General features: G+C 72.9%; 38 protein-coding genes and 3 pseudogenes. 22 read left to right on the top strand and 19 right to left on the bottom strand.

The annotated features are described in order from the left end of the window. Positions 1-160: 160 nt before the first annotated feature. The gene (locus ABZT17_RS36050; RefSeq protein WP_356355447.1) at positions 161-676 is read left to right on the top strand and encodes a hypothetical protein; all 516 of its coding nucleotides are present in this window, start codon (positions 161-163) and stop codon (positions 674-676) included. Next, the gene (locus tag ABZT17_RS36045; protein WP_356355445.1) at positions 664-1,377 is read left to right on the top strand and encodes a cupredoxin family copper-binding protein; all 714 of its coding nucleotides are present in this window, start codon (positions 664-666) and stop codon (positions 1,375-1,377) included. Before ABZT17_RS36050 ends, ABZT17_RS36045 begins: the two co-directional genes overlap by 13 nt. A 2-nt stretch (positions 1,378-1,379) precedes the next feature. On the opposite strand, the gene ABZT17_RS36040 is transcribed toward ABZT17_RS36045, so the two are convergent. After that, complete coding sequence (locus ABZT17_RS36040; RefSeq protein ID WP_356355443.1) at positions 1,380-1,781, bottom strand: hypothetical protein; 402 nt, start codon at positions 1,779-1,781, stop codon at positions 1,380-1,382. A gap of 186 nt (positions 1,782-1,967) precedes the next feature. Here ABZT17_RS36040 and ABZT17_RS36035 point away from each other — a divergent pair, with 186 nt between their 5' ends. Further along, positions 1,968-2,405 (top strand): Fur family transcriptional regulator, encoded by a 438-nt coding sequence (locus ABZT17_RS36035; RefSeq protein ID WP_356355441.1) that lies wholly within the window; start codon positions 1,968-1,970, stop codon positions 2,403-2,405. Positions 2,406-2,429: 24 nt separating this feature from the next. Further along, positions 2,430-4,625 (top strand): catalase/peroxidase HPI, encoded by a 2,196-nt coding sequence (gene katG / locus ABZT17_RS36030; RefSeq protein ID WP_356355439.1) that lies wholly within the window; start codon positions 2,430-2,432, stop codon positions 4,623-4,625. Between the two features lie 9 nt (positions 4,626-4,634). Here the strand turns inward: katG and ABZT17_RS36025 are convergent, their stop codons facing one another. From ABZT17_RS36025 to ABZT17_RS36000, 6 genes are all read right to left on the bottom strand, one after another. Then, positions 4,635-5,411, bottom strand: a complete 777-nt coding sequence (locus ABZT17_RS36025; RefSeq protein ID WP_356355437.1) for a restriction endonuclease — start codon at positions 5,409-5,411, stop codon at positions 4,635-4,637. Between the two features lie 129 nt (positions 5,412-5,540). Beyond that, the gene (locus ABZT17_RS36020) at positions 5,541-6,935 is read right to left on the bottom strand and encodes an alpha/beta hydrolase (protein ID WP_356355435.1); all 1,395 of its coding nucleotides are present in this window, start codon (positions 6,933-6,935) and stop codon (positions 5,541-5,543) included. A gap of 132 nt (positions 6,936-7,067) precedes the next feature. After that, on the bottom strand, positions 7,068-7,751 hold the full coding sequence (locus ABZT17_RS36015) for a response regulator transcription factor (RefSeq protein ID WP_356355433.1): 684 nt from the start codon (positions 7,749-7,751) through the stop codon (positions 7,068-7,070). Beyond that, positions 7,748-9,019, bottom strand: a complete 1,272-nt coding sequence (locus ABZT17_RS36010; protein ID WP_356355449.1) for a sensor histidine kinase — start codon at positions 9,017-9,019, stop codon at positions 7,748-7,750. Before ABZT17_RS36010 ends, ABZT17_RS36015 begins: the two co-directional genes overlap by 4 nt. Before the next feature lie 87 nt (positions 9,020-9,106). Then, on the bottom strand, positions 9,107-11,335 hold the full coding sequence (locus tag ABZT17_RS36005; RefSeq protein WP_356355431.1) for an MMPL family transporter: 2,229 nt from the start codon (positions 11,333-11,335) through the stop codon (positions 9,107-9,109). Positions 11,336-11,536: 201 nt separating this feature from the next. After that, positions 11,537-12,811 (bottom strand): MFS transporter, encoded by a 1,275-nt coding sequence (locus ABZT17_RS36000; protein WP_356355430.1) that lies wholly within the window; start codon positions 12,809-12,811, stop codon positions 11,537-11,539. A 152-nt stretch (positions 12,812-12,963) separates the two neighbouring features. Here ABZT17_RS36000 and ABZT17_RS35995 point away from each other — a divergent pair, with 152 nt between their 5' ends. Continuing rightward, positions 12,964-15,609 carry a glycosyl hydrolase gene (locus ABZT17_RS35995; RefSeq protein WP_356355428.1) on the top strand — a complete coding sequence of 882 codons (2,646 nt, stop codon included), beginning with the start codon at positions 12,964-12,966 and terminating at the stop codon, positions 15,607-15,609. 48 nt (positions 15,610-15,657) lie between these two features. Here ABZT17_RS35995 and ABZT17_RS35990 read toward each other — a convergent pair whose 3' ends face one another. Beyond that, positions 15,658-15,903: an acetyl-CoA synthetase gene (locus tag ABZT17_RS35990; RefSeq protein ID WP_356355426.1), complete on the bottom strand. Its 246-nt coding sequence runs from the start codon at positions 15,901-15,903 to the stop codon at positions 15,658-15,660. A 61-nt stretch (positions 15,904-15,964) separates the two neighbouring features. Between ABZT17_RS35990 and ABZT17_RS35985 the strand changes: the two genes are divergently transcribed. Then, positions 15,965-16,318, top strand: a complete 354-nt coding sequence (locus ABZT17_RS35985; RefSeq protein ID WP_356355424.1) for a hypothetical protein — start codon at positions 15,965-15,967, stop codon at positions 16,316-16,318. 52 nt (positions 16,319-16,370) lie between these two features. Next, on the top strand, positions 16,371-17,372 hold the full coding sequence (locus ABZT17_RS35980; protein WP_356355422.1) for an NAD-dependent epimerase/dehydratase family protein: 1,002 nt from the start codon (positions 16,371-16,373) through the stop codon (positions 17,370-17,372). Between the two features lie 31 nt (positions 17,373-17,403). Here ABZT17_RS35980 and ABZT17_RS35975 read toward each other — a convergent pair whose 3' ends face one another. Together ABZT17_RS35975 and ABZT17_RS35970 are read right to left on the bottom strand one after the other, a co-directional pair. Then, complete coding sequence (locus ABZT17_RS35975) at positions 17,404-18,516, bottom strand: HAMP domain-containing sensor histidine kinase (protein ID WP_356355420.1); 1,113 nt, start codon at positions 18,514-18,516, stop codon at positions 17,404-17,406. A 2-nt stretch (positions 18,517-18,518) separates the two neighbouring features. Beyond that, positions 18,519-19,271, bottom strand: a complete 753-nt coding sequence (locus ABZT17_RS35970) for a response regulator transcription factor (RefSeq protein ID WP_356355418.1) — start codon at positions 19,269-19,271, stop codon at positions 18,519-18,521. A gap of 115 nt (positions 19,272-19,386) precedes the next feature. Between ABZT17_RS35970 and ABZT17_RS35965 the strand changes: the two genes are divergently transcribed. Genes ABZT17_RS35965 through ABZT17_RS35955 form a run of 3 tightly spaced genes read left to right on the top strand, consistent with a single transcriptional unit; the run spans position 19,387 to position 21,466 of the window. Further along, positions 19,387-20,100: a glycosyltransferase family 2 protein gene (locus ABZT17_RS35965; RefSeq protein WP_356355416.1), complete on the top strand. Its 714-nt coding sequence runs from the start codon at positions 19,387-19,389 to the stop codon at positions 20,098-20,100. Further along, complete coding sequence (locus ABZT17_RS35960; protein WP_356355414.1) at positions 20,097-20,720, top strand: DUF2064 domain-containing protein; 624 nt, start codon at positions 20,097-20,099, stop codon at positions 20,718-20,720. Before ABZT17_RS35965 ends, ABZT17_RS35960 begins: the two co-directional genes overlap by 4 nt. After that, on the top strand, positions 20,717-21,466 hold the full coding sequence (locus ABZT17_RS35955) for a class I SAM-dependent methyltransferase (protein ID WP_356355412.1): 750 nt from the start codon (positions 20,717-20,719) through the stop codon (positions 21,464-21,466). Before ABZT17_RS35960 ends, ABZT17_RS35955 begins: the two co-directional genes overlap by 4 nt. 316 nt (positions 21,467-21,782) lie before the next feature. Here the strand turns inward: ABZT17_RS35955 and ABZT17_RS35950 are convergent, their stop codons facing one another. Then, a complete protein-coding gene (locus ABZT17_RS35950; protein ID WP_356355410.1) occupies positions 21,783-23,057 on the bottom strand; it encodes a molybdopterin-dependent oxidoreductase in 1,275 nt (424 codons plus the stop codon). 113 nt (positions 23,058-23,170) lie between these two features. Between ABZT17_RS35950 and ABZT17_RS35945 the strand changes: the two genes are divergently transcribed. After that, positions 23,171-24,514 carry a hypothetical protein gene (locus ABZT17_RS35945; RefSeq protein WP_356355408.1) on the top strand — a complete coding sequence of 448 codons (1,344 nt, stop codon included), beginning with the start codon at positions 23,171-23,173 and terminating at the stop codon, positions 24,512-24,514. Positions 24,515-24,538: 24 nt separating this feature from the next. Here the strand turns inward: ABZT17_RS35945 and ABZT17_RS35940 are convergent, their stop codons facing one another. Together ABZT17_RS35940 and ABZT17_RS35935 are read right to left on the bottom strand one after the other, a co-directional pair. Beyond that, the gene (locus ABZT17_RS35940; RefSeq protein WP_356355407.1) at positions 24,539-26,095 is read right to left on the bottom strand and encodes an amino acid permease; all 1,557 of its coding nucleotides are present in this window, start codon (positions 26,093-26,095) and stop codon (positions 24,539-24,541) included. A gap of 270 nt (positions 26,096-26,365) precedes the next feature. Beyond that, complete coding sequence (locus tag ABZT17_RS35935) at positions 26,366-27,076, bottom strand: type 1 glutamine amidotransferase (RefSeq protein ID WP_356355406.1); 711 nt, start codon at positions 27,074-27,076, stop codon at positions 26,366-26,368. Between the two features lie 169 nt (positions 27,077-27,245). On the opposite strand from ABZT17_RS35935, the gene ABZT17_RS35930 reads away from it, so the two are divergent. The 3 genes from ABZT17_RS35930 (at position 27,246) to ABZT17_RS35920 (ending at position 29,471) form a co-directional block, all read left to right on the top strand. Beyond that, a complete protein-coding gene (locus ABZT17_RS35930) occupies positions 27,246-28,355 on the top strand; it encodes a winged helix DNA-binding domain-containing protein (protein ID WP_356355404.1) in 1,110 nt (369 codons plus the stop codon). 118 nt (positions 28,356-28,473) lie between these two features. Next, positions 28,474-28,671 (top strand): zinc-binding dehydrogenase, encoded by a 198-nt coding sequence (locus tag ABZT17_RS35925; RefSeq protein ID WP_356355402.1) that lies wholly within the window; start codon positions 28,474-28,476, stop codon positions 28,669-28,671. Continuing rightward, complete coding sequence (locus ABZT17_RS35920) at positions 28,668-29,471, top strand: SDR family oxidoreductase (protein WP_356355400.1); 804 nt, start codon at positions 28,668-28,670, stop codon at positions 29,469-29,471. Before ABZT17_RS35925 ends, ABZT17_RS35920 begins: the two co-directional genes overlap by 4 nt. A 24-nt stretch (positions 29,472-29,495) precedes the next feature. Here ABZT17_RS35920 and ABZT17_RS35915 read toward each other — a convergent pair whose 3' ends face one another. Further along, positions 29,496-29,846: a metalloregulator ArsR/SmtB family transcription factor gene (locus tag ABZT17_RS35915; RefSeq protein ID WP_356355398.1), complete on the bottom strand. Its 351-nt coding sequence runs from the start codon at positions 29,844-29,846 to the stop codon at positions 29,496-29,498. A gap of 237 nt (positions 29,847-30,083) precedes the next feature. On the opposite strand from ABZT17_RS35915, the gene ABZT17_RS35910 reads away from it, so the two are divergent. After that, positions 30,084-30,887 (top strand): 2-phosphosulfolactate phosphatase, encoded by an 804-nt coding sequence (locus ABZT17_RS35910; protein ID WP_356355396.1) that lies wholly within the window; start codon positions 30,084-30,086, stop codon positions 30,885-30,887. 41 nt (positions 30,888-30,928) lie between these two features. Here the strand turns inward: ABZT17_RS35910 and ABZT17_RS35905 are convergent, their stop codons facing one another. The 3 genes and pseudogenes from ABZT17_RS35905 to ABZT17_RS35895 all read right to left on the bottom strand — a co-directional run. Beyond that, positions 30,929-32,653 (bottom strand): SulP family inorganic anion transporter, encoded by a 1,725-nt coding sequence (locus ABZT17_RS35905; RefSeq protein ID WP_356355394.1) that lies wholly within the window; start codon positions 32,651-32,653, stop codon positions 30,929-30,931. A 206-nt stretch (positions 32,654-32,859) separates the two neighbouring features. Next, positions 32,860-33,912 (bottom strand): annotated as a pseudogene (locus ABZT17_RS35900) (FAD-dependent monooxygenase); the annotation flags it as partial. 125 nt (positions 33,913-34,037) lie between these two features. Continuing rightward, positions 34,038-34,154 (bottom strand): annotated as a pseudogene (locus ABZT17_RS35895) (fumarylacetoacetase); the annotation flags it as partial. Between ABZT17_RS35895 and ABZT17_RS35890 the strand changes: the two are divergent. After that, positions 34,143-34,556: pseudogene (locus ABZT17_RS35890) on the top strand (TetR/AcrR family transcriptional regulator); the annotation flags it as partial. The pseudogenes ABZT17_RS35895 and ABZT17_RS35890 overlap by 12 nt on opposite strands. Before the next feature lie 180 nt (positions 34,557-34,736). On the opposite strand, the gene ABZT17_RS35885 reads toward ABZT17_RS35890, so the two are convergent. After that, on the bottom strand, positions 34,737-34,979 hold the full coding sequence (locus ABZT17_RS35885; RefSeq protein ID WP_356355392.1) for a hypothetical protein: 243 nt from the start codon (positions 34,977-34,979) through the stop codon (positions 34,737-34,739). Between the two features lie 28 nt (positions 34,980-35,007). Next, entirely contained in the window at positions 35,008-35,130 is a 123-nt protein-coding gene (locus tag ABZT17_RS35880; RefSeq protein WP_356355390.1) for a TetR family transcriptional regulator, read from the bottom strand. A 140-nt stretch (positions 35,131-35,270) separates the two neighbouring features. On the opposite strand from ABZT17_RS35880, the gene ABZT17_RS35875 reads away from it, so the two are divergent. The 6 genes from ABZT17_RS35875 to ABZT17_RS35850 all read left to right on the top strand — a co-directional run bounded on the left by ABZT17_RS35875 (position 35,271) and on the right by ABZT17_RS35850 (position 41,661). Beyond that, a complete protein-coding gene (locus ABZT17_RS35875; protein WP_356355388.1) occupies positions 35,271-36,881 on the top strand; it encodes an MFS transporter in 1,611 nt (536 codons plus the stop codon). A 353-nt stretch (positions 36,882-37,234) separates the two neighbouring features. Continuing rightward, positions 37,235-38,683 carry a four-carbon acid sugar kinase family protein gene (locus ABZT17_RS35870; protein ID WP_356355386.1) on the top strand — a complete coding sequence of 483 codons (1,449 nt, stop codon included), beginning with the start codon at positions 37,235-37,237 and terminating at the stop codon, positions 38,681-38,683. Next, positions 38,683-39,546, top strand: a complete 864-nt coding sequence (locus ABZT17_RS35865) for a class II fructose-bisphosphate aldolase (protein WP_356355384.1) — start codon at positions 38,683-38,685, stop codon at positions 39,544-39,546. The genes ABZT17_RS35870 and ABZT17_RS35865 overlap by 1 nt, the downstream gene beginning before the upstream one ends. Positions 39,547-39,666: 120 nt before the next feature. Then, the gene (locus ABZT17_RS35860; protein ID WP_356355382.1) at positions 39,667-40,350 is read left to right on the top strand and encodes an aspartate/glutamate racemase family protein; all 684 of its coding nucleotides are present in this window, start codon (positions 39,667-39,669) and stop codon (positions 40,348-40,350) included. Positions 40,351-40,432: 82 nt separating this feature from the next. Next, the gene (gene otnI, locus ABZT17_RS35855; RefSeq protein WP_356355380.1) at positions 40,433-41,245 is read left to right on the top strand and encodes a 2-oxo-tetronate isomerase; all 813 of its coding nucleotides are present in this window, start codon (positions 40,433-40,435) and stop codon (positions 41,243-41,245) included. Positions 41,246-41,448: 203 nt separating this feature from the next. Then, the gene (locus ABZT17_RS35850) at positions 41,449-41,661 is read left to right on the top strand and encodes a hypothetical protein (RefSeq protein ID WP_356355378.1); all 213 of its coding nucleotides are present in this window, start codon (positions 41,449-41,451) and stop codon (positions 41,659-41,661) included. Positions 41,662-41,763 lie beyond the last annotated feature (102 nt).

The raw sequence follows: 41,763 nt of genomic DNA, 5'->3' as shown, positions 1-41,763 counted from the left end.
CTCGATGTCCTCACCGGCCAGGGCCCCGGGCAGCGCGGCGGCCTGTTGCTCGCCGAGGGGCGTCAGACCCGGGCCGGGGACGGCCGAGTCGCAGTCGGCCGGCCCGCCGCACCCCCATTCTCCCCCGTCCCTCCCACTCCTCGCCCATCGAGGTGCCGAGATGACCACCGAGACCCTTCCCACCGCGCCGCTTCCGCCGCCCGTCCCCGGCCCCGACTGGCTGCCAGACCCCGGCACCTACACCGCCGCCCCGGACCGCTGCATCGTCGAACTGACCGCGCGTTTCGGCCCGTTGACCACCCTGCGCCGCCGTCTCACCGCCCTGGACGCCACGCTCACCGTGGCGCCCGACTCCGACGACTGTGTGCTGAGCCTGGAGCTGGCGGGACGGCCGCTCGGCGGCCGGCCGCTGACCTTCGTCAGTACGAGCCTCACCCCCACGGACGAGGCCACCCGGCTGCATGTCCCCGGGGAACTCGCCCTGGCCGGCGATCCGGCCGAGGTCGTCCTCGGTTTCCGTGTCGTGGAGCGCACCGCCGACCGGCTCCTGGTCCTCGGCACGCTCGGGCTGCCGTACCGCCCGCTGCGTCGCAGGACCGGTCTCACCCTCCCCCGCCCCCGCCCCGCAGCCCGTGTCCGGCTGCTCGTCGCCGCGGAGTTCACATGCACCGGCTGACCGTCCCGCGCACCCTGCTCGCCGCGTTCCTCGTGGCGGCGCCCGTCACCGTGCTGCCCGCCTCACCGGCCCGGGCCGCCACCGCCCACCAGGTCCTGATGTCCGGCTACGCGTTCAGCCCCGGCAGCCTCACCGTCACGGCCGGGGACACGGTCACCTGGACCAACCGGGACCATGCGCCGCACGACGTCGAGACCACCTCGGGACCGGCCTCGGTCCACTCCCCCATGCTGGCCAAGGGCGCAAGCTGGAGTCACACCTTCACCACCGCGGGGAGCTACGGCTATGTCTGCACGGTCCACCCGGGCATGACCGCGCGGCTCGTCGTGGAGCCCGCCGCCGCCCCGGTCACCCGGGCGCCGGCACACGAGCACCACGCCTCGGCACCCGCCGCCGTACCGACGAAACGGTCCCCGTCGAGCTCCATGGCGGGCATGCCGGGCATGGGCGCCGCGAGCCCCGGGAAGGCCACCGAACCGGCCGCCGCGCCCTCGTCGGATCCCCCGGACTCCCCGTCCCCCACCCCGCCCGCCGCTGCCGCCGCTGCCGCCCAGCCCGCCCTCGCCACCACGAGCGCGGTCTCCGACATCCGCCCCCTGGAGCCGCTGCTGCTCCTGACGGGCGTGGTCGCGGGCGTCGCGGTCCTGTGTCTGCTGCTGGTCGGGTCCCGGTCGGCGGCCGTGTCCCGGAGCGGCGACTGAGGTCACGTCTGCCCCAGCACGACCAGCAGCACCGTCGCCCCGGCGCACATGCCGTGGGCGACGACCGCTGTCAGGGGGAAGTGGCGCTCGGCGGTGCGGCGGCCGTGCGAGTGCCGGCCCGAGCTCGGCAGCCGGCGCAGCAGCATCATGAAGCCGAACGCAGCGACGATCAGCACCACCGCGCAGGCCGCCCACGCGGTGCCCCGCACCCCGCCCGCGGCATAGGCGCTCCAGCCGGCGAGCCCGCCGACGGCGAGCACCACATGCCCCACGCCCAGCCAGAGCGGCAGCCGTGTCACGCCCGGCGTGCGCTGCCTGAGACCGCCCTGGCGGATCCACACCGAGGCGAGATGGCCGCCGAGCCCCGCTGTCAGGAGCCACGCGCACAGTACGAAGACACCCACGCGCTCCAGCACAGCGCAGTAAACCTCCGTAGACCGGACATCCATCCATGGCCTCACCCGTATGCGTGAACAGTGGTGCGAACCCCTTGATCTGCGGGGATCCACCGTGGGGCAATCAGTCCGACACCAAACTTGCACGGTTCGTTTTCTTGAATCGTTCGTGTTTATGGCTGTAGGTTGGTCGCCATGACCGCACCCCAGCCTCCGACCACCGCCGATGAGCTGCGCGGTGCCGGCCTGCGGGTGACTGCCGCCCGGGTCGCACTGCTGGAGACCGTCCGCGAGGGTGACCACCTCGACGTCGACGCGATCGCCACGGGCGTGCGCGGCCGGGTCGGCCACATATCCCTTCAGGCGGTGTACGAGGCGCTCCACGCACTGACCGGCGCGGGCCTCGTACGCCGTATCGAACCGCCCGGCAGCCCGGCCCGGTTCGAGGGAAGGGTCGGTGACAACCACCACCACCTCGTGTGCCGGTCGTGCGGTGCCGTCTTCGACGTCGACTGCGCGGTCGGTCACGCTCCCTGTCTCACCGCCTCGGACGACCGAGGCTTCGCGATCGACGAGGCCGAGGTCATCTACTGGGGCCTGTGCCCCGACTGTTCCTCCGCACGCACGGCCTGAGCAGCAACCCCCGGAAGGATTCCCATGCCCGAGAACAACGACGCCGTAGAGGCGAAGTGCCCGGTGGCGCACGACGCCCGTGCCCTGCACCCGACCCAGGGCGGCGGCAACAGCCAGTGGTGGCCGGAGCGGCTCAACCTGAAGATCCTCGCCAAGAACCCGGCCGTGGCGAACCCGCTCGGTGAGGACTTCGACTACGCCGAGGCGTTCAACGGCCTCGACCTCCCGGCGGTGAAGCAGGACATCGCCGAGGTGCTGACCGACTCCAAGGACTGGTGGCCGGCCGACTTCGGCAACTACGGCCCGCTGATGATCCGGATGGCCTGGCACTCCGCGGGCACCTACCGCGTCAGCGACGGCCGCGGCGGCGCCGGCGCCGGCCAGCAGCGCTTCGCCCCGCTGAACAGCTGGCCCGACAACGGCAACCTGGACAAGGCCCGCCGTCTGCTGTGGCCGGTCAAGAAGAAGTACGGCCAGGCGCTGTCCTGGGCCGACCTGATGATCCTCGCCGGCAACGTGGCGCTGGAGACCATGGGCTTCACGACCTTCGGCTTCGGCGGCGGCCGTGAGGACGTCTGGGAGTCGGAGGAGGACGTCTACTGGGGCCCCGAGAAGGTCTGGCTGGACGACCAGCGCTACACCGGCGACCGTGACCTGGAGAGCCCGCTCGGCGCGGTCCAGATGGGTCTGATCTACGTCAACCCCGAGGGCCCGAACGGCAACCCGGACCCGATCGCCGCGGCCCGCGACATCCGTGAGACCTTCCGCCGGATGGCGATGAACGACGAGGAGACCGTCGCCCTCATCGCCGGTGGCCACACCTTCGGCAAGACCCACGGCGCCGGCCCCGCGGAGAACGTCGGCCCCGAGCCCGAGGGCGCCCCGATCGAGCAGCAGGGCCTGGGCTGGAAGAGCACCTACGGCACCGGCAAGGGCGGCGACGCGATCACCTCCGGCCTGGAGGTCACCTGGACCGCCACGCCGACCCAGTGGAGCAACGGCTTCTTCAAGAACCTCTTCGAGTACGAGTACGAACTCACCGAGAGCCCGGCCGGCGCGAAGCAGTGGGTCGCGAAGGACGCCGAGGCGATCATCCCGGACGCGCACGACGCGACGAAGAAGAAGCTCCCGACGATGCTCACGACCGACCTGTCGCTGAAGTTCGACCCGGTCTACAAGGAGATCTCGCAGCGCTTCTACGAGAACCCCGACCAGTTCGCGGACGCCTTCGCCCGCGCCTGGTACAAGCTGACCCACCGTGACCTGGGCCCGAAGTCCCTGTACCTCGGCCCGGAGGTCCCGGAGGAGACGCTGCTGTGGCAGGACCCGCTGCCGGCCGCCGAGGGCGAGGCCATCGACGCCGCCGACGTGGCGGCCCTGAAGGCCAAGCTGCTCGACTCGGGCCTCACGGTCTCCCAGCTGGTCTCCACCGCCTGGGCGTCCGCGTCGACCTTCCGCACCAGCGACAAGCGCGGCGGTGCCAACGGCGCCCGTATCCGCCTCCAGCCGCAGGCCGGCTGGGAGGTCAACGAGCCCGACAAGCTCGCCCAGGTGCTGCGGGTCCTGGAGGGCATCCAGGCCGGCTTCAACACCGGCGCCAAGAAGGTCTCCCTGGCCGACCTGATCGTCCTCGGCGGTGCCGCCGCGGTCGAGAAGGCCGCCAAGGACGCCGGCTTCGACGTCGAGGTGCCCTTCACCCCGGGCCGGGTGGACGCCACGGAGGAGCACACGGACGCGGAGTCCTTCGCCGCGCTCGAGCCCACCGCCGACGGCTTCCGCAACTACCAGGGCAAGGGCAACCGTCTGCCGGCCGAGTTCCTGCTGCTCGACAAGGCGAACCTGCTCGGTCTGAGCGCCCCCGAGCTGACCGTCCTGGTCGGTGGCCTGCGCGTCCTGGGCGCCAACCACCAGGACACCGCGCACGGCGTCCTCACCGAGACCCCGGGCAAGCTGACGAACGACTTCTTCGTCAACCTGCTCGACCTCGGCACCACGTGGTCGTCGGTCTCCGAGGACCAGACCCTCTTCGAGGGCCGCGACGACGCCACCGGCGAGGTCAAGTGGACCGGCACCCGTGCCGACCTGGTCTTCGGCTCCAACTCCGAACTGCGCGCGCTCGCCGAGGTCTACGCCTCGGACGACGCCAAGGAGAAGTTCGTCAAGGAGTTCGTCGCGGCCTGGGTCAAGGTCTCGGACGCGGACCGCTTCGACATCGCCTGATCCCCGGGGTCACCGAGCGAGGCCACTGACGTCCGGGCCGTCCCGCAGGGGGCGGCCCGGACGCCGCCGTTTGCGCCCGTACGTCGTCCGCCGGCGCGCCCGGTGGCGGGCGTCGCCCTCGCCGGTACCGTCCAGGCCCATCAGCGCGGGCAGCGAGGCACCGCTGTTCCAGGCACCCAGCAGGTCGCGGTTGACGGCGACGATGCCGTTGCGGGTGACGACGTCCATGGCCTGCCCGCTGAACCGGGTCGTCGTCACGAACACGGCGACGTCGGCCCCGAAGTGCACCTTCGACCCGAGCAGGTCCCGCACCTCCCGGCTGGCGACGACCGCGCTCGGCGTGTACCGCTTGCACTGCACGACCATGGCCCGCCCGTCCGGCAACCGCCCGACGACATCGGCGCCCTGATCGCCCGAGCCGCCCACGCGTCGCACCTCACGGCATCCGTCCCGACGGCACAGCGCGGCGACGAAGTCCTCGAACTCCGTACCGCTCATGGTGTCCACCTCGGCGAGCGACCGGTGCGCGGCGGCGGTCGCGTCCTGGCGCCGCCACTCCCGGTCCCGTCCGCGCACGATCCGGTCCGTACGCCACATCCACCAGCCCAGCCCGCCGAGCGTGGCCGCGACGGCGATCCCGATGACGTACGGCCAGACCGCCGACCAGAACAGGGCCAGTACCAGGACCACCGCGAGTCCGGCGCCGGCCCGGCGCGAGAGCGCGTCCCTGCGGGCCTTGCGCCCCCGCGCCCGGCGCCTTCGTGGTCCTTTGCGCCGCGCGGCCATCCGCACCACCCCCGATTCCCTCAAGGGCAGTGTGGACAAGGCCGAGAACGGCGGAAAGGTCGCGTATCGGCCAGGTCGGCCGGAACGGCGCCGAGAGCACACGTCCGCACGCGGGCGGCGCGCCCGGAGTCAGTGACGGCCGTCGCGGCCCACCGTCAGGCGGGACGGGTGGTAGCGGACGTACGCCGCGCCGTCGAGACCGAGCGCGGTGGCCGACTTCTGGAGCGCGGCCGGCGTGGCCACGTCGTCCCAGCGGCCGGTCTCGACGCGGTGTTCGAGGGCGTGCAGGGCGGCCACGGTCTCGGCGGTGGTGAAGGCGCAGTGGCCCTGCCGGTCGACGAAGGCCTGGCGCAGCAGGGCGCCGTCGCCGGCGGCGCGGACGCGGGCGGCGAAGCGGTTCTCCTGCTGCACCGGAACGAGGTTGTCGGCGGTGGTGTGGATGTCGAGGAGCGGTACGCCGAGGCCCTGGCCGGCGGAGGAGGTGCGCTGGGCGGTGCGGACCGCCGCGGGGTCGGCGGTGATGGAGGCGCCCTCGGTCAGGGACTTCAGGTCGGCCCGCAGGTCGAGGCCGGCCGCCCGGTAGAGGGCGCGGACCTGGGGCGCGTGTTCGGAACCGGCGAGCAGACGGCCGTAGTCGACGCCCTTGTTCCAGGAGTTGTTGCCGCCGGCGGACTGCTCGATCGCGTAGCGCCCGCCCTCGACGAACGTCAGGATGCCCTGCGCGAACCAGTCGTACTGCTGCGCCTCCTGGCCCGCCCAGTCGGTCGGCGCCGGCTTGGCCTTGCCGGGTGACCAGGCGGGCAGGTTGAGGAAGGCGGCGGCGAGCGCGACGCGGGCGCGGCCCTGCGGGGTGGCCTGTGCGGCGGTGACGGCGTCGGTGAGCTTCTTGGCGGTCGCGGCGGCCTCGTCGGAGGTGCCGAAGTGGATCAGTTTCACGTCCTGCTCCGGCAGGAACAGTCGGGCGATCGTGTACTCGGCGTCCAGCTGGTAGTTGTCCAGGTCGGTGCCGCCCGCGACCAGGCCGCACTGGCCGAGCGCGCCGTCGATACGGCCGGCGCCGTCGCGGGCGAGCTGCGCGTTGACCAGTCCGCCCATGGACTGGCCGATGGCGAGGGTGCGGTGCGGTGTGCCGATCTTCGCGGTGACGGCGTCGACGGTGGCGAACTGGTCACGTTCGGCGCTGTTCAGGGCCCACATCGAGCCATGGGGGTCGTAGGACGATCCGGCCATGGCGTAGCCCTGGGCGAGCAGTTGGGTGCGGACGGCGGCGGAGGGGGCGTCCTGGGCGACGGTGGGGCCGAAGCCGTGGCTGAAGATCAGCAGGGTGCCGTTCCACTGCTCGGGGACGTCCGCGATCCAGGTGGCGCCGTCGGCGAGGGTGCCGGTGAGGTGGCCGGAAACGGCCGTGTCCGGCTCGGCGGCCGAGGGGAGGGTGGTGAGGGCCGCGGAGGTCAGCGTGGCCAGGGCGGCCAGGGCGACGCGCAGCCGGGTGCGGCGGGTGCGGGAGCGGGTGCTGGCAGGCATGGGGGCGGCTCCTGTGGGGAGGGGTGCAGCGGATGCTCAGTGCACTGAACGAAGCGTCAGGGAATCTAGGGCCAATTTCTTACGCCCGTCAAGAAGTTGCACAACTTCATCCGCGATCCAAGGGACCGGACCTCAACCGCCCTGGTGCGGGCGGGCCTTGACCAGACCGCTCTGGTAGGCGACGACCACGAGCTGGGCGCGGTCGCGGGCGTGGAGCTTGGTCATGGCCCGTTGGATGTGGCTGCGTACGGTCAACGGGCTGAGGACCAGCTGGTCCGCGATCTCGGCGTTGGACTTTCCGTGCGCGGCGAGGGCGGTGACCTCGCGTTCGCGGTCGGTCAGGGCCTTGACGGCGTCGGGGAGCGCGAGGAACCCGTCGGTGTCGGGGGTGGCGAGGAAGCGGGTGATGAGGGCCCGGGTGGCGGTGGGCGAGAGGAGGGAGTCGCCGTCCGCCACGGTACGGATGCTCGACAGCAGCACCTCGGGGCTGACGCCCTTGCCGAGGAAGCCGCTCGCACCGGCCCGCAGGGCCCCCGCCACGTTCGCGTCGTTCTCGAAGGTGGTGAGGATCAGGATGTGGGTGTCCCCGAGTTCCGGCCGGGCGCAGATGGCCGAAGTGGCGGCCACTCCGTCGACGTGCGGCATACGGATGTCCATGACGACCACGTCGGGGCGGTGCTCGGCGGTGAGGTCGACGGCCTCCTGACCGTCGGCCGCCTCCGCGACCACCGTCATGTCCTCGACCGAGTCGATGAGCATCCGGAAGGTGGCCCGCAGCAGGGCCTGGTCGTCGGCGAGCAGGACACGGATGGTCATGGCGCGGGGCTTTCGTCGTCGGGTCTGCCGGGGCGGTCGGGGGCGCCGGGACGACCGGGGGCGGTTCGGTCGTCCCGGTCGTCGCGGGCGTCCTGGGCATAAGGGGCGTACGGCAGGGCGCAGTCGACCTCGAAGCCGCCCTCCGGGCGAGGGCCGGCGCGGAAGGTGCCGCCCACGGCCATGGCGCGCTCACGCATGCCGAGCAGTCCGAAGCCGCCGTCGGCGCCGTGGGTGGCGGCGGGGCGGCCGGTCGTCTCGTTGGTGACGGTGAGGTTCAGCCGGCGGGGTGTGTAGCGCAGCCCGACCCGCGCGGTACGGGTGGCCGCGTGCTTGCTGACGTTGGTCAGCGCCTCCTGGATGATCCGGTACGCCGTCAGGTCGAGCACGGGGGTGAGCCCCCGCGGCCGCCCCTCGGTGGTGACGGTGACCTCCAGGCCGGCCGCCGCGCAGGCGTCGACCAGATCGGGCAGCCGGTCCAGACCGGGTGCGGGGGCCAGGTCGTCGGCGGGGTCGGTGTCCTGGCGCAGCAGGCCTACGGCGGCCTTGAGTTCGCGCAGGGCGGCGGCCGTGGTCCGGGGCAGTGCGCCGATGATCTCCAGTGCCTTGGCGGGGTCGGTCCCGGAGAAGTGCGCGGCGGTGCCGGCCTGGGCGTCGGCGAGGGTGAGGTGATGGGCGACGACGTCGTGCAACTCCCGTGCGATGCGCATCCGTTCCTGGATCACCCGGTGCCGTGCCTCCTCGTCGCGCTCCCGGGCGGCGTGCTCGGCGCGGGCCACGGCGTACTCCCGGCGCACCCGGACGTAGGAGCCGAAGGCCGCCGCCAGCAGCACCCAGGCCGCCGGGTTGACGACGGCGAGGACCACGGAGTTGTGGAAGGGCGCCCGGAACACCCCGGTGACGACCATGCCGGCGGCGGCCGCCAGGGCGCTGTTCCAGGTGGCCCGGCGCGGGGTGCGCACACTCACCGCGTACTGCGCGACCAGGAGCGGGCCCATCACCCCGGGAGTCAGGAGATAGCCGAGGGCACCCAGCGCCATGGTGCACAGCGTGGTCGCCGCGAGCACGTGCAGCGGGTGGTCGCGGCGCCATCGCAGCGCGGCGCAGGCGACCGCGCCGAGGACGAGCGCGGGCCACAGGTCCGGTGTCTCGGGCATCACCGCCCGGGTGAGCAGGACAACGGCGACCGTGAGAGCGAACAACACGACCAGCGCCGTGACCTCGACGGCTCTCGGCCGGGCCGCCGCCCGGCTCTGCCAGCTGCTGTACATCACACTCCGAGGGTCCAGGACAGTCATGCTCACACACGGCGGACCGCGGCGCCGTCGCACCGGGCGCCGCGGTCCGTCCTACGAGGGTCAGGTGCGGGCCGGTTCCTGCGGCGCCGGTGTGCCGCTCGTGGACGTGGGCGCGGCGGTGGGCCCGGGCGGCGCGGCGAGGCCGGTGCCCTCGACGTCGACGCGGGGCAGCAGCCGGTCGAGCCACCGGGGCAGCCACCACCCCTTGTCGCCGAGGAGGGCCAGCACCGCGGGCACCAGCGTCATCCGGACCACGAAGGCGTCGAACAGCACCGCGACGGCGAGGCCGAACCCGACCGTCTTGATCATCGACTCGCCGGCGCCGATGAAGCCGGAGAACACCGCGATCATGATCACCGCCGCGGCGACGACCACCCGGGCGCTGTGCCGGAACCCGGTGACGACCGCGTCGGGGGCCCGGTCGCCGTGGACGTACGCCTCCCGCATGCGCGACACCAGGAACACCTCGTAGTCCATGGCCAGGCCGAAGACGATACCGACCAGGAAGATCGGCATCAGGCTCATGATCGGGCCGGGCTGCTCCACGCCCAGCAGTCCGGCGCCCCAGCCCCACTGGAAGACCGCCACCACCGCGCCGAGCGCGGCCAGCACCGACAGCAGGAACCCGAAGGCGGCCTTGACCGGCACGAGCACGGACCGGAAGACGACCAGCAGCAGGAGCAGCGCCAGGACGACGATGACGGCGAGATAGGGCACGAGCGCGTCCTGCAGGGCGTTCGCGACGTCGATGTCCATGGCGGTGGAGCCGGTGACCTCGAAGCGCGCCCCCGTGCCCCGCTCCAGGGCCGCGCGCTCGGCGCGGATGGTGTGGACGAGGTCCTTGGTCCGCTCGTCGTTGGGGCCGGTGGCCGGGACCGCCGAGAACAGGGCGGTGTCACCGGCCGGGTTGAAGCGCGCGGGAGAGACGGAGACGACCCCGTGGGTGGCGCGGATCTTCCCGGCGAGGTCGCCGACCGCCTGCTTCGGCCGGGTGGCTCCCCGGACGTCCACGACGACGGTCAGCGGCCCGTTGAAGCCCGCGCCGAAGCCGTCGGCGAGGTCGTCGTAGGCGCGCCGTTCGGTCGAGGAGACCGGCTTGGACTCGGCGCCCGGCATGCCCATCTCCAGGTGCGTGGCGGGCAGGGCGAGCGCGCCGAGACCCGCGACGCACGCCACCAGGACGGCCACCGGACGGCGCAGCACGAACCGGGCCCAGCGGGAACCGCCGTTGTCCCGGGGCGGGGGCCCGGCCGAGGCACCGCGCCCGCGGGTACGGCGGGGCAGCACGGCGTTCGGCCACATCCCGAGCAGGGCGGGGACCAGGGTCAGTGCGATCAGTACGGCGACGACCACCGCGCCCGCCGCGCACAGGCCCATCTTCGTCAGCATCGGCACGCCGATCACCGACAGACCGGCGAGCGCGATGACGACGGTCAGACCGGCGAACACGACCGCCGAACCGGCCGTGCCGACGGCGAGGCCGGCCGCCTCCCGCGGATCGTGGCCGCCCGCACGCTCCTCCCGGTAGCGGGAGACCACGAAGAGGGCGTAGTCGATGCCGACCGCGAGCCCCAGCATCGTGGCGAGGGTCCCGGTGGTGAGGGACAGGCCGAAGGCGCTGCCCAGCGCCGTGATGGAGACCATGCTGATCCCGACGCCGACGATCGCGGTCAGCAGGGGCAGACCGGCGGCCGCCAGGGAGCCGAAGGTGATCAGCAGGACGACGGCGGCCAGGGCGATGCCGATGCCCTCGGCCGGACCGCCCGCCGCCGGCTGCTCGGCGAGGGCGGTGCCGCCCACCTCCACCGTGAGCCCGGAGTCCCGGGCCCGGTCGACGGCCTTCTCCAGCGCGGCCTTGTCGGCGTCGGTGAGATCGCCCGCCTTGACCTTGAAGTTCACGGTGGCGTAGGCGGTGGAGCCGTCCCCGCTCACCGCCCCCGCCGTGAACGGGCTGACGGCGTCGGCCACTTGGGGCTCACTCGCGGCCTCGCCCACCAGCGCGTCGATGGCGGCGCGGTGCCCGGCCGCGGTCACCTTCTCCCCGCCCGGCGCGACGAACACGATCCGCGCGTTCGCGCCGTCGGCGTCCGAGCCGGGGAAGCGCTCGCCGATCAGGTCGAAGGCCTTCTGGGCCTCGATGCCCGGCATGAAGGACGTGCCGTCGTCGGAGGCGGCCGGGGCCTCGGCGGCGGCGAGGCCGACGGCGCCGAGGATCACGACCCACAACAACAGCACACGCCAACGCCGTTGGAAGGCGCTCCGGCCCAGCCGATAGAGCAAGGTAGCCACGAGAAACGGATCTCCAGGTCGCGATTCGGGGTGAGCGACCAGCGTGGCTCGCGGGGGTGTGCCGGGGCATCGTGCCCGTGCTGGCACTGGGGCCTGGTGCGACGGCACGAGCCGGGCGGGCGGGGTCCTCCTTCAGGAGGAGCGGATCGTACGACGCCGGTACGACGCCGGGTAGGACGGCCTCGGCGCGGTCCGCGCGGCTCAGTCCGCGCGCCGACCCGGCCTCTGGACCGCCAGCAGCACGAGGGCCAGCAGCTGCGCGGCCACGACCACCGTGATCAGCGCCGGGATCGACACCCCGTACAGGGCGCCGGTCAGCGCCCCGCCCACCAGGCTCGCCGCGCCGACCACCCCGGCGAAGACGCCGTACGCCGTCGCCCGCCGCCCCGGCGGCACCAGGTCGGCGACCGTCGCGCGCAGGGTGGACTCCTGGATGCCCATGGCCGCGCCCCACACCAGGGAGCCGAGCACGGCCGGGGCCACCGTGTCCGTGAACGCCAGCATCGGGACGGCGGCGGTCAGGACCGGCAGCGCGGCCAGCACCCGCGCACCCGCGCGGTCGTACAGCCAGCCCGTCGCCAGGGCGGCGAGGGCGTCGACGGCCATGGCGGCGGCGTACAGCACCGGCACCCACGCGGCCGTCATCAGATGCCGCTCGACGAGGTGGTAGGAGAGCACCCCGAAGGTGGTGAAGCCGGCGGTGGTGGCGGCGGTGAAGGCCGCGTACGTCCAGAACGCGCGCGGCAGACGGGCGTCCGGCGCGGGGCCGGGGGTGGGAGCGGCGGCGGAAGCGGGCGTGGCGGCGGGAACGGGAGCGGGGCCGGAAGCGGCGGCGGAAGAGACCGCGGGAGAAGCAGCCCCGATTTCGTCGGCCTCCGGGTCGGCGGCGGCCGCTCGTTCGTACGCCTCCGGGTCGGGGACCCGGGCCCGCAGCCACATCAGCAGGGCCAGGACCGCGACTCCCGGTACGGCGAGCACGCCGAGCGCCGGTCCGTAGTCGCCGCCGGTGAGCGCGAGCACGCCGGCCACGACGAGGGGGCCGATCAGCGCGCCGACCTGGTCCATCGCCTCATGGACGGCGAAGCCGCGTCCGCGCCCGGTGGCGGCGGTGGCATGCGACAGCAGGGTGTCCTTGGCCGGTGAGCGCACCGCCTTGCCCACCCGCTCGGCGATCACCAGCGCGCAGGCCGCCCACAGGACGCCGACCACGCCCAGCAGGGGTACGGAGATCACGGTGAGGGTGTAGCCGGCGATCGCCAGACCCCAGAACCGCCGGGTGCGGTCCGCCAACGGCCCGGAGACCAGGCGCAGTCCGAGCGCCGCCGCCTCGCCCGCGCCGGTCACCACGCCGACCACGAGCGCCGACGCGCCCAGCGAGGACAGCAGCGGGCCGGTGATCGAGCGGGCGCCCTCGTAGACGAAGTCCGCGAGCAGGCTCACCGTGCCGAACCACACCACGAACCGCCAGGGCCGCATGGGGACGCACCTCTTCCTTGCCGCCGGGGTCGCTACCCGGCACCTGAAGTGACAGGTTCCAGTCAAAACCTGTCCAAGTTCCGGACACTCCTTCCCGTGTGTGTGATCAGGTCCCAGCGACGGCTGTACACATGCCCGTTTGGGAGGATCCGTTGTCAGTATCGACCCGAAGACGACGTTGGCTCACGACCTGCGCGCTCACCGCGACCGCCGCGCTGGTCGCACTGCCCGCGAGCGCCGCGTCCGGCGGGGGCACCAGCCCCTTCGGCGTCCGCACCCTCGACCGGCTCGCCGCCCAGCGCGAGCACTCCGTGGGCGTGATGCGCCCCAGCCTGACGGCCGAGGACGACGACGGCGGCAATGAGGCGGACGAGATAGCCGAGGGCGCCGACCAGTACGCCGAGGCCCGCACCTCGCCCGGCATCGTCGCGCCCGGCGCGTACGGCGCCGCCTGGGACGACCTCACCAGTCTCCCCTCCACGGGCGGCAGTTGGCGCAATGTCACCGATCTGCCGTACAACTCCGACGACTCGCGCTACCGGGACATCGACTCCAACTCCAGCGGTGGCTCCGGCAATGTGACCGGCCGGATGGCGGCGATCGCCGCGGACGACGACGGGTACGTGTACGCGGGCAGCGCGGGCGGCGGCGTATGGCGCTCCAGGCACGGTGGCGGGCACTGGCAGCCGATCAGCGACAAGCTGTCCTCGCAGTCCACCGGCGCGCTAGCCCTGGACCGCTCCGGCCGGCTGTGGCTGGGCACCGGCGAGGCGACCACCAACGCGGACGCCTACCTCGGCAGCGGTGTCTACGTCCTGTCCCACCCGCACGACGGCACCTTCTCCGCGCGCAGCCGGGTCGGCGGCGACCAGCTGGAGTCCACCACCATCCATGAGCTGCGCTTCGGCGGCGGCAAGGTGTGGGCGGCGACCAGCAAGGGCGTGTGGAGCCACTCCACCAAGACCCTGAAGGGCGCCTGGAAGCTGGAGTTCGCGCCCAACCCCGACTATCTGCCGGGCGGTTCGCAGGCAGCCGATCCCTCGGCACCGTACAAGAACATCGCCAATGACATCGCGATCGACCCGAAGGACCCGTCCAAGGTGGTCCTCGCGGTCGGCTGGCGCAGCGGTGACGACTACAACGGCTTCTACACCAAGGGCGCGGACGGTACCTGGACGCGGATCACCAGCGGTCTCGGCGATCTGCCGGCCGACGCGGACGACGTCGGCAACGTCACCTTCGCCCGCTCCGCCGACGGCTCCCGCTACTACGCCATCGACCAGTCGCCGGAGCAGCTGAACACCAACCCGGACAGCGGTCTGGAGGGCATCTACGTCTCCAAGTCCGGTTCCCCCACCGGACCTTGGACGAAGATCGCCGACTACCAGGGCCTGGCGGCCGACGGCTCGGCGCTGACCAGCAGCGGCTACATGCCGGGCGTGCAGGCCTGGTACAACCAGTTCCTCACCGTCGACCCGGCCAACGCCGATCACGTCTACGCGGGCCTGGAGGAGGTCTACGAGACCAAGGACGGCGGCTCCACCTGGTCCACGGTCGGCCCCTACTGGAACTTCAACTTCCCCTGCTGGTCCATCGATCCGGCCAAGCAGACCGGTGACTGCAACCCGACCACCCACTCCGACCAGCACGGCGTCGCGATCGGCAGCTACCACGGCAAGAGCTTCGTGTACGTCGGCAACGACGGCGGTGTCTACAAGCGCCCGGTCAACGGCTCCCAGGACGCCTCCGGCCATGCCACCGACTGGACTTCCCTCAACGACGGGACCATCGACACCCTCCAGTACTACTCGGTGGGCGTCGGCAAGGACCTCGACCACGGCGGCGTCTCCGTCACCGGCGGCCTCCAGGACAACGGCCAGTCCATCCTCCGCAGCAACGACACCGTGATGGGCTCCAACTTCGGCGGCGACGGCGGCGACACGCTCACCGACCCGGCCAACGGCTGCGACATCGCCGAGGAGTACGTGTACCTCTCGATCCAGGTGACGCAGAACTGCGCCGTCAACGACGGCAGTTGGCTGACCGACCCGAGCAAGGCGACGTCGTACAACGTCGCCCCGGCCGACAACGCCACCGGCGAGGCCCGCTTCATCGCCCCGCTCGCCGCCGATCTGAAGAGCAGTTCGACATGGATCGCGGGCGGCCGGCACGTGTGGGTGCAGACCCACGGGTACGCCATCCGCAGCGGTGACGAGTGGAAGAGCGTGTACGACCTCGGCGCGGGCCATACCGCGACCGCCGTCGCGGCCTCGGGCGGCAAGGTGTACGCGGCCTGGTGCGGCCCCTGCAACAACCAGGGCTTCACCCGCGGCATCTCCGTCGGCAACGCGGACGGCACCGGCTGGCACGACATCGCCCTGCCCGTGGACGGCACGGTACCCAACCGGTACCTCAGCGGCTTCGCCGTCGACCCGAAGAACGCCGACCACGTCTTCCTCGCGGTCAACGGCTTCTCCCGGCACTGGACCGAGGGTCCCGGCGCCGGCGTCGGCCATGTGTTCGAGTCCACCGACGGCGGCACCACCTGGAAGGACATCTCCAGGAACCTGCCCGACGTACCGGCCAACTCCGCCGTCGTCACACCGAACGGCGGCCTCGCCGTCGCCACCGACCTCGGCGTCGTCTACCGGGCGCCGGGCCGCACCAGCTGGCAGCGCGTCGGCAGCCTTCCGGCCGTCGCCGTGCTCCAGCTGAAGCTGAGCCCCGACGGCGGCACGCTGTACGCGGCCACCCACGGCCGCGGCATCTACACGATCAGGGTGCGCGACTGCGGCTGACGCGGCGCGCGGCAGACACATCAGGGGTGGCTCCGGCTCCGGCCGGGGTCACCCCTGTGCCGTGTACGGTACGACGTCCACGCGCACGGTGAGAGCGGTCCGCGCCGCGCCCGCCACGTCCGGCGCCTTCGCCTGCGCGGTGACGACGGCCGCACCGCCCCGGGTGCCGGCGCACCGCAGCGAGGCGTGGGCGGTGCCGTCCGCGTCCAGCCGCCATCCGGAGACGGCGACGAGAGCCGGCGCGGAGCTCAGTACGGCCGTCCAGCGCTTGTCGTCGGCCCGGGGTTCCAGCACGAGCGCCACCGTGGTCCCGGGCCGCGCACACAGCCGCACGACGGCGGCACCTTTGTCGGGGGTGAGCTCCACCCGCCCGGAGACACAGCCGGCCGCCGAGGAGGGCGACGCGGCGCCCGACCCGGACGACGTCGCAGACGGCGAGGGCGACACGGAGGGCGAGGGCGTCACGGAGGACCGACTCGTCGAGCCGGGCGACCCCGCCGTACCGCCACCGCTCCCCGAGGGCGCTCCCCCCGACGCACCGCACCCCACCACAACCACCGCCCCGACGACGGCCCACACTCCCACCCACCACCGCATCCCAGCACCTCCCGGCCCCTGCGTACGAACACCAGCATGCCCCCACTCGGCACAGACGGCCGCCACGACGACCGTCGCCGCCGCGGGGACGGCGTGTCTTACGGAGTCGTGACGTGGGTGCGCGGGGTCCAGGCCGGACGGGTTCTCCGGCCTAGCGTGGGCTTATGCGTGTACTGGTCACCGGCGGTGCCGGGTTCATCGGGTCCCATGTCGTGGAGGCGCTGGCGGGGCGCGGGCACGAGCCCGTGGTGTTCGACGTGCGGGCGGACCCGGGTGCCGACGTGCGCGATCCGGTGGCGGTGGGGCGGGCGCTGGTGGGGGTGGACGCCGTCTGCCACCAGGCCGCGATGGTCGGGCTGGGCGTGGACTTCGGGGACGCGGCACAGTACGTCTCCCACAACGACCTCGGCACCGCCACCCTGCTCACCTCCATGGCCGAGGCGGGCGTACACCATCTCGTGCTGGCCGGGTCGATGGTGGTGTACGGGGAGGGGCGGTACGCCTGCCCGCGCGACGGGGTCGTACGGCCGGGCCCGCGGGCCGTCGGCGATCTGGCGGCGGGGCGGTTCGAGCCGAGGTGCCCGGTGTGCGGTGCCGAGCTGCTGCCGGGGCTGGTCGGCGAGGACGCGCCCGTCGATCCGCGCAACGTGTACGCCACGACCAAACTGGCCCAGGAGCATCTGGCGGCCGCCTGGGCCCGGTCGACGGGCGGGTCGGCGATCGCGCTGCGGTACCACAACGTGTACGGGCCCCGGATGCCCCGCGACACCCCGTACGCGGGCGTCGCCTCCTTCTTCCGGTCCGCGCTGGCCCGGGGCGAGGCGCCCCGGGTGTTCGAGGACGGCGGGCAGCGCCGGGACTTCGTGCACGTACGGGACGTGGCCGCGGCCAACGCGGCGGCGCTGGAGGCGGGTTCGGCACCGGGCACGCTGACCGCGTACAACACCGGGAGCGGTGAGCCGCACACGGTGGGCGAGATGGCCCGCGCCCTGGCCGACGCCCACGGCGGTCCCGAGCCGGTCGTCACCGGGGAGTACCGGCTGGGCGACGTACGGCACATCACGGCCGACTCGGGACGGCTGCGGGCCGAGCTGGGCTGGAAGCCGGAGGTCGGATTCGCGGAGGGGATGCGGGAGTTCGCACGGGCCGCGCTGCGCGGAGCGTAGGCCCGAGGGACCGGTGGTGCTGCCCGCCATATCAGGAGGCGGCGGCGGGCAGCACCACCTCGAAGCGGCAGCCGCCGGGGACGTTGTGCACGGTGGCCCGGCCCTGGTGGGCCTCGACGATGCCGCGCACGATCGCGAGACCGAGGCCCGCGCCGGCGGGGGGCGTCCGGGCGTGGGTGCCTCGCCAGCCGGTCTCGAAGACCTTCGGCAGGTCCTCCTCGGGGATTCCCCCGCAGCCGTCCGTGACGGACAGGACGACCCCGTCGGGGCCGGAGGCGGCGGCGACCGCCACCGTACCGTCGGCGGGGGTGCGGCGGATGGCGTTGACCAGCAGGTTGCCCAGGACGCGGCTCATCTCCCTGCCGTCCACCTCGACCGGCACCGGCTCCACCCCGTCGCCGACCAGCCGTACGCCGTACTCCCGCGCCAGCGGATCGGCGCCCGCGAGCGCGTCGCCCACGAGGTCGTACAGGGAGATCCGGCTGCGGCTCAGCGGCAGTGTCCCCGCGTGGATGCGGGAGAGTTCGAAGAGATCGCCGACCATGTCGTTGAGGCGGTCGACCTCGGTGCGGATCTGTTTCAGATAGCGGTCGGGATCGGCGGCGACCCCGTCCTCCAGCGCCTCCGACATGGCGCGCAGGCCCGCGAGCGGGGTGCGCAGATCGTGGGAGATCCAGGCCACCAGATCGCGCCGGGAGGCCTCCAACGCGCGCTCGCGGTCCCGGGATTCGGCGAGGCGGGCACTGGTGGCGGCCAACTCACGGCTGACCGCCTCCAGTTCGGCGGTCGCCGGTACTCCGGGCGCGGCGAAGTCGCCGGCCTCGCCGAACGAGCGTGCCGCCACGGCGAGTTCATGACTGCGGGCGACGAACCAGCGGCCCAGCAGCAGCGCGGTCAGCAGGGAGACCACGGCGGCCATGGCGACGACCGTGGTCACGACGGTCAGGTCGTGCGAGGACAGGAACATCGCCCAGGCGACCGCGAGGGTGCCCGCCAGCACACCGCCCACGCCGACCGCCGCGACCACGGTGACGGACAGGGTCAGCGAGCGGCGCCGGACCAGGCGCAGCACGGCCGCTCCGGCGAGGCCCGTGGCGGCGGCGCCGGCGAAGGCGTAGAGGACGATGAGGGCGTTGTCGCGCATGCTCACTCCCCCTCGGCTTCGAAGTGCTCCGGTTCGAAGCGGTAGCCCACGCCCCAGACCGTCCGGATCAGGCGGGGCCGGGCCGGGTCGGCCTCGACCTTGCCGCGCAGCCGGCGGACATGGACCGTCACGGTGGACAGGTCGCCGAAGTCCCAGCCCCACACCTCGCGCATCAGGTCCTCCCGGCTGTACGCCCGCCCGGGGTTGCGCAGGAAGAAGGCGAGGAGGTCGAACTCGCGGAGGGTGAGGGCGAGTTCGTCGCCGTCCTTGGTCGCGCGGCGGGCAGCGGGGTCGACGGCGAGGCCGGCCGCGGCCAGCGGGCGGGCGACCGGCGCGGGGCGGGTGCGGCGCAGCACCGACGCGACCCGCAGGACCAGTTCGCGGGGGCTGAAGGGCTTGGTCACATAGTCGTCGGCGCCGATCTCCAGGCCCAGGATGCGGTCGTCCTCGTCACCGCGGGCGGTGAGTATGACCACCGGTACGGGCGCGCGTTCCCGCAGCCGCCGGCAGACCTCCAGGCCGTCCATGCCGGGCAGCATGAGGTCGAGGACGACCAGGTCGGGCCAGTGGGCGGCGGCCCGGGTGAGGGCGGCTGGGCCGTCGTCGGCCCGGTCGACGAGGAAACCGGCGCGGCCGAGGTAGCCGGCGACGACCTCCGCGACGGTCGGGTCGTCGTCGACCACCAGGACCCGGGCGGCCCCGGGAGCGGCTGCGTCCATGGCTCTCGCCCCCGTGGGTGCGTACGGCTGCTGCATGTCTCCAGCCTCGCACCGGGCCGTCCCGGACGTCGCTCCCCAGCCCGGGCGCGGGCCCCGACGTCCGTGTTTCGTAAGGAGCGAGCGTCCGATATGCCGGGTTCCCGTTCGTAGGGTGATCCTCGTGACCACCTCATCACCCTCAGCACCGACCGGCGTGGACGTGGTGCTCCCCTGTCTCGACGAGGCCGAGGCCCTGCCCTGGGTACTGGAACGGATCCCGGCGGGCTGGCGGGCCCTGGTCGTCGACAACGGCTCCACCGACGGCTCGGCGGAGATCGCCCGCTCGCTCGGCGCGACCGTCGTCCACGAGCCGCGCCGCGGTTTCGGTGCCGCCTGCCACGCCGGGCTGACCGCCGCCACCGCCGACATCGTCTGCTTCTGCGACTGCGACGCCTCCCTCGACCCGGCGCTGCTCGTGCCCTTCGTGCGCGAAGTCCGTTCCGGGGAGGCCGACTTGGTGCTCGGGCGGCGGCGCGCCCGGGGCCGCGGTGCCTGGCCCGCGCACGCCCGGGCCGGCAACCTGGCGCTCGCGCGACTGCTGCGCCGCCGTACCGGGCTCAGGCTGCACGACCTGGGCCCGCTGCGCGCCGCCCGCCGTGAGGCGCTGCTCTCCCTCGGCCTCGACGACCGGCGCAGCGGCTATCCGCTCCAGATGGTGGTGCGCGCGGCCGACGCGGGCTGGCGGATCGGCGAGCACGACGTGCCGTATCTGCCGCGCACCGGCGCCTCCAAGGTGACGGGCACCTGGCGCGGCACCTGGCAGGCCGTTCGGGACATGAGCCGGGTGCTGGCGGAGCCCCCGGCCGCCGGGAGGGCCGTGCGATGACCACACTGCTCGTCATCGCCAAGGAACCGCTGCCGGGGCGGGTCAAGACCCGGCTGACCCCGCCGTTCAGTCCCGCCGAGGCCGCGGCCCTGGCCGAGGCTGCGCTCGGCGACACCCTGCGCGCCGTCGCCGCCGCCCCCGCCGCCCGTCGGCTCCTCGTCCTGGACGGCAGGCCCGGCCCCTGGCTGCCACCCGGCTTCGACGTCGTACGGCAGTGTGCGGGCGGTCTCGACGAGCGGCTGGCGGACGCGTTCGCGCACTGCGACGGTCCGGCGCTGCTCATCGGCATGGACACCCCGCAGGTGACCCCCGAGCTGCTCTCCGTCGACTTCGCCGGATACGACGCCTGCTTCGGCGCGGCGGAGGACGGCGGTTTCTGGGCGCTGGGGCTGGCCGAGCCGGACCCCGCGCTACTGCGGGGGGTGCCCATGTCGACCCCGTGGACGGGAGCCGTCCAGCGCCGGCGCCTGGTGACGGCCGGTCTGAGCGTGCGCGACCTGCCGACGCTGCGAGACGTGGACACCGCCACCGACGCGGCCGCGGTCGCCGCACTGGCCCCACGCGGCCGGTTCGCGGCCCGCCTGTCCCGGTGCGCGCCGGCCGACGGAACGCACCGGTGAGCGCCCCGCCGGTCACCGCCTGGGCCGGGGCCGACCCCTATGCGGCCGCTCTGCGGGCCGGGTGCGGGCCGCTGTTCCTGCGGCGGGCCGACGGCTGGCTGCTGCCGCTGGACGTCGAGCGGTGGTGCGCGGGAGCCGACCCGGTCGACCGGACGGTGCTGGACCGGTGCGAGGGCGCCGTACTGGACGTCGGCTGCGGCCCCGGCCGACTGGTCGCGGAGCTCGCCGGCCGTGGCCGTACCGTCCTCGGTGTCGACGTCAGCGCGGCCGCCGTCGACCACACGGTGCGGCTCGGCGGTCCGGCGCTGCGGCGCTCGGTGTTCGAGACGCTGCCCGGCGAGGGCCGCTGGGACACCGTCCTGCTCATGGACGGCAACGTCGGCATCGGCGGGGACCCGCGCGCCCTGCTGCACCGGACGGCTCAACTCCTGCGTCCCGGCGGCCTGTTGATCGCCGAGACGGCTCCGGCCGACATCCACGAGGTGGTCCGGGTCCAGCTCGTCGGCGCCGGTCCCGGGCCGGACGACGGTGGCGCGTTCCCGTGGGCGCGAGTCGGCACCCCTGCCCTGCTGCGGTACGCGCGCGACTGGGAGCGGGCGGGTCAGTGGACGGCCGGCGGTCGCCGCTTCGTCGCCCTGCGCACCCGTACGGCCAGCAGCAGCGCCGAGCCGCCGAAGAGTACGGCGGAGATCAGCAGCCAGCGGACGAGGAAGCCGTCCGCCGACCGTCCGGTGGCCGAGCGGTAGCGCCCGTCCACCACTCCGCCGATCAGCGGGAACCACACGAGGAGCAGCAGTCCGGAGAGGGCGGCGGGGACCCGGACGTACATGGCCCACGCCCGGCGCCCGGCCGCGTCGAGACCGCGGACGAGGACCCGGTCCGCCAGCGCGTACAGGGGCAGCAGCACCAGGTCGTGCAGCAGGGCCGCCCCGACCAGCCAGAGCGCCACGCCCAGCGGGTCGTCGCCGAGCAGCCGCGCTCCGGCGTAGACGGTCAGGGCGAACGAGCAGACCAGCAGCAGGAGTTGGAGGGGGCTGCCGAGGGGAAGCGGGCGCGGGCGCATCACAGGGCTCCGAAGGTGATCCGGGCGACCCACTTGGTGTTGAGGACGCCGGGCGCGGCGGGCACGACGACCCGCGCGGGGTGGCCGTGGTCGGGGGACAGGTCCTCGCCGTTGACGTACAGGGCGAGCAGGGAGCGCGGGTCGGCCACCTGGTTGGCGCGCAGGGCCGCGCGGCGGAAGGCGCCGTGTCGCTGCAGGGACTCGACGAACGCGTCCGGAGGGTCGCCGTCGTATCCGACCAGGGCCGCGAGGTCCCGCAGCCGCACCCCGCGCCACCACTGGTCGGCCGTGGACCAGCCCTCCACACAGGCGATCGGCAACGCCTCGCTGTACAGGGGCAGTCGGATGAGCTGGGCACGGCTGAGCCGGACCGTCCGCCCGTCGCGCCCCGTGACGACGAGCCGCCATGCCTCGGCGCCGGTCTCCGCCGGATCGATCCCGGCGTAGGCCGCCGTCTTGTTGATCTGGAAGCCGCCCGGTCCGCCACCGGGATCGGCCCAGCCGTGCGGCGCGAGCAGGGCCGTACGGCGCAGCGCTCCCCCGATGCTCTGCCCGGCCGTCGTGACGAACAGCAGCAGCGAGCCCGCCCCGACGAACCACAGCGCCCCGCGCCGCGAGACGGTGGCCGCCTCCGGCCGCGGCGAGACCAGCTCGTCCCGCTCCCGCTCCCGTTCCCGCTCCCGTCCTCGCCCGCGCACGGCCCGTACGGCGGCGGGCGCCTTGAGGGCCGCGTGCGTCACGAACGCGGCGAAGAACACCCAGGCGCCGTAGAAGTGCAGGGGGTAGAAGGAGCCCGGGAAGACGTAGTCGAGCTGGACGTCGAGGACCCCGGTGGTGAACTCGAAGAGGCCGCCGCCGACCAGCGTCAGCAGCGAGATCCGCTCCAGGGCGTGGGTGAGCGAGCGAGCCGGCGGCAGTGCGAACAACTTCGGTACGACCGACCAGAGTTTGGCCAGCAGGACCGGGATCAGGGTGATGCCGAGGGTGACGTGCAGCCCCTGGGTGAGCCGGTACAGCCAGTACGGGTTCGTCGGCCAGGCGAAGAGATAGAAGCCGAGGAACCCCTTGCCCGGGGTCTGGTCGTTCACCGGGGACAGACCCGGGTTGTAGGCGGCGTACGACACCAGCCCGGTCACGAACAGCACCGTGATGCCGACGAGCAGCACCAGGCCGAGCACCGAGGTGAACCAGGTACCGCGCAGGGGGCTGCGCCAGAAGCCGGGAGAGGAAGGGAGCCGGGGTGAGGAGGGGAGCCGCGGGTCGTCGTCTCGCATGATCCGACGGTAGGGCGGAACCATCCGGGGAAAGGGCCCCCGACCCATGACGAAACGCTGACGTCCGACCGCTGTCGCGGTTCCCCGCCCGGCCATCGGCCTAGCGTGCGGACGTGACCCGCACTCCCCGCCGTGATCGGTACGCCGACCTCCGCGCCGTCTCGGCCGCCGCCCTGCTCGTCCTCGTCGCCGTACTGGTCGGACGGCACATCCAGGACACCCACCGCACCCTGTTCGTGCGCTGGCCCCCGCTGTTCGCCCACTGGGACCCGCATCTGGGCCCGGGCACACCGGCCGCCGTACTGGTGGCGGCGGGCGTGGTGGCGTACGGCCCGCCGCTCGCCGTACGGCTGCCCTGGCGCGGGCTGCTCGGCGCGGCCTGGGGCGCGGCCCTGGCGTGGACCTGGTCGCTGGCCCTGGTCGACGGCTGGCAGCGGGGCGTGGCCGGCCGCCTCACCGCCCGCAACGAGTACCTCACGGTCGTCGGCCGCTTCCATGACATCCCCGCGGCCCTGCGCGACTTCACCCACCACATCGTCAGCGGCTCCCCCGCGCCCTGGCCCGCCCATATCGCCGGACACCCCCCGGCGGCCACGCTCACCTTCGTGCTGCTGGACCGGGCCGGCCTGCGCGGCGGCGGCTGGGCGGGCGCCTGGTGCGTCACCGTGGGATCGACGGCGTGTGTTGCGGTGCTGGTGGCGCTGCGCGCACTCACCGGCGAACGCCTGGCCCGCCGGTCGGCGCCCTTCCTGGTGCTCGCCCCGGCCGCCGTCTGGGTGGGCGTCTCCGCCGACGGCTACTTCGCGGCGGTCGCCGCCTGGTCGGTGGCGCTGCTGGCGCTCGCGGTCACCGGCCGGTCCCTGGCCTGGGCCGCCGGCGCCGGGCTGCTGTACGGCCTGACCTGCTATCTCTCGTACGGCCTGGCCCTGTTCGCGGTGACCGGGGCGGCGGTGCTGGTCATCGGACGGCACAGGGTCCGCGAACGGCCGCCGGTCCTCGTGCTGCTGCTCGCCGGCGCGGCGGTGGTGCCGGCGGTGTTCACCCTCGCCGGGTTCGACTGGTGGGAGGGCTACCGGCTGCTGGTCACCCGCTACTACCAGGGGGTCGGCGGCATTCGCCCCTACGGCTACTGGGTCTGGGCCAACCTGGCGTGCACCGTGCTGATCACGGGCCTGGCGACGGCGGCGGGGCTGCGGCGCACCGGCGCCGTCCTGGCCCCGCCCCGTACGGCGTCCACCGAGGAGATCCGTCTGGCGCTGCTCGTCACCGCCGCCGTCCTGTCGGTGCTGGTGGCCGATCTGTCCGGGATGAGCAAGGCGGAGACGGAACGCATCTGGCTGCCGTTCGCGATGTGGCTGCTCCCGGCCTGTGCCCTGCTGTCCCGCCCCCGCGCCTGGCTGACCGCGCAGGCCCTGCTCGCGCTGCTCCTCAACCACCTTCTGCTGACCGGTTGGTGAGCCGACCGGGCCGGCGGGGCGCGCTCAGCCGCCCATCAAGTCACGCTCGATGGCGGCGAGTTCGTCCGCGCTGCCCTGGACCTTGGGTCCCTTGAACCATGTGCGGGCGGACAGGCCCCACCAGGCGCCGGCGAAGCCCAGCACCACCGCCACGGCGACCGGCGCGTAGTTGAAGCTGGTCGCGGTGACCGGGCTGACCTGCGGGAGCATGAACAGGACGGTCACGAACGCCACCCAGACCACAGCGGTGACGGCGACCGGCTTGCTCCAGCGGCCCAACTGCCAGGGTCCGGCGACGAAGGCATCGCCCTGCCGCAGCCGCAGATAGATCGGGATGACGTAGGCGATGAACAGGCCGATCACCGCGATCGACGTCACGGCCGCGTACGCGGTCGGGTTGATCAGGTACGGCAGGCCCAGCAGGAAGGCGCCGCTCGAGGCGAGCCAGACCGCGTTGGTGGGCGTGCGCGTGTGTTCGCTGATGCTGTGCCAGATCCGGGAACCGGGGAGGGCGCCGTCGCGCGAGAAGGCGTAGATCATGCGGGAGTTGGCGGTCACCGAGGACATGCCGCAGAAGAACTGGGCGCCGATGACGATCAGCAGGAGCAGCTTGCCGCCGGTCGCGCCGAGCGCGTCGAGGAAGATCTGGACCGGGGGTACCCCGGTGCTGCTGCCGAGGGCGCCGCTGTAGCTCTGGATGGCGAAGGTGACGCCGATCAGCAGGATCCAGCCGGCCACCAGGGAGACCAGGATCGAGTTGACGATGCCGCGGGGGCCGGAACGGGCGGCGTCATGGGTCTCCTCCGTCATATGGGCGGAGGCGTCGAAGCCGGTCAGGGTGTACTGGGCGAGCAGGAGGCCGAGGAGGGAGACGTAGAGACCCGAGCCCCAGCCGGTGTTGTTGACGAAGTGGCCGAAGACGAAACTCGCGGACTGGTGCTTGCCCGGGAAGACCGCCAGGGCCAGGACGACGATCGCGACGCCGATGACCTGCCACCACACGCTGATGTTGTTGAGCAGGGCGACGACCTTGACGCCACGGACGTTGAGCAGCGCGTGGACGAGGAGGGTGATGCCGAACAGCAGGACGGTGTGGCCGGGGGTGGCGGCGAAGCCGAACTGGAGGTCCAGGAAGGCGTTGAGGAACTGGGCGAGGCCGAAGTCGATGCCGGCGGTGACGGCGACCTGGCCGAGGAAGTTGAACCAGCCGGTGAACCAGGCCCAGGCGGGGCCGTTGGTCTTGGCGAGCTTGGCAGCCCAGTAGTAGAGGCCGCCGGCCGTGGGATAGCTGGAGCAGACCTCCGCCATGCCCAGTCCCACGGTGAGCGTGAACAGACCGACGATCGGCCAGCCCCACACCATGACCGCCGGGCCGCCGGTGTTCATGCCGAAGCCGTACAGGGTCATACATCCGGAGAGGATGCAGATGATCGTGAAGGAGACGGCGAAGTTGGAGAACGCCGACATGCTGCGCTCCAACTCCTGGGCGTAGCCCAGTTCGTGGAGGCGGGCCTCGTCGTCGCTCACGCCGGCTGGTGCGGTACCGGCCGGTTCGGCCTGCTCAACCTTGTCGAAAGCCATGGGAACCCCTTCTGACGGGCTGCTGAACGGGGAGGGGGCGCGGGGGGAAGGGGTACGGCTGCGGGTGGGTCGAGGAGGTGGGAGACGGCACAGCGGGGCCATGTGCGCGGGCTCGCGCGGTTCGCGGGGCGACATCACGCTCGTGCCCTTGGACGAGGAGTAGACCGCGCGGAAGGGCCCGCTGACAAGACCGTTCCTGTTGCAGATGTTGATCGTCGAACCATCGCCCCGGGCCGGGAGGTGGTCGCCGCGGTCGTGCAGCGCCTCCCGTCAGTGCGTCACGCCCGCCACCCGGTCGAGGAAGCCGTCCACGAGCCGGCGGGCGTTGTCCCGTGCCCTCGGCTCCAACTCACGGCTGCGGGCGAGCAGTTCAGCGGTGTCCACGCCCTGCTGCGCGCACTCCTCGGCGCCCCCCTCGGCCAGCCAGCCCTCCAGCATCCACCGCGTGATCTCCGGGTGGAACTGCACTCCGAGGCTCCGCCCCAGCCGGAACGCCTGTACGCACACGGCGTTGCGTGCCACCTCCTCCGCGCCGGGCGGCGGGACGCAGCGGTCGTAGTGCCACTGCATCCAGGGGCCACGGCCCACCAGCGCCGGATCGTGGGTGTCGATCTCGGTCCAGCCGATCTCGGGGCGCGCGGACCGCTCGACGCCGCCCCCGAGGGCCGTGGTCAGCGCCTGGGCGCCGAAGCAGACGCCGAGCACGGGGATGCCGAGGTGGTGGGCCTTGCGCAGCAGCGCCAGCTCGCCGCCGATCCAGCTGCCGATCGCGCTCTCGTCGTACACCGACCAGGGGGCGCCCAGCGAGACGACGAGGTCCCACTCGGCCGCTTCGGGGAAGTCGAAGGTCACGTCCGGGGTGTGATGACGGTCCGCGGGCACGACCGTCACCTCGGTGAGGTCGTAGCCACGTTCCCTGAGGCGGGCGCCGACCAGCCCCGGTTCGGTCACATGGTCGTGCTGGACGACGAGTGCGCGCACGGCGGGTGCTCCTTGGCTCGGGCCGGGTTCCGGCGAGGGCGGGGCGGAAGGGGAGGGGAGGGGAGGGGAGCGTGAGGCTGGAGTCCTGGCGAGCCTCGACCCGACTTTAACATTTGACCTCAAACAAGAGCCCGTGAGTACCGGTACGGTCCGGGGTACGGTCGGAGGTATGCGATCTCTGCGGGCGGGCGAGGCGCGGGCGTTGCGCGCTCGTGGTCAGGGGCTGGGCGGGGGCGTGCGCCACGGTTCGGTGGCCGAGGTCGTCGAGCGGGTGGTCGCGGTGCAGGCGCAGGACACGTCGGCCGCGGCCCTGGGGATTCGGGTGCGGGCCACCGACGTGACCGCCGCCCAGGTACGCCGTGCCGCCGAGGCGGAGCGGAGCATCGTACGGGGCTGGTTCATGCGCGGCACGCTGCAGCTGGTCCCGGCCGCGGATGTGCCCTGGCTGCTCGGTCTCCTCGGTCCGGTGTTCCTGCGGCAGAGCGAGCGCCGCCACCGGGAGTTGGGCCTGGACGAGGACGTATGCGCCCGCGCGGAGGCCGAGTTCACCAAGGTCCTCGCCGAAGGGCCCGCGACCCGTGCCGCGTTGACCGGCCGCCTCGCCGAACGCGGGCTTCCCTCCCAAGGACAGGCTCCCTTCCATCTCATCCGGCGTGCCGCGCTCCGCGGGGTCGTCTGCCACGGCCCGGAGCTCGGCGGTGAGGCCGCCTTCGTCCTGCTGCCCGACTGGCTGCCGGCACGAAGCCGGGGACCGAAGGGCGAGCAGGCCGAGACCGAGCTGGCGGCGCGCTATCTGCGGGCCTACGCCCCGGCGGCGCCGGAGGACTTCGCCACCTGGTCGGGGCTGCCGCTGTCGGCCGCCCGCCGGGTGTGGCGCGCGCTGGGCGCGGCCGGGCGCCTCGTCGAGTGCGAGGTGCCGGGCGGGCGATGCGCGCTGCTCGCGGAGACGGCCGGGGAGCGTGCCGGGGAGGCGGACGGGCCGCCGGGCGAGGGCCCGCCCGATGTGCGGCTGCTTCCCGCGTACGACAACTACCTCCTCGGCTACCGCTCCCGCTCGCTCTCGGTGCCCTCGCAGCACGAGCGGCAGGTCTGGCCGGGTGGTGGTCAGATCCGTCCGACGGTGCTCATGGACGGTCTCGCGTACGGCACCTGGGCCTGGCGCGGGAAGGACGGCGCCGCCGCGGTCTCGCTGTTCGACGAGGACCCGGACCCCGGCCTGGCGGAGGGGATCGCGGCGGAGACGGCGTACATCCGACGTTTCCTGGGGGCCGCCCGCTGACCGCCGCCACCGGCACCCCGCCGGCCGCACTCCTACCGGAACAGCGGTTTCTGGAGGGCCGGTCGGTGGCCGTGCCGGTGGACATACCGACCGGTTCCCGACCGTTCCCGGCTCGTCGGTGGCCGGACTCCGGCGTGCGGCTCGTTCCGCGGGGACGATCGCACCGGTGATCGACCGCACCTATCCCCTCGCCGAGGCCGCCGAAGCCGTACGCCACCTGGAGTCGGGCCACCCCCGGGGCAAGCTGGTCGTCATCGTGCGGGACGGAAATGCGGTTGCCGCGCCCGCCCCGGTCATGAACGATCTCGGACCGTGACGAAGAGCCCCGAGCGACAACACCCCGACGAAGAGCCGTCTTTCTCCCCCGGCCGGCCACTCGCCCTGATCACGGGGGTCGGCCGCACCGTCGGCATCGGTGCGGGGATCGCCCGCCGGTTGGCGGCCTCGGGCTGGGACATCGCCTTCACCTGCTGGACGCCGTACGACGAGCGGATGACCTGGGGCCGGGAGGCCGGCGCGACCGCCACGATCACCGAGTCCCTCGGCGCACACGGCGCCGCCACCGCGGCCGTAGAGGCGGATCTCGCCGATCCGGAGACCCCGGGCCGCCTCTTCGACGAGGTCGAACGCCGTCTGGGCGGTGTCACCGCCCTGGTGATGTGCCACTGCGAGTCGGTCGACTCGGGTCTCCTCGACACCACCGTCGAAAGCTTCGACCGGCACTTCGCGGTCAACGCCCGCGCCACCTGGCTGCTGATCCGCGAGTACGGCCGCCGCTTCGCCGGCACCCCGGGCAGCGGCCGGATCATCGCCCTGACCAGCGACCACACCGTGGACAACCTTCCCTACGGCGCGAGCAAGGGCGCCCTGGACCGCATCACCCTGGCGGCCGCACACGAACTCGCCCACCTCGGCGTCACCGCCAACGTGATCAACCCGGGGCCGGTGGACACCGGGTGGATGACCGACGAAGGGCGCGCCTCCGTGCTCCGGCAGACTCCTCTCCACCGCCTCGGCACCCCGCGGGACACCGCCCACCTCGTCGACTTCCTCTGCTCGCCCCAGGGCCAGTGGATCAACGGCCAGCTCCTGCAGAGCAACGGCGGTTTCGCGTAGGCCGCCCCTGCGGGGGGGGCCGCGCTACGACCGCGGCTTCGCCTCGCCCTGCGCGGCCTGGAGGTCGGCGAGGAGTTCGGCCTGTCCGGCCAGCACCCCGGACAGGATGGTGCGGGCCACCCGCAGGAGCTCCGCGATGTGCGGGCTGGTCAGCGAGTAGTACACGGTCGAGCCCTCCTTGCGGGTCACGACCAGGTTGGCCCGGCGCAGCACGGCCAGCTGCTGGGAGAGATGCGCGGCCTCGATGCCGACCTCGGGCAGCATCTCGGCCACCGCGTGCTCGCGCTCGCTCAGCAGCTCCAGGACGCGGATGCGCGCGGGGTGGCCGAGGGTTTTGAAGAACTCGGCCTTCAGCTGGTACAGCGGCGTACTCACCGGGCCGTCCCCTCCCCCGTGCGTCGGCACGGCCCCACCGGCCGGGCCTCGGCGCATCGCATCCACCCACTCGTCAAGAACATGCGGCCCATCCTCGCCTGCGGCAGCGGCAGGACCGAATCCGCACGGGGACGGGAGCCGTCGAATTCGACCGTAATGACCTCAGTAATTGCTAATATTAGCAATTACTGAGGTCATGTGAGGGAGGTTCACCCGGCCGGAGGGAGTGCGACGGAGATGAAGCACGACGGGGACCGGTCGGGAGGGCCCGGCACCGGTGTCCGCCTCGGCTGGGGTCCCGGCGGCGCGCATCGCCTCGTCGGCGGCGCGGCCTGTCTGGTGGTCGTCGACGTGCTGTCGTTCACCACGGCGGTGAGCGTCGCCGTGGAGAAGGGGATCCGCGTCCTGCCCTTCTGGTGGCCGGGCGGGACCGCGACCGACGTCGACCGCGCCCGCGCCACCGAGGCCGCCGCCGGGTACGCCCGTCGGTCCGGCGCCCGGGCGGCCGCCCACCGCCACGACGTCACCCCCGCGACCCCGTGGTCCCTCTCCCCCGCCCAGCTGTGCGCCGCTCCCTTCGTGGCGCGCCTGGTGCTGCCCTCGCCCAACGGCGCGACCATCGCCGCGGCCGCACCGGCCCAGGTACGCGTGGTCGCCGCCTGTCTGCGCAACAGCGCCGCGGTGGCCACCCGGCTCGTCTCCCTGGGCTACGGCACCCCCGAGCGCCCCGTGGCGGTGATCGCCGCCGGCGAGCGGTGGCCGGACGGCTCGCCGCGCCCCGCGGTGGAGGACCTGCTCGGTGCGGGAGCCCTCGTCTCCGCGATGTCCGCCCGGGGCACCGGCCCGCTCTCCCCGGAGGCCGCCGCGGCGGAGGAGGCCTACGAGGGCACCGCCGACCTCGCCCACGCGATCGCCACCAGCACCTCCGGTCGGCAGCTGGCCGCGAGCGGCTTCGCCGAGGACGTGGCGATCGCCTGCGAGACGAACACCTGCGCGCACGTCCCGACACGGGCCGGGGACGGAGCCTTCGGACCGGGCTGACCCCGCGCCCATACCCCGCCGCACGGACGGGCTGCGGGTGCTCAGCGGACCGCTCTCCCGCCGGCCGCTCCGGCCGGCCGGGGCGGGGCGTCCACCAGGACACCGGCCGTGGCCAGGTGGTCCCGCGCGGCCCGGATCGCCTCGGGCGTGCTGTCGTAGACCCGTCCCTGGTGCCGCAGCAACTCCAGTGCGCCGACGGAGCCGAGGACCTGGAGCTGACCGGGGCGAATGCCGGAGGCCAGGACGAGGATGCCGCGCCGGCGCAGTTTCTCCAGGGCGTCCTTGAGGACCAGGGCCCCGGTGGCGTCCATCGTGGAGATCCGCGACATCCGCAGGATGACCACGCGTACGTCGGCCACCTCCGTCAGCTCCAGCAGGAAGCGGTGCGCGGCGGCGAAGAACAGCGGGCCGTCGATGCGGTACGCGACGATGTGCTCGGCGAGCAGCGCGTGTTCCTCGGCGCCGTGATCGCCGGGGTCGAGCGGCACCTGGTCGAGGCCGGCCTGTCTGGCGACGGCACGCAGGGCCAGGGCACCCGCGACGACCAGCCCGATGATCACCGCGTGGACCAGGTCCAGGGCGAGGGTGGCCACGGCGGTCAGGACGAGGATGAGCGCGTCGGCCCGGGTGGCCCTCGCCATGGCCATCAGCGAGCCCACCTCGACCATGCGGATCGCCGTCGCCAGCAGCACACCGGCGAGCGCGGCCAGCGGAATCCTCGCCACGAGGGGCGCCGCGGCGAAGACGATCACCGCGAGGACGGCGGCGTGGGTGAGGGCGGCCAGGCGGGAGCTCGCGCCGGTGCGGACGTTGACCGCGGTGCGGGCGATCGCGCCCGTGGCGGGGACGCCGCCGAACAGCGGGGCGGCGATGTTGGCCAGCCCCTGGCCGAGCAACTCCCGGTCGGGATCGTGCTTCTGACCCACCGTCATCCCGTCGGCCACGGACGCGGACAGCAGGGACTCCAGCGCGGCGAGCGCCGCGACCGCCACCGCCGGGGAGAGCAGGGTGCCGAGCGATCCGAGGTCCAGGAAGGACAGGGACGGTACGGGCAGCCCGGACGGCAGGTCGCCGATCGCCTTCGCCGCGTCCAGGTGCGCGAGCCGCGCGACGACGGTCGCGGCGATCACGGCCAGGATGGAGAACGGGACGGTCGGCCGCCACCGGGCTCCGATCAGCATCACCGCGGCGACCGCGACCGCGAAGCCGACCGCCGTCCAGTTCGGGGACCCGGCGAACTCCTGGACCGCCCGCCAGGTCACCACCAGCACCCGGTCGCCCTCCGGCTTGGGCACGCCGAGGGCGTTCGGGATCTGCTGGAGACCGATCACACAGGCGATACCGAGGGTGAAGCCCTCGACGACCGGGGCGGGCAGGTACCGCATGTACTTCCCGGCCCGCAGCACCGCGAGGCCGACCAGCATCACGCCCGCCATGAGCCCGACGGTGAGCACCCCGGTCGGGCCGTACCGGTCCACGATCGGCACCAGCACCACGGTCATGGCGCCGGTCGGGCCGGACACCTGGAGGTTCGAGCCGCCGAAGACCGCGGCGACCGCGCCCGCGACGACGGCGGTCGCCAGCCCGGCCGCCGCGCCCAGCCCCGAGGAGACACCGAAACCGAGCGCCAGCGGCAGAGCGACGACCGCGACGGTCAGCCCGGCCAGCAGGTCCCGGCGCGGATCACGCCGTATCTCCGCCAGGTCGGTGCGGCCGGGCAGCAGAGCGGCCGTCCGGGCCCACGCCCGGCGGAATGCCGTGATCATCGCGGGACGACCTCCGCCGCACCCAGCCGTGTCTGCAGCAGTTCGGTCACACCCTCTCGGCCTCCACACTTGCGAGCACTGCCAACACAGCATCTAACCAATTGCTAAATTACGCAATTCCGCATCAGGCGCTCCCGGCCTCCGGCGGCCCGGGGGCCGCTTCGAACAGGGGCCGGTCGGCGTGACGGTCCCGGGCCGCGGGGCCGTCACTCCGACCGGCCCCGGCGTTCCGCGCCGTGTGTGGTGTACAGGAGGGATGCCCAGGCCGCGGTGTCGGTGAAGTCGCGGCCACCGGCCGGGACGACGTCCAGCACGACGCGGTCGGGGCGCAGCAGGACGGCGTCCGCCCGGCCGGCGCGCAGCCAGGCGGCCAGCGTGCCGTCGTCGCCGAGGCCGGCCACGGGGAAGGTCCGGACGCCCAGCCCGCGGGCGAGCGCGTTAAGGGACGGGGAGGGCTCGGCCGCGGTGAGGATCGTGAAGGAGTCGCCGAGCACCTCGTCGAGCCGGGCGCGCCGTCCGCCGTCGAGAACCCACGGCTGGGGGCAGTGGGTGCCGGGCAGACCTCCGCGGACACGGCGCCGGACGAGGGGCCCGGCGGTGAGGGGCGGGCTGAGGTCGCGGCCGGCCGCAGCGGTGAGGCCGGGTATCCGGCAGGCCGCGGCCAGCAGTCTGCGGCGCACCGCGGCGGCGCCGTCCTGGCCACCGGTCATGGCCCAGCCCAGGGCGACCGCGAGCCGTACGACATGGCGTGCGTGTGGCTTGCGTTCACTCTCGTAGGTCGCCAACAGCCGGTCGTCCGCGCCCTGTCGCAGAATACGGGCGAGTTTCCAGGTGAGGTTGTGGGCGTCGCGCAGGCCCGAGCACAGGCCCTGGCCGATGAAGGGCGGGGTGAGGTGGGCGGCATCGCCCAGGAGGAAGACCCGCCCGCCGCGCCACCGGTCGGCGACCCGCGCCCGGAAGGTGTAGCGCATTTCGCGGACGACCTCGAAGTCACCGTCGAAGGACGGCGTCAGCCAGGGCGCGATCAGTTCACGGACCGGCTCCTGCCCGTCACGCAGCCGGAACTCCCAGCGGTAACGGTCCTGCCCGACACGCATGAACGTGGCGGGCCGCCTGGGGTCGCAGACCTGGTCGACGCCTTCCCAGCAGCGCACCTCGGCCGTCGTCCGCACGTCGATGACGGTCCAGCGCTCCTCGAAGCGCAGGTCCTCCCAGACGGCGCCGATGCTGGCGCGGGTCAGGCCGTTGGCGCCGTTACATCGAAAACCAGCAACGTCCCGTCTGACCGTCACCCCGAAGACGCAGAGCACTCCGGCGCTTCGCGCCTCCGCCCCAAAGACGGCCTACACCCCCGCCCTGAAGGGCGGAGCACTGGCCAAGATCAGAGGTAGAACTGCGTCTTGGTCAGCTGCACATCACGCGCGCTGACGTCGTCGGCGATGACGAGTCCGGCGAGGTACGCGGGCAGGTCCCGGTCCTCTACGACGGTGAGTTCGGGCAGAACTTCGACGAGCACCTCACGGGGATCGACGACCCGGCGGAACTCGTCGCGGCGGGCTTCAGGCTCAGCGCCCGGATGGCCGACTCCCACCCGGAGGTGATGCAGGTCCTGCGCCGGCGCGGACTCGGCCACATCCACTCCGTCAACGGGCTGAGCCGGCGAGCACTGCGCGACCTCGAGATCGGCACGGCATCGGGCCGCTTCACCGCCGTCGACCCGGCGGTGGCCCTGTCCGCACTCGGCGGAACACTGCTGTCACTGGTGGAACTCAGGTTCGCCCGCCCCGATCTGGACGGCGACGAAGCCGCGGTGGACCTGGCCGAGATGGTGTTGCGCGTGCTGGGACTCCCGCCGGACGACGCCCACGAGGTCGCCCGGCGCCCACTTCCCGACCTGACCTGACGTGACCCGACGTGACGTGGCGTGACGTGGCGTGACGTGATGTGATGTGGCGTGACGTGCCCCACCGTCACTACGCCGTGAACGACAAGCTCGGACGGAAGGTGACCGAGCCGCCGGTGAAGGCGGCGTCGACCCCGTCGTAAGGCTCTCCGCACGAGCCGCCTCGATCGGCACGAGCACTCAGGCCCCGATGCGTTCGGGGTCGCCCAGTTCTCGGACGCAGGCGGCGGCGCGGCCGGCGTCCACGCCCATCGCGATCAGGGCGACGGTCGCCGTACAGGTACCGTCGTCCGTCCAGGTCCCGGCTTTCACGCACTCCAGGAGACCCACGAGCCGCCCCTCCAGCGCCCGGCCCAGCGGGCCGGGCGGAACGCTGGCCTGGAAGACCCCCTGCCGCTGCCCGCGGGCGATGATCTCCGCCACCACCTCCCGCGCGGGGGCGAGGACCTCGTCACGAAGCGCGCCAGCGCCTGGCGGCGTCCTCCACCAGCCCCTCCACCAGCGCGGCCCGGCCGTTGAAGTGGCCGTACAGCGTGCGCCGTACGACGCCGGCCGCTTGGGCGATGTCACCCATGGCGTACCTCCGGTCGATGAGGCGATGAGGCGATGAGGCGATGAGGCGATGAGGCGAACCGATAGTTGCACATTGATGTGCAATAAAATAGCCTGCACATCCATGGGCAATTAAAGCCGCCACCTGCCGAGGAGCTTCCGATGCCGCTCTTTCCGAACACACCCGCCGAGCAGATGACCGCGCCCCATCCCCGGCGCTGGTGGGCCCTGCTGGTGCTCTGCCTGAGCCTGCTGATCGTGGTGATGGCGAACACCTCGCTGATCGTGGCCGCCCCCGACATGACGAAGGACCTGGGCCTGAGCAGCAGTGACCTGCAATGGGTCATCGACGGCTACACCGTCCCGTACGCCGCGCTGATGCTGGTGCTCGGCTCGATCGGCGACAAGTACAGCCGCCGCGGGGCCCTGGTACTGGGCCTGCTGATCTTCGCCGGCGGCTCGGTGATGGGAGGTCTGGTGCACCACACCGACCTGGTCATCACCGCGCGGGCGATCATGGGCGTCGGCGCGGCGGTCGTCATGCCGGCCACGCTCTCCCTGCTGGTGGCGATCTTCCCGCGGCCGGAGCGCGCCAGGGCCATCACCGCCTGGTCCGCGACCTCGGGTCTCGCCATCGCCGCCGGCCCCCTGGCCGCCGGCTGGCTGCTGGAAACCCACGCCTGGGGCTCCACCTTCCTGATGAACGTGCCCGTCGCCGTCCTCGGCGTCGTGGGCGCGCTGGTGCTGGTCCCGCCGTCCAGGGCGACCGACCTGGGCCGCATCGACTACGTGGGCGGTCTGCTCTCCATCGTCTCGGTGGGCTCCCTCGTCTACGCGACCATCGAGGGCCCGCACTTCGGCTGGGGCGCCGGCCCGATCGCCGCGGCCGCCGTCGCCGGAGTCGGCCTGCTCGCCTTCGTCGCCTGGGAGCTGCGCCACCCCAACCCCATGCTGGACGTGCGCAAGTTCAAGGAGCGCCCGTTCAACGGGTCGATGCTCGCGGTGCTGTTCTTCTTCTTCGGCACCTTCGGCTCGATCTACTACTCCACCCAGTTCCTGCAGTTCGTCCTCGGCTACGACGCCCTGGAGACCGGCATACGGCTGCTGCCGCTGGCCGGAGCCGTCTTCGTGGGCGCCGGGGTCACCGGCAGGCTCGCGCCGAAGCTGGGCGTGAGGCTGATGGTCGGCGTCGGCATGGTGATCGGCACGGCGGGCGTCCTGCTGCTCACGCGCGTCGGATCGGGCTCCACGTACACCGACTTCATCGCACCGCTGGTGATGCTGGGCTTCTCGATCGGCCTGAGCCTGTCCCCGGCCACCGACACCATCATGGGCTCCTTCCCCGAGTCGGAACTGGGCGTCGGAGGCGGCGCCAACGACACCGCGCTGGAACTCGGCGGCTCCCTGGGCATCGCGATCCTCGGCTCGCTGCTGGCCACCTCCTACAAGGACAAGCTGACCGACCTGGTCGGCGGGCAGCTGCCGGCCGCCGCGATGGACACCGCCAAGGACTCGGTGGGCGGCGGAATCGCCGTGGCCGGACAGGTCGCCAAGAACCCCCGGGGCGGCGCCGAGCAGGCCCAGACCCTGCTCGGCGCGGTGCACGAGTCCTTCGCCCACGCCATCGCCCACACCAGCCTCATCGGCGGCATCATCATGGGCGCAGGCACGCTGATCGTCATCGCGGTCCTGCCCGGCCGGAGCCGGACGGCGAAGCGGCCCCAGGGCCTGCCGGAACAGTCGGAGCGGACCGAGACCGTGGGCGCCGCCTGATCCCCACGCCAGCCAGCCGGCCCACGGGCCGCGGACCGGAGGCCGGACACCCGTTCCGGCCTCCCCCACCAGGAACGGGGTGTGCCTGAGCGGCGCACGCCCTCGGACGGTGCCGGACGGGGACAACCGGCACTGTCCTTCTTGGCGTAAGACGGAGCTGCTTGGAACCGCAGCAAAAGCCACCTTATAGGGCGACCTTATAAGGAACATCGGCATTGCGTCTTGGACGCGCTGCCCGGCCCGCTGCTGGAATCGGCCTTCGTGGGACCCGGTCAAGCCCTGGTGTGACGTGATCAGGCGCGACCTCGACCTACGTTCCCCCTCAACCACTGGTAACAGAGCAGGAATTCGCCATGTCCCCACCCCTTCATGCCCAGACGGGGCCCCTCCCCGAGGCAGCGGTGCTGGAAGGGCTGCCTCCAGTCCACGAGGTGAGCGCCTCGGAAGTGGCCGCCCGCATATCCGGCGGCCCCCGTCTCGTCGTCCTCGACGACGATCCGACCGGCACCCAGACGGTCGCCGACGTGCCCGTCCTCACGTCCTGGACGGTGGACGACCTGCGCTGGGCGCTGCGCCAGGACAGCGCCGTCTTCTTCGTCCTCACCAACACCCGCAGCCTGTCCCCCGAGGACGCGGCCGCCCGCAACCGCGAGGTCGTCCGCGCCCTGCACGCGGCGTCGGCGGCCGAGGGCACCGGCTACGTCCTGGCCAGCCGCGGGGACTCCACGCTTCGCGGTCACTTCCCGCTGGAGACCGATGTCCTCGCGGAGGAGCTGACGGAGCTGGGCGCAGGTGCTCCGGACGGCGTGGTGCTGGTTCCCGCCTACATCGAGGCGGGCCGGCTGACCGTCGGCTCCCGCCACTGGATGCGGACCGCCGACGGACTGCTCCCGGTCGGCGAGAGCGAGTTCGCCCGCGACGCCACCTTCGGCTACCGCAGCTCCTCGCTGCCCGAGTGGGTCGAGGAGAAGACGGGCGGACGCATCCCCGCCGACGAGGTTCTGCGCGTCACCCTCGACGACCTGCGCGGCGGCGGCCCTGCGCACACGGCGCGGCTGCTGTCCTCGCTGCGCGGCGGACGTACGGCCGTGGTCGACGCGGTGTGCGACGACGATCTGCGGGTGCTGGCCCTGGCACTCGCGGAGGCGGAGGTGAACGGCACGCGGCTGGTGTACCGGGTCGGGCCGTCCTTCGTCAGGGCCCGCGCCGGACAGGCCGCGCGGGCACCGCTCACCCCGGCCGAACTGCGCCCGCTGCGCGGCGACGCACCGCACGGTCTCATCGTCGTGGGGTCTCATGTCGCTCTGACGACACGGCAGTTGGACCGGCTGCGGGAGCGAGGTGGGATCGCCGAGTACGAGCTGGACGTGGCCCTGCTGCTCGACGAGGAGCGACGTGACGCCCACATCGCCGAGGTCGCGGCCGCGGCCGCCGGTGCGCTGGACTCGGCGGACGCGGTGATCCGTACCTCGCGCGTGCTGGTCACGGGTGCCGACGCGGACGACAGTCTGGCGATCTCGCGCCGGGTCTCCGCCGCGCTCGTTCAGGCCGTGCGCCAGGTCAACGCGTCGCGGCGGCCCGCTTTCGTCCTCGCCAAGGGCGGGATCACCTCCAGCGACACCGCCACCCACGGCCTTCGGATTCGCCGTGCCTGGGCCCGGGGCACGCTGCTGCCGGGCATCGTCTCGCTCTGGGAGCCGGTGGACGGCCCCGCCGCCGGCATCCCCTACATCGTCTTCGCCGGGAACGTCGGGGGCGCCGACGCCCTCGCCGACGCCCTCGACCTGCTCAGGAGTGCCTGATGCTGCTGCACGGAACCGATGCCCTGAAGGAGGCAGCGGCCGCCGGTCACGCCGTGCCCGGGTTCGTCGCCTACAACCTGGAGACGGTCCAGGGCGTCACGGCCGCCGCCGAGGCCGCGGGACGGCCGATCATCATCCAGGCGGGCTCCAGTCCCTTCAAGCACGCAGGGCGCGAGGCCCTGATACGGCTGGCGCTGGACGCCGCCGCACGCTCCACGGCCCCTCTCGGTGTGCACCTCGACCACAGCCGGGACCTGGACGAGATCACGGTCTGCCTGGAGGCGGGCTACACCTCCGTCATGGTCGACGGCTCCCACCTGCCGTTCGCCGAGAACATCGCCTTGACGAAGGAGGCGGTCCGCCGGGCCCGCAGCCACGGTGCCTGGGTGGAGGCCGAACTCGGTGCCCTGCCGGGCGACGAGGACGTCTCCACCGACGCCGTCGCGCAGGCCGCCGCGATGACCGATCCGCAGCAGGCGGCCGAATTCGTGTCCGCGACAGGCGTGGACGCGCTCGCCGTCGCCGTCGGCAACGTCCACGGCTTCACCAGGCACCCGGTCCGCCTGGACCTGGAGCGGCTGGCCGCGATCCACGAGGCCGTACCGGTCCCGCTCGTCCTGCACGGCACAAGCGGTCTGCCCGTCGACGAGCTGCACGGCGCCCTCGCCCGAGGCATCGCCAAGGTCAACGTCAACGCCGAACTGCGCCGCGCCTATCTGGAGGCCACTCGCGTAACCCTCCCGTCCGCGTTGCCCGGCTCCGACGTCGTCTCCCTGTGGGCGGCCGGCCGCGACGCGGTCCGGGAGGCCGCCCTGGATGTCATCAGCCGCCTCGGCCCTCACGCCGAAGCGAGAGACGCCTGACCCGAACTCGGCCTGAACTCGGCCCCGCCGACCTGGACCGCACCGTTTCGACTCGTGCTCTCGTGCCCGCACCGGCGCGCGGCCCGATACCTCACCTGTAGGAACCTCGTAGGAGACACCATGTCCACCACTGCCTCGATAGCTGTGCTGCACACCAGCCTGCTGTTCATCAACCCCGACTCGGTCATCAACGAACACCTCGCGGAACTCGCGCCGGACGCCAAGGTCCTGCACTTCGTCGACAGCGACGTGCTCGCTGCCGTGGTGCGCGACGGCGAGGTCTCGCCCGCCAGCACGCAGCGCATGGTGCACCTGGCCCAGGCCGCGGAGGCCGCGGGGGCCGATGTCGTCTTCTCCGCCTGCTCCTCGGTCGGTCCGGCCATCGACGTGGCCCGACGCCTGGTCTCCGTCCCGATCGTCAAGATCGACGACGCGATGACCGCGGCAGCGGTCGAGACCGCTGCCGCCATCGGCGTCCTGGCCACGGTCCCCACGACGCTGCCGCCGACCCGTGCCCTCGTCGAGGAGAAGGCCCGGGCGGCCGGTCGCGACATCACCGTCCAGGAACGTCTCTGCGAGGGCGCCTTCTCGGTGCTGACGTCCGGTGACCGCGACCGCCACGACGCGATGGTGCTGGACGGGGCACGGGCGCTGGCCACCGAGGTCGACGTGATCGTGCTGGCCCAGGCGTCCATGGCACGGCTGGCTCCCGCGATCGCCGATGCCGTGGGCAAGCCCGTGCTCTCCAGCCCACGCAGCGGAGCGGAGGACGCGGTGCGTGTGCTGAACGAGCAGGCGGGCTGAACCTGTTCGTGCCACAGCCAGAGCCTTCCACACCACCAGACCACTGCTCTGGGCCGTCCCCGGCCGGAACACAGGAGCCAGCATGCCGAGGTTCTCAGCGAACCTGTCCATGATGTACACCGAGCATGATTTCCTCGACCGCTTCGCCGCGGCCTCGGCCGACGGCTTCGAGGCCGTGGAGTACCTCTTCCCTTACGCGTACGACGCCGCCGAGCTGCGCCGCCGGCTCGACGACCACGGCCTGGAGCAGGTGCTCCTCAACGCCCCTCCCGGAGCATGGGAGTCCGGGGAGCGCGGGATGGCGGCACTGCCCGGACGCGAGGCGGAGGTGCGTTCCGGGGTCGACCGGGCGCTGGAGTACGCGGCGGCGCTGGGCTGTCCGCGGGTGCACCTGATGGCCGGGCTGGTCCGGCCGGACGCGCCACCCGTCGAGCGGGCCGAGCACCGTGACACCTACCTGGCCAACCTGGCCTGGGCCGCGGAGCGGGCCGCTGCGGCCGGCGTCGACATCCAGATCGAGCCGATCAACGGCCGTGACATGCCCGGGTACTTCCTGAGCACCCAGGCCGAGGCGCACGCCGTGGTGCGGGAGGTGGGAGCCTCGCATCTCAAGGTGCAGCTCGACCTCTACCACTGCCAGATCGTCGAGGGCGACCTCACCACGACCCTGCGCCGCGACCTGCCGACCGGCCGGGTCGGTCATCTGCAGATCGCGGGCGTGCCCGACCGGGGTGAGCCCGACCGGGGCGAGCTCAACGTCCGCCATCTGTTCGACGTGGTCGACGAGTTGGGCTTCGACGGGTGGATCGGCTGCGAGTACCGGCCCCGCGCCGGCACCAGCGAAGGTCTCCGCTGGCTCCACGACCACCGGAGCCGGCGAGGGGAGAACGCATGAGCACCTCACCACTCCGGCCACCGCCTGACACAACGTCCGAACATCGTGCCCGCGACGGACAGATCACGCGTGGGCTCCGTGCGGGGCGCCAGAAATACTCGCAGGACACCTCGATGCCGATCGTCCGGCACTGCCCCGGCCCGGTGACACCCGTATCTCCGCTCCCGTTGTTCGTCGTTGCCACATCCAGTAGAGGAAAAGAAATGTCGCTCCTGAAGACCATCGATCCCGACCCCTCCTTCGCGCCCCAGGAGTCCGGCCCGCTGCCGGAACGCCTGATCTCCGGCAACCCGACGTACAGGACCTGGGCCCAGGACGCCGCCCGCGGCGAAACGATCAAGACGGGCGTCTGGGAAGCCACGCCCGGCGAGACGCACTCGATCAAGGGCGAGCTCTTCGAGTTCTCACCCCGGTAGCCAGGCGGCGCACTCCACCGCCTTGCACTCCCGGCTGGACGGGCGGCTGCATCTCACGGGCTCCCTCGCCCGGTTCGCGATCAGCGGCCCGCGGCTGTCGCC

The sequence above is a fragment of the Streptomyces sp. NPDC005648 genome, from assembly GCF_040605395.1.
Classification (GTDB): domain Bacteria; phylum Actinomycetota; class Actinomycetes; order Streptomycetales; family Streptomycetaceae; genus Streptomyces.
This window is presented reverse-complemented; position numbering and strand designations above follow the sequence as displayed.

Coding starts and splice junctions, on each gene's coding strand:
- ABZT17_RS35940 (WP_356355407.1), bottom strand. CDS start 26,095: ATGGCTTTCGACAAGGTTGAGCAGGCCGAACCGGCCGGTACCGCACCA.
- ABZT17_RS35980 (WP_356355422.1), top strand. CDS start 16,371: ATGCGTGTACTGGTCACCGGCGGTGCCGGGTTCATCGGGTCCCATGTC.
- ABZT17_RS35930 (WP_356355404.1), top strand. CDS start 27,246: ATGCGATCTCTGCGGGCGGGCGAGGCGCGGGCGTTGCGCGCTCGTGGT.
- ABZT17_RS36035 (WP_356355441.1), top strand. CDS start 1,968: ATGACCGCACCCCAGCCTCCGACCACCGCCGATGAGCTGCGCGGTGCC.
- otnI (WP_356355380.1), top strand. CDS start 40,433: ATGCCGAGGTTCTCAGCGAACCTGTCCATGATGTACACCGAGCATGAT.
- ABZT17_RS36020 (WP_356355435.1), bottom strand. CDS start 6,935: ATGCCTGCCAGCACCCGCTCCCGCACCCGCCGCACCCGGCTGCGCGTC.
- ABZT17_RS36015 (WP_356355433.1), bottom strand. CDS start 7,751: ATGACCATCCGTGTCCTGCTCGCCGACGACCAGGCCCTGCTGCGGGCC.
- ABZT17_RS35865 (WP_356355384.1), top strand. CDS start 38,683: ATGCTGCTGCACGGAACCGATGCCCTGAAGGAGGCAGCGGCCGCCGGT.
- ABZT17_RS35870 (WP_356355386.1), top strand. CDS start 37,235: ATGTCCCCACCCCTTCATGCCCAGACGGGGCCCCTCCCCGAGGCAGCG.
- ABZT17_RS35875 (WP_356355388.1), top strand. CDS start 35,271: ATGCCGCTCTTTCCGAACACACCCGCCGAGCAGATGACCGCGCCCCAT.
- ABZT17_RS35950 (WP_356355410.1), bottom strand. CDS start 23,057: ATGCGAGACGACGACCCGCGGCTCCCCTCCTCACCCCGGCTCCCTTCC.
- ABZT17_RS36025 (WP_356355437.1), bottom strand. CDS start 5,411: ATGGCCGCGCGGCGCAAAGGACCACGAAGGCGCCGGGCGCGGGGGCGC.
- ABZT17_RS35880 (WP_356355390.1), bottom strand. CDS start 35,130: ATGGGTGACATCGCCCAAGCGGCCGGCGTCGTACGGCGCACGCTGTAC.
- ABZT17_RS35850 (WP_356355378.1), top strand. CDS start 41,449: ATGTCGCTCCTGAAGACCATCGATCCCGACCCCTCCTTCGCGCCCCAG.
- ABZT17_RS35970 (WP_356355418.1), bottom strand. CDS start 19,271: ATGCAGCAGCCGTACGCACCCACGGGGGCGAGAGCCATGGACGCAGCC.
- ABZT17_RS36045 (WP_356355445.1), top strand. CDS start 664: ATGCACCGGCTGACCGTCCCGCGCACCCTGCTCGCCGCGTTCCTCGTG.
- ABZT17_RS36050 (WP_356355447.1), top strand. CDS start 161: ATGACCACCGAGACCCTTCCCACCGCGCCGCTTCCGCCGCCCGTCCCC.
- katG (WP_356355439.1), top strand. CDS start 2,430: ATGCCCGAGAACAACGACGCCGTAGAGGCGAAGTGCCCGGTGGCGCAC.
- ABZT17_RS36010 (WP_356355449.1), bottom strand. CDS start 9,019: ATGTACAGCAGCTGGCAGAGCCGGGCGGCGGCCCGGCCGAGAGCCGTC.
- ABZT17_RS35905 (WP_356355394.1), bottom strand. CDS start 32,653: ATGATCACGGCATTCCGCCGGGCGTGGGCCCGGACGGCCGCTCTGCTG.
- ABZT17_RS36000 (WP_356355430.1), bottom strand. CDS start 12,811: ATGCGGCCCTGGCGGTTCGTGGTGTGGTTCGGCACGGTGAGCCTGCTC.
- ABZT17_RS35975 (WP_356355420.1), bottom strand. CDS start 18,516: ATGCGCGACAACGCCCTCATCGTCCTCTACGCCTTCGCCGGCGCCGCC.
- ABZT17_RS35910 (WP_356355396.1), top strand. CDS start 30,084: ATGAAGCACGACGGGGACCGGTCGGGAGGGCCCGGCACCGGTGTCCGC.
- ABZT17_RS35860 (WP_356355382.1), top strand. CDS start 39,667: ATGTCCACCACTGCCTCGATAGCTGTGCTGCACACCAGCCTGCTGTTC.
- ABZT17_RS35960 (WP_356355414.1), top strand. CDS start 20,097: ATGACCACACTGCTCGTCATCGCCAAGGAACCGCTGCCGGGGCGGGTC.